The following is a 57,671-nucleotide window of genomic DNA, read 5'->3' as shown; positions in this document are numbered from 1 at the left end:
CGGAAAATCATTTCCATTTTCCGTTGTGAAATTTTGTTCCGACCATTTTCCATTACTATATATTCCATAGTATGCATAGCCGCTTTTTTGTGGTTTTGCAATAAAACGTTGAATGCTATCAATCGAGGCCTTTTTCTTCGTAATACTTTTAAAGGTTGATTTAACAGAATCTTTAAACCCGGGATCAACCTTTTTAAAAGTATTAGTTGATGATACGTATTGGTTTAATGCGGCAGCAACATGATAATTACTATCAACGGTCTTTTTAATACGATTAAAGTTAGTAGCGAGATTCTGGGAATCCGTGGCAGTTGGTAAGTAAATTGTTTTGCCTGGGATATTGTTCTTTAGTAATACGTTAAGTTCTTTTTTGCTTTCGGCATCTTTTTGCTCGAAATAAAGAGATCCTCCAAACACTAAAACCAGAATGCTTATACTTATTATCGCCGGGAAGTACTTCTTTACCTTATTTTCCGCGGTTGATGACTCCTTTAAATTATTGCTAAGGGCGCCTATTTTGAAGAAAATATATGCTACAATTGCCAGGAAGACAATAATTAGCAACACTGTTAATGCTTGTAATTTCATAATTATAATGAATTATTAATTACATTAGATGGATTACGTTTAAGCATAGCCAATAGGGAGCCTGACCAACTAAGACCAGAAAAAACACCTGTTTTGGGATCATTTGGAGATATGAGCACTACTGCAAGGATTGTACCGATGATTGGTAAAACAATAAAATCTAACCTATTGTAAAAGGTATCTGATTGATTTGGTATTACCCCTCGCAAAAACACCTTGGAGCCTTGAAAGCTTTTGTCATATAAAGACAAAACATGCCCAATTAATGAACCTATCCATACAAAAAAGTATGGCCCTATAGTAATTTCCTGAAATAATTTAAAAAATTCCATAGCCATCAATTTTAATAACTAAAATTATGGAATAAGATTCTTAATATCAAGAAGTTAAATAAACTCAACCGACTTTCCATTCCAGCTGCTTGTGTCTTCACAAACAGCTGCTCAACTAATGTGGCATAGAGGTTTGTGGGGTACTCAAACTACGGGAACAGAGGCCTTACAAGCTATGAGAATGCGTTTTTATACACTTAAAAATAACCATGTCTTAGCAACTCAACACAGTATCTATCAAACGGCATTCATAAGCACCACAAATCACTCCCCATAGAAAATCCCTACACAGCGTGGCAAGTTTACAAAAGCAGCATATTCTAATTTTTACCATTAAAAAGGCCTTTCCCGATAAATCAGAAAAGGCCTTTTTAAAAGCTTTTGTATGCCCTCTTAAAAAAGAGGAAGGGTAATTAAACTCTTTTTGATTTGATACGAGCTGCTTTACCGGTAAGGGCACGCAGATAGTACAATTTAGAGCGACGCACTTTACCGTGACTGTTCACTTCAATTTTATCAATGTTTGGAGAGTTAATAGGGAAGATACGCTCAACACCTATACCATTAGAAACTTTACGAACGGTAAATGTCTCTGAGTTACCTGCACTGTTACGTTGTATAACAACACCCTGGTAAACCTGGATACGTTCTTTGTTTCCTTCTCTGATTTTATAATGCACACTTACAGTATCACCAGCCTTAAAGGAAGGAAACTGTCTTTTTTCTATTGATTGCTCTTCAACAAATTTTACTAAATCCATGATTTTTAGCTCTTAAAGCGATTTTTAGCCCGTAAAAATCGGATTGCAATTATAGGGATTATTTTTTATAAATGAAAGTCTATTTTAAAAATTTCCACAATTTGTATTTTGTTAACAATTTGATGGTGATTATATTGATTCCGCGAGCCGTTCATTTCCATTATTGGCAAACCTGCTTCCAAATATAATTATTCTTCTAAAATCTCCGCCTCTGTCCTTTTTTCAGTAAAGTAGGCTACCAGGGTGTACACTAAACCAATAATAAGCAGGTTAAATACAAAGTTAATGAGCGTATCGCTTACCGAATGTGAGCGCCTGTCTATATCAATAAATGTATAAACAGCATATGAAAATGCAATAACCAATATTACCCAGCCCGCAACAGCTGCAGGAAGGTAAATAATTCCTTTACGGGTGAACCAGTTTAATTTCATGATTTTAATTGTTAATGGAGATGCTTTCTGTCATCACATAACTTATAAAAACAAACACGATAGCCAGGCTGATCAGGATGAGCAAAATGTTCCAGCGTTTTATTTTTACGGTGATCCTGAGCTCCTTTACCTTACGCCGGCTGGGATCAATATGCTGAACCTGTACATGCAAAATGGATAGTACATTAATAATAATGCAGATGATAGGCAGAAAAAACAATACTATTGGCCCCAGGACATCTATAAATGGAGTTTTTGCCAGGCCAGACATTAAGGTAAACATGGCCGCGAACCAACCCATCCTGAGGTGAAAAAAGTAGAACATAAAAACGCATAATAAAAAATAGCAGGGCACTGCCACCAACCAAACCCCAAGTGCTGCCGAACGCTCCGCATTCATGATGGCCATTTTCACTGTATTTTGATGTTGGGAAGGGTTTACATCCGGTACTTTTAAGTTTTCCATTTGCTGTAAAAAATCATCGTTATTTTTCATGTTAATTACATTTATAATGCATTAATTGATTTTGGTTGCATTGCTACAACATGTTTCTTAATTTTTCCAGGCCGCGGGATAATAATGATTTTACCGTTCCTTCATTTTTCCCCAGGATCTCGCTGATCTCGGTATTGGTTTTTTGTTCAAAATAGCGCAGCGCCACCACTTCCTGGTACTTAACATCAAGCTTAAGCAGGTTTTGGCGTATTAGGTTATAATCATCGTAGGCTTTAATTTCCTGCTCCATTATCTCCCGCTCGTTCTCTGCATTTTCATGAAGCAGTTTCTCCATCTGGGGGTTCTCCAGCAACTGCTGTAACGATTGGGGCTTGTACTTACTGCTGCGATAATATTGGTTAAGCTCATTGGTGGCAATCCGATACAGCCAGGACGACAAGCGAATACCCCGCCACTGAAAATTACCAATTTTGAGGAAAGCCTTTAAAAAAGTTTCGGCAGCAATATCTTTTGAAAGATCATAATCGCCGGTACGGCGCATAACATAACCAAACACAGGCTTGTACCACACATCAAACACCTGCCCAAAAGCAGCCGGATCCGTTCGGCATTGTTCAATAAGCTGGGCTTCCTGGTGGGGGTTCATAGTTGCAACATCCCTGTAATGCAATAGGCATCATTTGGTTGCAATCTAATTTAGGGAAAGTGAATGGTTTTTGGTTGATTGGCTGGCTTTGCTGACAAGATGATAAAATGGTGAAAACTAATCCACCACTCAATCAACTAATCCACAATTTAGGGAGAGTGAATGGTTTTTGGTTGATTAGGTGATTGGTTTGAACACCGTCCTTAGACAGTCACTGTGCTTCCGTATTAAGGCAAGTTAACCACTCACCTAATTCAACCCAATCAACTACTCACCAATTTATTTTTACTCCAACAAATCCGGCCTGCGGGTTTTGGTTCGTTCCAAAGCCTGCTCAAACCGCCATTTTTCAATTTCGGGCGTGTTGCCGCTTAGCAGGATATCAGGCACCTTGTAGCCATTCCAATCGGCAGGGCGTGTATATACAGGAGCATCAAGCATATCGTCCTGGAACGAATCGGATAGGGCCGACGTTTCGTCACTTAACACACCGGGGATCAACCGAACAATGGCATCCACTAAAACCGCGGCAGGTAACTCGCCTCCTGATAGCACATAATCGCCGATTGAAATCTCACGGGTAACATAAATATCACGGATGCGCTGATCAATCCCTTTATAATGTCCGCATAAAATAATGATATTCCCTTTGCTGGATAGCTGGTTAGCAATAGCCTGGTTAAGCCGCTCCCCATCAGGCGACATAAATATCACCTCATCATACTCCCTTTCAGCTTTCAGCTTTTCGATGCAGGCCGCAAAGGGAGGGATGGTCATCACCATGCCACTGCCACCACCGTAAGGGTAATCATCCACGCTTTTTTGTTTGCTGGTAGAGTAATCGCGCAGGTTATGCACGTGAATTTCGGCGATGCCCTTTTTTTGGGCACGTTGCAAAATGGAGTGTGCAAATGGACTTTCCAGCAAGCCGGGCAAAACAGAAATGATATCGAAACGCATGTGCAAATGTGCAAATTTCAGATTTCAAATGTGCAGATGATGAAAAGAAATGGTTGTATTGAAGCTTCCGCTTCAAAAAAAACCTCTTCTAAGCATCTTAACTCCTATCCCCTATGCTGATAAATCCCCCATAAATTCCCCGCTGGGTCGGTAAAGTGGGCGGTGATCTCCGGGAAATCTTTTCCTATGGGTTGGGTCTCCGTTCCGCCGTTGGCTGCTATGGCCAAAAGCGTAGCTTCCGCATCATCAACCATAATGGAAATAAGCAGGCCCGCCGTTGTCATCGGCTCCCGCCCGGTTACCCACATGCCGCTTACCTGGCCAACGCCGTCATCAAAAGATGCAAAACCCTCGTTGTTAGTCCGGATTTGCCAGCCAAATGTTTTTTCAAAAAAAGCCGATGATACGCCGACATCGTTGGCGGGGATTTCGATGTAACAGATCTTGCCGTTACCATAGGTAGGTTCGTTTGCCATGGTGAGTTAATTTATATGCCTAAATACCTTTTTGTCTTGATTCATGACTCTTAATTCTTGACTCTAATCTATTGCTCAAATAACGGCCTGAATCTGCCAGCGGTGGCCAAACGGATCCACAATCTCGCCCTGGCGGTAGCCATAATCATAATCCTGCACTGCAGATTTGATGGTAGCTCCCGCAGCAACAGCCTGCGCCATAACCGCATGCACATCATCTACAAAAAGGCCTATAGTTACCGATGGCTTATTTTTTTCCAAACTGAAAAAACCAGAATATGGGGTTTGTTCATGCAGGTGAAACATCGCGCCATTGATGGATAGTTCGGATACATGAATAGTGCCATCATCGTTGCCGAAACGGCGTAGCTCTTCGGCCCCAAAAGCATTAATATAAAAGCTGATATCTGTAACCCCGTTGGGTATAGCCAGCATGGGTGCAAAAATTGGTTTGTCTTTCATAATTATACGGTTTAATTAATCCTCGTCATCCAACGTAAAAATATCTTCAACGGCCTTGCCAAATACCCGCGCTATTTTCATAGCCAGCACAGTTGATGGCACGTATTTGTTGCTCTCAATGGTGTTTATAGTTTGGCGCGATACCCCTACCCGTTCAGCAAGGTCGGCCTGGGTAATGTTTTTGATAGCCCGCTCTACCCTAATATTGTTTTTCATGACTATACTTATTCCTTAATTAAACGGTTATTCTGGAATATCTTCCACCTGAAACGGATAATAAAAAACACAAGGGGAACCAGTAAATTTAAAAACAGGATATGCTCGGTATCTGTAGAAAAAACCAAACTGATGATTAAAAACAAATAATTCACATACACAGCCCATTGCAACGAGTCGAGCCGTAACTGTACTATTTGTTCATCTTCAATTTTTTCTTTTGAAAATGCGGCAATGAATAAGCCAATGGCCATCAATAAAGTGGTCGACATAAAAAAAAGGTGCCGGCCATTAAAAATGCCCATATCCGCCTCGTCCCCATGAACACCCATTAGCTGTTTTTTGTACAATACAAAAGGGATGTGCACAAATACCAAAAAGTAACCTAAATACCGGCCCCAATAAGGGAATAAGAATAATGGCTTCATAATTGTAAAGTTTGGCTTACCAAATGTAAAACAAACTTTACAAAATTCAAATATATTTCAAAAGTTTTTAGCGCTTGATGGTGTCCTGTTTTTTCAAATCCACCATCCAGACACAAAAAAAGGCCGGCGAATAAACAGCCGGCCTTCAAATTTTTCTAAGTCGTAATTACAAACTCAACCACTTTTTTCTTACAGCCAATTGCGGCATGGTTGGGTTATCTATTGATACAATCTTATATTTTACCCTTGCGTTTCTTAGCAGGGTAACCGGCAAAGTAATGTTTTGGCCGTCGCGGTTTACGGTTACCTCTATTTTATCCCCAGGTTTTTTGCCGTTTATCATGGTAGATGCATCGGTAATGGGGTTTCCATCAATGGCTGTTATTTCGTCGTTTACGTTAATACCATCAATATAAGCCGCGGTGCCGCGGATTACATTGGTAACCATTACTTTTTTAGCAGCTGTTGTACCGGTAACTACACCAAGAGCCGCGTCATTATTATCGGCCAGTTCATCCACTATTTTGTAACCTGCATAGCCCAGGTATTTGTTATAATCAACCGGATCAACGCCGTTAATGTATTTTTTATAAAAATCATCCAACTTTTTACCGGCAAACATTTCAAACGCCTTTTTAAACTCGGCATCTGTATAGCCGCGTTTTTTAGTTTTGTAGTAAGTGATGTACATGTACTTCATCACATCATCAAGCGAATGTTTCCCGTTTGAGTTATTGATGATCTCCAGGTCGAGCATCATGCCAATTATGGCCCCTTTTGTATAATAGGATATAGTAGTATTGTTGGAGTTTTCATTAGGACGATAGGCCTTGATCCAGGCATCAAAGCTCGATTCGGCCACGCTCTGCACATCTTTACCCGGCAGGTTTTCCAGCACATTAAACTCATTGGCTATTTGATCAAGGTAGTTTTCTGGCGGATAAAGGTTAGTACGGCGTACGGCTATTTCCTGGTAGTACTCTGTAAAACCTTCGGCTATCCAAAGGTTAGTAGTATAATTCTCGTTATCATAATCAAACGGTCCTAAAACAATTGGCCTCAGGCGTTTTACATTCCACAAGTGAAAGTGCTCATGAGCTACCAGGCCCAGGAAACCCTGGTATCCTTTTTCGTTACTATAATTATCACGCGATGCACCTAAAACTGTTGAGCTTAAATGCTCAATACCTCCCCCGCTACGCAAGTGATTGTGTACTATAAAGGTATAATGCTTATTAGGGTTTTCGCCAAATATGGCGGCCTCTTGCTCCACAATAGCATGCATATCTTTTTTAAGGCGCTCCTTATCATAATTACCGCCACCATACATACACACCTCGTATTTAACGCCCGATACATCAAAACCAAAAACATCCTGACTTCCTACCTCGATAGGTGAATCGAACAGGATATCAAAATTAGGTGAATGCCTTACAAACGGATCGCCGTTTACCATATCTAAACTGGTAGAAACTATAGCCCAGTCTTTATAAGGTTTTATAGTAATTGTTGATGGCGAATGCAGCATGTTAGCCGGGTAAATAAATATCCCCGATGTTGACATAAAAGCATGTGAGGCATCAATATAACTGGTACGCACTGATATTTCGTTAGCGTAAACACGGTACCTTACTGTTACCTCGTCTATATTTTTTGTGTTAATGCGCCAGGTATTTTTATTGATCTTGGGCGAAGCCACAATTTTGCCATTGATATTGGCACTGAAAGCTTCAATATTTTTGGCAAATTCCCTTATCAGGTATGAGCCCGGCGTCCAAACCGGCATTTTTAGGTCGAGTGCATTTTGCTTTAATCCTGTTATATGCATTTCGATATCAGCATAGTGGGCTTGCGCCTCAGGAAAAGAAACAGTGTAAAATATGTTTGCAGTAGTTTGAGCCTCACTGGCAGATAAATTCATAAATAGTAAAATTAATGATACAGTCGCGGTCAGCTTAATTAGTTTCATGCTCGCAAGTTATAAAAATTATAGTTTTTTAAAATATCTGCCCTTTAAGCACTTGTAAAATGGTTGATACATGCAACTATTAATCTTTATAGCAGGTTATGTTTGCAGGCATATATTAAAATGAAGTTAGTTGAACCCATATCCCGGAAACTCATACGCATAGGTAAATTGTACCTTAACGTGCTGGCCAGGCATACCGCCCACCTTGATGTTACCCGGTATCATTTTATTTTATCGCTGATATACAACCATGATGGGCAGCTTACGCAAAACGCATTGGCGCAGATATTGGATAAAGATAAATCGGCTATGGTGAGCATCATTAATATGCTTACCGCCAAAGGCTTTGTTTACCGCGAAACCAACCCCGTTGACCGGCGCGAACATTTGCTTAGGGTTACCGAAAAAGCAAAACTGGCCGTACCGCAAATAGTGGCAACATTTGAGCACATTAACTCAGATATCACCAAAGGGATCTCGGCCCATGAAATGAAGATCTTTGAAAGCGTTTTGCAAAAAATGCAAACCAATATAAAACCCCAAACAACCGAACCAATTTTAAAAATCACAAAATGATTAATACAATATGAGAACAAGGTATATCATTTACATAGCGCTGGCTTTGCTGGTTGCTTTTTTAGTTTACAATAAGTTTTTTAGCCAAAAAGCCAAAGAAACCGCTGCGGCAAACGCTGGCGGCAAAAGTGGCAAAAAGAAAAACGGCCCTGTATCAGTCAACATCATGATTGTAAAGGATACCGCCGTAAACAATATTATTGATGTAACCGGTAGCATTGATGCTAACGAAAAGGTGAACCTGGTAAGCCAGACTGCCGGCAACATTACAGGTATCTATTTCAACGAGGGCAGTAAAGTACAAAAAGGGCAACTTTTGGTTAAAGTTTATAACCAGGACCTGGAGGCATCACTGGCACAAAACCAATACCAGGTAGCACTGGCCAAACAAATAGAGTTTCGCAATAAAGCCTTGCTGCAAAAAGAAGCCATCAGCCAGGAAGAATATGATACATCTTTAACTTCACTAAACACCCTGAAAGCCGCTGCCGATGTAATTAAAGCGCAGATAAGCAGAACCGAGATCCGTGCGCCATTTTCGGGCACTATTGGTTTACGCAATGTTAGTCCGGGTAGTTATTTATCGCCGGCTTCACCAATAGCGCAGCTTGTAAATATTGATCCGGCAAAGCTTACCTTTTCCGTTCCTGAAAGGTACATTTCTATACTTGGGGTGGGCAGCAAAGTGAGGTTTAATGTCGAGAGCTCAAGAGAAAACTTTACCGGCACAGTGTACGCCATTGAACCATCTATAGATGTTAACTCGCGCACTATTACCGTACGCGCAAAAGCACCCAATCCAAATGGCGCATTAACTGCAGGTGGCTTTGCTAAAATAAACCTGACGCTCGATCAGATCCCTAAAACCATTCTGTTACCCACGCAGGCTGTTATACCCGATTTAAAAAGCAGCTTAGTTTACGTTTATCAAAATGGCATGGCTATTACCAGGGCTGTAAAAACAGATCTGCGAACCGATACCAAAATACAAGTTATAGATGGCTTAAAGCCCGGCGATAGTGTTGTAATATCGGGCCTTATACAAATGCGACCAAAAGTTCCTTTAAAAATTATTAAAGTTATTAAGTAACCATTATGAGTTTATCCTCAGTTAGTATAAAAAGGCCGGTATTGGCAACAGTAATGTCTGTGGTTATTGTTGTATTTGGTATCATAGGCTATAAATTTTTAGGAGTTAGGGATTTCCCTTCGGTTGACCCGCCAATTATTTCTGTATCCACCAGTTACTCTGGCGCCAATGCGGATGTAATTGAATCGCAGATAACCGAGCCTTTGGAGAAATCCATCAACGGCGTACCGGGAATCCGTAATATTTCCTCAACAAGTTCTGTTGGGCAAAGTAATATCACGGTTGAGTTTGACCTTGATGCCGACCTTGAAACGGCCGCGAACGACGTCCGCGATAAGGTTGCGCAGGCACAGCGCCAGCTGCCACAGGATATAAATGCGCCGCCGGTAGTTACCAAAGCCGATGCCAGCGCCGATCAGATAATTACCCTTACGGTAAGCAGTAACACCCGTAACATAACCCAGTTGGATGACTATGCCGAGAACGTATTGCAGGAAGGCTTGCAAACCATCCCCGGTGTAAGTACCATTAACATACAGGGCCAGCGGCAATATGCCATGCGCTTATGGATAGATCCCACCAAGCTATCGGCCCTGGGCCTTACCGCTACCGATATTGGAGCGGCCCTGGCCAAGGAAAATGTGGAGCTCCCAGCCGGTAAAATTGAAGGTAATAATACCGAAGTAACCATCAGGGCCCTGGGTAAATTATCAACAGAAAAAGATTTTAACAACCTCATTATTCGTGCCGATAGCACCCGGGTAATCCACCTTAGCGATATTGGGTATGCTGTTTTAGGTTCGGCAAATGAAGAAACCATATTTAAAGAGTCGGGGGTGCCGATGGTGGCCCTGGCCCTTGTGCCACAACCCGGCGCTAACTATGTACAGATAGCCAAAGATTTTTATACGCGGCTGGAGCAGATCAAAAAAGATCTCCCACCAGATATATCTGTAAAAGTGGCGCTGGATAATACCCGGTTCATCAATCAATCCATTACCGAGGTGCAGGAAACACTTCTTATCTCGTTTGTGCTGGTAGTTATCATTATCTACCTGTTCTTCAGAGATTGGCTGATCGCTTTTCGCCCGCTGATTGATATCCCGGTATCATTGATTGGAGCTTTCTTTATTATGTATGTTTTCGGCTTTTCTATCAACATATTAACCCTGCTGGGTATTGTACTGGCAACGGGGCTGGTGGTGGATGATGGTATTGTTGTAACAGAAAACATCTACAAAAAAGTAGAGGCCGGCATGGCAATACGCAAAGCGGCCTTTGAAGGTTCTGCCGAGATTTTTTTCGCGGTAGTATCCACATCGGTTACATTGGCGGCAGTATTTTTACCCATCGTGTTTTTACAGGGCTTTACGGGCAGGTTGTTTCGGGAATTTGCGGTAGTAGTTGCCGGGGCGGTATTAATATCGGCCTTTGTATCCCTGTCATTAACACCGATGCTGAATGTTAAGCTGATCCGCAAGAGTAACAAAAAATCTAAGTTTTACGAAAGAACAGAGCCGTTCTTCGTTAACATGACCAATTCATATACCGAAACATTGGTTAAGTTTATGAAGGTACGCTGGGTATCGTTCGTGATCCTGATCGTATCGATAGTTATTATCGGGGTACTTGTTAAGGTGATTCCATCAGAACTTGCTCCTTTGGATGACCGCAGCTTATTACGCTACAGTGTAACCGGATCTGAGGGGGCCACCTATGAGTACATGACCAAATATATGGATAAGGTGGCCAACATCGTTGAAGACTCCATCCCCGAAGCTAACATCAATCTTGAAATTGTTTCTCCATCCTTTGGTGGTGGAGGCTCGGCCAACTCTGGCTTTGGCCGTATAGGCCTGGTTGCTCCTGATAAACGGGAGCGCACACAGCAGCAACTTGCCGACTGGATGAATAAAAAGCTGAGTAAAATGCCCGATGCCCGCGCTATTGTGGTACAGGAACAAACAATAAGTGGTGGTGGTAGCGGCGCGCGTACCTCATTGCCGGTACAATATGTTATCCAGAATCAGGATTTTGAAAAGATCCGGGCCGTATTGCCTAAGTTTTTTGCAGAAGTATCGCGAAGCCCGGTTTTCCAGGGAACGGATGTGAACCTTAAGTTTACCAAGCCCGAATTGAGGGTGGTTACCGACCGTGACCGGGCGCGTGACCTTGGGGTTTCTGTAGATGACATTGCCCAAACTTTACAATTATACTATAGTGCAGGCCGTTTAGATTACTTTTTGATCAACGGAAAGCAATATCAGGTAATTGCCCAGGTTGACAGGGCCAACCGCGATCAGCCGCTCGATCTGAGATCGGTTTATGTGCGCAGCAGCAAAGGCGGATTGGTACAGCTGGATAACGTGGTAAAAACTACCGAAGGTGCAACCCCCCCGGCTATTTACCACTTTAACCGTTACAAATCTGCCACGGTACAGGCAGGTTTAGCACCAGGCAAAACCGTTGGTGATGGTATTGCCGAGATGGACCGCATCTCTAAAAGCTTACTTGATGAAACATTCAGCACCGCGTTAAGCGGGCCATCGCGCGATTATGCGGAAGGATCATCAAACATCCTGTTTGCATTTGGCTTTGCCCTGTTGTTGATATACCTGGTACTTGCGGCGCAATTTGAAAGCTTTATGGACCCTTTCATCGTGATGCTCACCGTGCCATTGGCTATTTCGGGTGCGTTCATGTCCTTATGGCTATTTAACCAAACACTTAATATTTTCAGCGAAATCGGGATAATTACGCTGGTGGGGCTGGTAACCAAAAATGGTATCCTCATTGTTGAATTTGCCAACCAGCGGATGGAACATGGCATCAGCAAATATGAAGCAGCCGTTGAAGCAGCCACCGCCCGCTTACGCCCTATTTTAATGACCAGTTTGGCTGTTGTGTTAGGTTCTGTACCTATCGCGTTTGCACTGGGAGCCGGGGCAAAAAGCCGGGTATCCCTGGGTATAGTAATCATGGGTGGTATGTTATTTTCCCTGGTATTAACGCTATACATCATTCCGATGATGTACGTGATCTTTGCTTCAAAAACACGCCACGACCCTGAAGAGGAGCCGGAAGAAGAAATCAAAACAGAGAAAAAACCAAAACTTATTGAAAATTTTTAAGCGATATGATCATTAAAAAAATAGCGTTCCTGTTTTTTTGCTGTACCTTTTTGGGTATAAACACATGGGCGCAGGATGCACCGCTGCTTACATTAAAAGACGCGGTTGAAATAGCTTTGAAAAACAATTACAACATCAAGCTATCGCAAAACAACAAAACCATAGCCGCTAACAACGTTACACTTGGCAACGCGGGCATTTTACCACAGGTGAACGGCAATTTTGCATCTACCAACAGCAGGCAAACCACCAAACAAACCCGTAGCGACGGCTCGGTGAATAACATCCACAATGCGGCAAACTCTGGTATCAATTACGGCGTTGCGCTTAACTGGACCATTTTTGATGGCTTTAACATGTTTGCCACTTATGATCAGTTGCAACAACTGGATAAACTTGGCGCTTTACGCTTGCAGGATACCATACAAAATACCGTTGCCAACGTGATAGGTACCTACTATGACCTCATCAGCCAAAACGAACAAATAAAAGCATTAAAGGGGGCCATTGATATTTCGCGCACACAACTGCGTTATGCCAATGATAAATTTCATGTCGGCCGGGCATCAAAGCTGGATGTTTTAAACGCGCAGGTAAACTTAAATACCGATACCGCCAACCTGGTTACGCAATTCCAGATGTTTAAAACCACCAAAATTTTGCTCAACCAGATCCTGGTTCGCGATCTTCAAACAGATTTTTCTGTAGCAGATACCATTGTTGTAGATGAAAAGTTACTGTTGGGCGATATTTTAACCAACGCCCAATTACAAAACCCAACTATATTATCTACACAAATAAACCGTCGACTGGCCGAGATCAACCTGAAACAGGTGCGCGCTACCCGTTATCCACAGGTGGCTGTAACATCGGGCTATACTTTTAGCGATAATAAAACACCTGCAGGCTTTACTTTGCAGCAAAACACCCATGGCTTAAATTATGGCTTAACGGCCACCATCAATATTTTTGATGGCTTTAACCAAACCCGCCGCGAACGGAACGCCAAAATCCAGATAGACAACGCAAACATCAACGCTAAAAAAATTCAGCTGAATGTAGAAACCCAGGTGAACAGCCTATATGCCTCCTACCTATCGGGCCTTGACCTGATCAAGCTGGGGCAGGCCAATGTGGTAATAGCCAAGAAAAACCTTGACATTTCATTGGAAAAATATAAGCTGGGCAACATCACCCCGCTCGAGATTCGGGAGGCTCAACGTAATTACCTTGATGCACAATCAAAGTTTTTTGCAGCCCAATACCAGTCAAAACAAGCAGAAATTACCCTCAAACAAATCACAAACAGCATAAACATTCAATAAAAAAGCATATTTTTTAATTTACTTGTAAAAACACATATATTTGGTGTATGTCTATCCCTTACAAAATTTGCTTGTTAATTGATGATAACTACATCGATAACTTTGTTACGCGCAAGGTTTTAGAGGCCAGCAATTTTGCCGAGACGATAATTGTGCGTCAATCGCCAACGGAGGCTATTGATTCACTCAGGTCTGGCATTGTTAAGCCTGATGTTATCTTTCTTGATATCCGTATGCCTACCATGGATGGGTTTGAGTTTTTGCAGGAATATGATTTGCTGGAAATTGATAAGGAGAACATAAAAATATTTATGCTTTCTTCTTCGCTTGATCCAACTGATATGCAACAATCAGCTGACAATAAATACATTACCCAACTTATACATAAGCCGTTAACCACAAAAGCCCTTGAAGAACTTAGTGCATGATCTTAGTAGCAGATAGCGGATCGTCAAAAACAGACTGGTTGCTACACATCCCTCAACAGGAACCGGTAGCTTTTAAAACAGCGGGGTTAAACCCGTACTTTTTAAGCGAAAAAGAAATAGCCAAAATAATTCATGACCAGGCGCCGGGAATGCTTGCCTATGCCGATAGCATTGATGAAATTTATTTCTTTGGAGCCGGCTGCTCCAGTCCGGACAGGCACGAAATTGTATCGAATGCCATCAGCCTGCATTTCCCTAAAGCTTATGTCTCTGTTGATAGCGACCTTTTGGGCTGTGCTTATGCAACTTGCGGCCACGAAAAAGGCATTTGTTGCGTGATGGGTACTGGATCAAACATCTCTTTTTTTGATGGACAGGAGATATTTGAAGGTCAACATGGCCTGGGGTATGTTTTGGGCGATGAAGGATCTGGTACATGGTTTGGCAAAACCCTGATCACCGATTTTTTATATGGCCGGATGCCTGCCGAGATCAATGAACGGTTTGAAGAAGCGTATCACCTGAACAAGGATATCGCCATCAAAAATGTTTATCAAAAGGCTAACGGCAACACTTACCTCGCATCCTTCTCCAAATTTGTAAGTGAGATTAAAACCACGCCGTACGGACAGGAAGTTTTACAGCGGGGCTTACTGGAATTCATCGAAACCAACATTAAATCATATCCTGAATACCATAAATACAAATGCCATTTTGTAGGATCGATAGCCTATTTTTTTGCTGAAGAGCTTACCGCGCTTTGCCACACGCAAGGTGTAAAAACAGGCAAGATCATTAAGCAACCCATCAGTGATCTGATGGCGTTTATCTTAAAACGGAATGAGCAGTTAGCCTAAACAATACGTTTCTATATTTTCCTTAAGCTGCAATCGCCCTCTTTTTCAGCCGCGGCTTTATTACAATAAACAGCATCAGCAATACCGCAATACTACTTCCAGCCTTTGGCAAATAATCGCCATGCTCAACGTAAAAGGTAAGATCGGAGTTAAGGTTAATATCCTGTTTGATGGCCGTTTTTGTCCACCATTTGGTTTGCTGTACAATATCGCCGCGCTGATTGATGAATGCCGAGATGCCTGTATTTGCTGATCGCGCTACCCATCTGCGGGTTTCAATGGCACGTAACTTGGCATAGTCCAGGTGCTGATCCTTTCCCGACGTATTTTCCCACCAGCCATCATTGGTAATAATGGCGATAAACTGAGCCCCTTTTTTAACAGAGCGGGCCACGTATCCCCCCCAGATTGATTCAAAACAAATAACCGGATCAACGCCTATACCGCTTTGCGAATAAAAAACTTCTGCATCAGGCTGGCTACCATAAGCACCTGTAGCACCGCCCAAATGCTCAAACACCGGCTTTAAGAACGATAGGGCATTGCCAAAAGGTAATGACTCTGCTCCCGGCACCAGGCGCGATTTATGATAAAACTGCACTTTATCCCCGTTTTCGATATTCATAGCCGTGCTAAAATTATCTGCAAATAAGTCTGGCTGTTGGGTTGGGCTGGCCGTTGGTGTTTTGCGGGTATTGTATAGCTTGTAGGTTTCAGCCCCGGTTAACAGGTTGCCGTTTTTGTAATTGCGTAAAAAGTAATGGGCCTGTTTGTAATATGTATTTTGCAGGATCTTATCCTCGTCCATATATTCAGGAATGGCAGTTTCAGGCCATAAAAAAAACTCGGTATTGGGCTGGGCTATCTGTCGCGACAGGTGAATCATCACATCAATTTGCAAAGCAGCAGGTATAACGCCCTCCTTATCGTAAGGATCAATATTAGGCTGAACGGCAACTATATTAGATGGATTTTTTTGCTCGGTATAATTATAATAAGTGACTAACGAAAAGCCTATTGGCAGTAGCAACGTAAACACAAAAGCGGTGATGAGTTTAAGCCTAACCTGTTTGGGTTGGACTTCGCGCATCCCAACGTAAATTAAAAAGGCCAGGATGTTTACAGCCCATATCCAAATAGTACCGCCGTAAACCCCGGTATATTCATACCATTGAATCCATTGGTGGGTTACCGCCAGGCCATTGCCCAGCGTCATCCATGGAAAATTCAGGTCCCAGCTTTGGTGCAGGTATTCGTAGGCTATCCAAAGGCAAACCAATCCGGCCAGGCTCCAACCCCGGTTGGTTAACAGCCGCAAGCGATAATACAGCCAGCAAGCAGTGGCCATCAGCAGTGGCCCCAGCGCATATGGTATTAATGTAATAGGTATGGCCACTAAATTGCCAACTTGTTTAAGCGCGTTGTATACCCAATATATAGATGCTGTATTCCAAACAAAAAAGCCGATAAAGCTTACATTAAAAATCTGTCGGCCCTTTTTTGCAGCTGTTGATTCGATGATATTCTCCATCGCCAGCAGCATGGGTACAAAACCAATAAAAAGCAGGAAGGTAGTGTAAGGAGTTGGCGGCCATGCTATCCAAAGTAATAAGCCGGAAAGTATGGCTAAGGGAAGATTTTTTTTCATTAAATGTATAATGTAGTCTTATTTGATAGTATCGTTTGGGGCCGAAAATTTAGCTGCATTGAATGTTTCTGATTCGCCTTTAGGGATTGACAGCGATTTCCATTTTGAACCGGCAATCATCTTTCCAATAAACACAATCTGCCCCACGTGATATGGATAATGTGCCAGCTGCCTGTTAATTGCATCTACAACGCTATGTGGTTCGTTGCGGATATAAATAGTTTTTTGCCAATCATCGGGCGTTATTGAACTTAATGCAGCAAACAGGCATTCCCAACCCTCACTCCATATATTTAGCAGTTCGGCGCGGGTGTTAATTTCATCTTCAAACTCGGCATCTCTCTTGCGCCATGGTTTCTCTCCGTCGGCATTTAAAAAGTCCGACCATCGCGACAGCATATTACCGGATAGGTGCTTAATTATAATGGCAATACTATTGCTTTCATCATTGAAATGCCAAAATAAATCGGCATCATTCAACTGCTCAAAGGTTTGCTCCCCAAGCATTTTGTAATAAGCAAATCGCTTTATTGCACTATCCAAATAAATCTCCATAATCGGCTTATTCTTCGGTTTCTTCTTCCCTGTATTTATCTTTAGATGATTTTGCTTCGGCTCCTGCCACACACATTACAAACTCGCCCTTTAAGGGATGCGTTTCAAAATACAGCTTCACTTCGGTAACAGTGCCCCTCACGGTTTCTTCGAACATTTTAGTTAGCTCGCGCGATACCGAGATCTGCCTGTCGGCACCAAAATAAGTAGCCATTTCATCCAGCGTTTTCAATAAACGATGTGGCGACTCATATAGTATAATGGTACGCTCTTCCTGGGCCAGGAATTTATACCGGGTTTGCCTGCCTTTTTTCAATGGCAAAAAACCCTCAAAACAAAACCTATCTGTAGGGAAGCCGGAGTTTACCAACGCTGGCACAAAAGCCGTAGCGCCGGGCAGACATTCCACATCAATATTAAACTTTAAGGCTTCACGAACCAGGAAAAAGCCCGGGTCGGATATGGCAGGTGTACCGGCATCAGATATCAGCGCGATATTTTTTCCTTCCAGCAAAAATTTCACTATCTCGTTTGATGACTGGTGCTCATTATGCTGATGATGCGAAAACACTTTCTGATGAATATCAAAATGTTTAAGTAAGGGGGCAGATGTTCGCGTATCCTCGGCCAGGATCAGATCAACCTCTTTCAATACACGAATCGCTCTGAAGGTGATATCTTCCAGGTTGCCAATTGGGGTGGGTACTAAGTATAGTTTACCGGGCATTTTTTTAGTTTGCAGTTAACAATGGGCAGTGGGCTTTCCGTTCGCAGTTAGTGATTAGCAGGGGACTTTGTTTGCCTTCAAAATGGCATTGCAAACCTATTCCCGAAAAAAACTGCAAACTGCACGCCGCAAACCGCCAACTGATTATATCTTTGTCAAAAAATAAAATAATGCTGCAAGTTAGTTATATCCGTGATAACAGGGAACAGGTTTTAGAACGTTTGGCTGTAAAAAATTTTAAACAGCCCGAACTGGTTGATGAGATAATAGGGTTAGATGATAAACGTCGTTCAACCCAAACCAGTATGGATACTGTTTCGGCCGAGGCCAATGCTGCCGCCAAACAAATTGGCGAGCTGATGCGTGCCGGCAAAAAAGCCGAAGCTGAAGAGGTAAAATCAAAAACAGGAACCTGGAAAGAAGATATAAAAAAGTTTGCCGAGCAACTTGCCGCAACCGAGGAAGAACTATATCAAAAACTGGTATTACTCCCTAATTTGCCACATAGCTCTGTACCAAAAGGCTTAACCCCCGAAGAGAATGAGGTGGTTTTAGAGAATGGCGCTAAGCCCGAATTGCCTGCAAATGCATTGCCACATTGGGAGCTGGCAGCAAAATACAGCTTAATTGACTTTGAACTTGGCGTTAAAATAACCGGGGCTGGCTTCCCGGTATATAAAAACAAAGGAGCCAAACTTCAACGCGCCTTAATCAATTATTTTATTGATGAAGCCGAAAAAGCAGGCTACAGCGAAGTTAGCGTACCATTGATGGTTAATAAGGATTCTGGTTTTGGTACAGGTCAACTTCCTGATAAGGAAGGGCAGATGTACTTTGTAAATGAAGATGAATTATACCTCATCCCGACAGCCGAAGTGCCTATCACCAACCTATACCGCGATGTGATACTTAAGGGAGATGACCTGCCCGTTAAAAACTGCGGCCACACGCCATGCTTCCGTCGTGAAGCAGGTTCATACGGTGCACATGTACGCGGACTTAACCGCCTGCACCAGTTTGATAAGGTGGAGATTGTACAGATAGCACACCCCGATAAATCATACGAAACCCTGGAGCTTATGAGCGCCCATGTGCAGGGGTTATTGCAAAATCTTGGGCTGCCCTACCGTGTATTGCGCCTTTGCGGCGGCGATATGGGTTTTGGCTCGGCTTTAACCTATGATATGGAAACCTGGAGTGCTGCTCAACAACGCTGGCTGGAAGTTTCTTCCGTATCCAATTTCGAAACATTCCAGAGCAATCGCCTTAAACTGCGTTTCCGCAATGCCGAAGGTAAAACTCAGCTTGCACATACGCTTAATGGCAGCGCATTGGCTTTGCCGCGTATTGTGGCTACATTGCTGGAGAACAACCAAACAGAAAGGGGCATTAAGATACCGGAGGTACTGGTGCCCTATACTAAGTTTGAATGGATTGATTAAAACTACGGCCCCTTTTAAGGGGCTATTTTTTTGTCCCTGCCTTTTTTCAGCTCAAATACCTGCACAAAGCCAGGAGATAGCTGTATGTGGGGACACAAATTACTGGTATACCTCCTGCCATTGCGAAATGATGATTATTTAGGCTAAAGACATGCTTGGATAATACTTTCTATCCGTTGGTTTCAACCAACGGCAATGAAGAATTGAAGGTAAATAACGCTTTAATTCATTGCCGTCCCATTTATGGGGCGGATAAATAGATAGCAAGAGTGGCTTTAGCCAAATCATGGCCATACTCACAAACAGCCTGCACAAAGCAAGGTGTTAATACACTTTTCTAATTTGAAGTTCTTACAAGCAACCCCAAAAGACTGACATCGAAAACATTGGCAAATGCATTTACAATTCCATTGCTTTTTTCAGTTTTCTCGAAATCATGGGGATAAAAAATGTGGTCGACACCAAGGGCTTTTAGTAGGCTATCAACCTTTGTATGTTCTTTTTGCTTGTAGCAGCAGATCTTAATTTTACCGTATGCGGGGTTTGATTGCAGTCGCCGTAATATCTTTTCAATATCATTGGTCAGGTGATCATAGTCCAATATCACTACATTGGGCTTTTGCTCATGTATAGATGGAAAGATATGACTCGTTGCCGAGATGTGCCTGAATTGTTTGTTATTAGACAACAACTCTACCGAGAAAGTTTCGGGAGCAATCAATAGCACATTCTTAGATCGTACGCGGATCATAGCCAGTTAATTAAGGGACTTAAAAGTACTGGATAAAGTTCAGTTTGCCAACAAATTATTGCTTTTTGTATTAAAAATAATACCCAACACTATAATTTATTGCAAGTTTAATCGTTATCGGCAACGCGATTTCTTTGCGAGATAAAAATTTGCTTTTGTGTGAATTTTATTAGGCCCGTTTTGTCAGGCAATATTACCTTTTCATCTAATAATCCATCAGCCAGTTATAATCTCTTTCGGCCCCGCTCAACCAAAAACTGTTTATTTATGCTACTCATCTTTATAAACCCTGGTAAGTACCTTGCCCTTTTCGGGATCAATAAACCTACCGGCTTTGAAATATTTACCTGTTATGCCAATAACACGGATAAGGTTGCCAAAATTTAAGATGTAATATTTAAGATACGAAACCCGCAATCGATTGTTTTTTTTATCTTTAGAGCCGAAAAATTACTAATTCCGCCAAACCATCATAACCCATATTTAAACTATGCGATTTAAATCCACCCTGCTCCTTGCGCTCAGCGTACTGGTGTTTAATTTTAGTAAAATAGTTGAGAAGCCCAAAATACTGGTGTTTACCAAAACATCGGGCTATCATCATGCTTCTATCGCCGTGGGTACAGCGGCCATTATAAAGCTCGGCGCCGAAAACAATTTTTCGGTTGATACCACCTCCGATGCCGCGAAGATCACTGAAGCAACTTTAAGCAAGTATTCGGCCGTTGTGTTTTTAAGCACAACAGGCTATATGCTTAATAATTACCAGCAAGCCGACCTGGAACGCTATATGCAGGCAGGCGGTAATTACGTAGGCGTACACGCTGCCGCGGATGCCGAGTATGACTGGCACTGGTATGGCCGCTTAGTGGGTGCCTACTTTGATAGCCACCCAGCCATGCAGGAAGCCGTTTTAAATGTTATTGATAAAAACCATCCATCAACCCGCGCCCTGTCTGATACCTGGAAGAGGACCGACGAATGGTACAACTTTAAATCCATCAGCAAAAATATTCATGTACTCATCACTATTGATGAAAACAGTTATAAGGGCGGCACAAATGGTGTTAACCACCCTATGGCCTGGTACCATAATTTTGAGAACGGCAGAGCATTTTATACCGAGCTTGGCCATACCGATGAATCATACAGCGACCCGGCCTATTTAAAACATTTGCTGGGCGGTATTCAATACGCCATTGGCGATAACAAAAAACTGGACTATTCTAAATGTACTACTTTACGGGTGCCCGAAGAAAACCGTTTTTCAAAAACCTCGCTTATACAAGGCACTTTTTATGAGCCAACCGAAATGACCATATTACCCAACCTGGATATTTTGGTAACCCAGCGCCGCGGCGAGATCATGCTGTTTAAAAATGCAACAAAAACAGTGAAGCAAGCGGGCTTTTTAGATGCTTATTTTAAAACCCGTACCAAAAAAGGAGTAAATGCGGAAGAGGGCGTTTTAGGAATACAGGCCGATCCGGATTTTAAAACCAACCATTACGTTTACATTTACTACAGCCCGTCTGATACTTCGGTTAACCGTCTGTCGCGCTTTACCATGACTGGAGATACCATTGATAACAAATCAGAAAAAATAGTATTGCAATTGTACTCGCAGCGCGAGATCTGCTGCCATACCGGCGGCTCCGTAGCCTTTGGGCCCGATCATACCCTTTTTCTATCTACCGGCGATAACACCACCCCGTTTGATGAAGGCAAAAAACAACCTCATGATACGCACGCCTTTGCGCCATTAGATGATCGCCCGGAGTATTTAAACCATGATTCCAGACGTTCGGCAGGTAACACCAACGATTTACGGGGTAAGATATTAAGGATAAAAATAAAAGATGATGGTAGCTATACCATCCCCGAAGGAAACCTGTTTAAACCAGGGATAGCCGGCACAAGGCCAGAAATTTATGTAATGGGTGACAGAAACCCCTACCGCATAGCCGTAGACAAAAAGAACGGCTACCTGTACTGGGGTGAAGTTGGCCCGGATGCCAATAATGATAGCTTAGCCACCAGAGGCCCGCGTGGTTACGACGAGTTTAACCAGGCCAAAACCGCAGGCTTCTTCGGGTGGCCATTGTTTATCGGTCCAAATATCCCTTACCATGCCTACAATTATGCAACCGGCGAGTCCGGACCAAATTTTGATCCTTTGCACCCGATAAATGATTCAAAAAACAACACGGGCTTAAGAGAGTTACCACCCGCCCAACCGGCATTTATCTGGTACCCTTACGGCGAATCGAAAGAATTTCCGCAGGTTGGCTCCGGAGGCCGTACCGCTATGGCTGGGCCTATTTATTATACCGATCTGTATCCAAAAGCTACCCGCCTGCCAGATTATTATAACAAAAAAGTGTTTTTTTACGATTGGATTCGTGGCTGGATAAAAGTGCTTACCCTGCAACCAAACGGCGACCTGGATAAAATGGAACCCTTTATGGCTACAAGCAAATTTAACGCGCCTATTGACATGGAAACAGGCCCCGATGGCAGGATATATGTTTTGGAATATGGCTCAGGCTGGTTTACCAAAAACAAAGATGCCGGCCTGGCACGTATTGATTATAACACAGGCAACCGTGCCCCCGAAGTAAAAGCGATAGCCGCCAATAAACTGTATGGCAAATTGCCATTGCCTGTATTATTTACGGTAACAGCAACCGATCCCGAGAAGGATAAATTGACCTATACCTGGAACCTGGGCAATGGTATCAAAAAAACAACTCAGCTGCCAAAGCTGCTTTACACCTATACCAAAAAAGGCACCTACAATGTTTCTGTTGAAGTTAAGGACGACCGGGATGCCGCTACCCTAAGTAAAACCATAGCCGTTTTGGCCGGCCAGGATTCGCCCGATATGAAACTAAAAATGGCCAGCATGCAAGCAAACGCTGCCGGGAAGACACTCATGATGTCGTTAGATTGCCAGGCATGCCATAAGGTATCCGAAAAGTCAGTAGGCCCGGCATTTACCGAGGTTGCAAAGAAGTACCCTGGCAATGCCGCTTCAACCAGTCACCTGATTAAAAAGGTAACAACAGGAGGCCACGGTGTTTGGGGCGATGTGGATATGCCCGCGCATCCAAACCTGAAACCAGCCGAAATCAAACAAATTATTAACTGGATATATTCGTTAAAATAACATCATCCACCATAATAAAAAAAGAGGGCCGTCAAAGCCCTCTTTTTTTATTATTATATCGCATTGCAAATTAAAAGCTCCCCCTTCAGGGGGCTGGGGCGCTAAACGCCTCCAAAGCTTTCTCTATCCTTCTGATGGTTTCCTCTTTACCCAACAAAGCTGCTATATCAAATACATGCGGGCCAAACTTGCCGCCAACCAGCATAATGCGGAAAGGCAACATCACATCCCCAACCTTTAGTGTCTTTTCTTCGGCCAGGGCTTTAAATTTGGTTTCCAGGTCATGAGCTTCGATATCGCCACCTGTGCTTAACAGCTCTGTTAACGCATTAAAGAAATCCGTTTTGGCATCTGTCCATTTTGGTTTTACAGCATTCAGATCATACTCCTTAGGCTGTTCAAAAAAGTAACCTGCCTGCTGATAAAAATCAGGCAATACCACACAGCGGTCTTTTACCAGGTTGATAACCGTTTCCAGTTTTTCATCGTCAGTAACAACAATCCCTTTATCTGCCAAAACCTTGCTAACTGCCGGCTTCAAACTGCCAACTTCCGAGCGTTTTATCCATTCGGCATTGAACCATTTGGCTTTTTCAAAATCAAACTTGGCGCCGGCTTTGCTAACCCGCTCTATCGAGAATTTTTCTATAAGCTCATCCAGCGTAAATATTTCCTGGTCGGTACCATCATTCCAGCCCAGGGTGGCCAACAGGTTTAAAAACGCTTCGGGCAAAAAGCCCAGCTCGCGGAAACCAGGGGTAAGTTCGCCGGTTTTTGCATCAAACCATGTCATAGCGTATACCGGGAAACCCAGGCGTGCGCCATCCCGTTTGCTCAATTTACCATGGCCATCTGGTTTTAATATCAATGGCAAATGCGCCCATTGCGGCATCTCGGCTTTCCAGCCCAGGTATTCCCAAAGCAGCAAATGTACGGGCGCCGACGGCAACCACTCTTCACCGCGGAAAGCATGCGAAATTTTCATCAGGTAATCATCAACCACTACAGCCAAATGGTATGTAGGCATTCCATCGGCTTTCAATAAAACCTTATCATCAACCTGGTTGGTTTCAAAACTTACATGCCCGCGTATCATATCATTAAAGCTTACTGTTTCATCAGCAGGCATTTTTATGCGGATAACGTGAGGTGTATGCGCGTCCAGCAAGGCATCCACCTCGTGCTGCGGCAGCGAAATGGAGTTACGCAATGTTTCGCGATAAACCTGCCCGTATTGAAAGTTGGGGATCTCTTTACGGTTTTTATCCAGTTCTTCGGCAGTATCAAATGCATAATAGGCATGCCCCTGCATCACCAGGCGTTCGGCATATTCGCGATAAATGCACTTCCGTTCGCTTTGGCGATATGGTGCAAAGGGGCCACCCTCAACCGGACTTTCATCCGGATGTAAACCACACCATTTAAGGCAATCTAAAATATATTGCTCGGCACCTTCCACATAACGGGTCTGGTCGGTATCCTCAATTCTCAAAACAAAATCGCCATGATGTTTTTTGGCGAATAAATAGTTAAACAATACGGTACGAACACCACCCAGGTGCAAACCACCTGTTGGGCTTGGCGCAAAACGAACTCTTACTTTTTTATCGGTCATGATGGCGCAAAGATAAGGTTATTTTAGATGTGCAGATTTCAAATTTCAGATGTGCAGATGATTTGAAAATTTGCTTATTTGAAGATTTGAAAATGTTAAATCATGTTAATTTTCGTTTACATCTATTTGTTTTTTCCCAATCTGCACATCTGAAATCTATAATCTGCACATCGGCCTATCTGTACATCTGAAATAATTTTACGTTATTTGAGGCTTGGCCAGCATGAACCCATATCAGCAAAAAAAACGGTGGAAGTATTTACTACTCGCGTTCGCGGTTGTAATTGCCAGCGGTTCCTTAATTTATACCCGGTACCTTGTTAAAAACATTGCCCGGTCTGAACGGACGCGTGCGCAGGTTTGGGCCATGAGCATGAGGCAGATCCTAAACTCCGACGATAACGACTTTTTACAATATACGATAGCCGTGCGCGACAGCCTAATTGTACCAGCCATTGTTACTGACGGCAAAGGAGACATTCGCTTATCCCGGGGATTGGATACTACCAAAACCTTTATCGATCTTCCATCCGTAGGCAACAAGAAAAAATACGACCCTGATTATTTTAAGGCTGAGCTGGCATACATGAAAAAGCAGCATGAACCTATTAAACTCCAGATTTTGGGCGAGGAGACTCTAGTGTTTTATAAAGACTCTCCCCTGTTGCAGCAATTACGGATTTTTCCTTATATCCAGTTAACTGTAATTGCCATATTCCTGCTCATGGCGTATACCGCGTTTAGCTCTTCCCGCAAATCTGAGCAAGACCAGGTTTGGGTTGGTTTGGCTAAAGAAACCGCTCACCAGCTGGGCACCCCGATATCATCATTAATGGCATGGATAGAGTTGATGAAAGAAAAATTCAACGCAGAAGATGATGTGCTGGTGGCCGAAATGGAAAACGATGTAAAACGACTGGAAATTGTAGCCGATCGTTTCTCAAAAATAGGATCAAAACCTGTATTGGAAGAGCATGGGGTTTATGAAGTAGTGAAGGATTATGTTGATTATTTTAGGGTACGTGTAAGTAAAAACATCAGTTTTGAAATGAGTGGAAACCCCCACCTTAAAGCAGGCCTTAACGTACCGTTGTTTGATTGGGTAATAGAGAACCTGCTTAAAAACGCCGTTAACGCCATAGACGGAAAAGGTAGTATTAAGGTTGACATCAGTGGCAATAAAGTAAAGAACCAGGTATTTATTGATGTAACGGATACTGGTAAAGGCATCCCGCGCTCTAAATTTGATACCGTTTTTCAGCCGGGATATACCACCCGTAAACGCGGTTGGGGATTGGGCTTGTCCTTAACCAAACGTATGATAGAGAACTATCACAACGGCCAGATCTTTGTAAAAGATTCTGAAGTAGGCAAGGGTACAACCTTTAGGATAGTATTAAAAAACACACGCAATGATAATAAGCAAACCAAGTCCTGATGAATATTCGCCATTTGCGGCGGGCTATGTTGGCCTTGTGCCCAATGAAAATGTAATTGAATTATTGGAGCAATTGATGACATCAAGCTACCAGCTATTCAGCAACCTTACCAACGAGCAGGCTACTTACGCGTATGCTCCCGGCAAGTGGACGGTTAAGCAAGCCCTTGGCCATATGATAGATACAGAGCGGACTTTTGCATACCGGGCACTGGTGTTTTCCTGCAACCATGTGGAGCTGCCAGGGTTTGACCAGGATATTTACGTTAATAATCATGATTTAAGTAAAGTCAGCATCAGTGATCTGGCCGAAGAATTTAAAGCCGCCCGCTTATCAAATATCTATATGATTAAAGGCTTTAGCGATGATCAGTTACTGCGCGATGGCATCGCCAGCAACAGCCGGTTCACCGTTAGGGCATTTGTTTACATGCTGGCCGGGCACGAGCTACACCACCTGAATATTTTTAAGGAGCGGTATGGTATTGGGTAAAATCTCCACAAGTTCAGATAAATAAAAAAGTCGCGGTTAATTAATTAACCGCGACTTTTTTATTTATGACTAAGGGTTCTCTTATTTCTCTAATCTCACATCTTCCCTATCCAATACTTCCTTTTTCTCTATCTTATATGACAGGAACAAGCCCGCGCCACCAAAGATGGCTATAAGTGATAAGTAAAGGAAAAACACATCATCATCCATGCTACGAAATACGGAGTGATCTAAAATAAAAGCAAGGAACAATCCTATTCCTGAGCCGATAAGTAATAACCCCCATTTTAAGTTTTGGTAAGGTGCTGATTGTGGTTTGTAACTGCGTGGATCCATGCCACGTTCAATCATTGCCATTCTTTCGCGCTTGTACAGGTAAATGATTGCAAAGATCATTGCGAAAAAGCCAAGTGAGATAACAATGCCTGCTAATATTCCTAAATTCCCGGTATCCATGATTTCTATAATTTATTATGTTGTTAACTTTTTTGTAATCACCACTATTGGTGTATTTGTAAGTTATGACAACATGATTTTAAAGGAGGTTACACTTATGTGTAAAGTTTTTTAAGGAAAGCAAAATAGCGCTTTGTTATTCTCAGGAATGTTAAAGATGGTGGAAGGTGAAATGACATTTCAAAAAAGGCTGTCCTGCTGAGCCTGTCGAAGCATGTGGGCAAAGGCCTCTGCGCGCGACCCTTCGACAAGCTCAGGGTGACAGCCCTTTTTAGAAATTCACTTACATCAACAAACGCATCATAAGTAGCATCGCCGAGAATAGATGCTTCAAGCGTTACCCAAGACAAACTTTTGTTGGTTATCAAAAAAGTCCTATCAAACAAAAAGCCCGAATGATTACTCATCCAGGCTCCTATATCTTATTTTCAATTATCTTAATTCATCCTGTAAGGTGCTATCAAATAAAATTCGGGAATCTGGACATTAAAGCTGGCATTGTCCAGTAAACGGTTCATTTGATACTCGCCTTTCATACTGCCCATATCGGTTTTAAGATTACAGCCCGATACATATTCATGGGAATGCCCTGGTTCAATAACCGGTTGCTGGCCTACCACCCCTTCTCCTTCAACTTCACGTTTGGCTCCGTTAGAATCAAAAATATACCAATGACGGCTAATTAATTGTATGGCGTAGTTGCTCATATTTTCGATATTCACCTTATAAGCAAACATAAAATGATCATTAGCCGGATTAGAATATTCGGGCTGGTATATGGTTTCTATGGAAACCTTAACGCCTTCTGTTATAGTGGTAACCATGTGCATTTAATTTCTTATTAATTCAAATATAATGAATGGGAGCAAATATTAGGCCATTTCAATGGCATATTTTTCATCTATTTCGGCGAGTATCTGTTGTACTTCATCCAGGGTGCCGGCGGTCACTAACCTCATCCGGAATTCTTTAAAATGATCTATACCTTTAAAGTAGTTGGAGTAGTGCCTGCGCATTTCAAAGATCCCTGTTTTAGGGCCTTTCCATTCTATTGATTTTTGCAAATGGGTTGAACAAGCCGCAATCCGCTCGGTAATGGTGGGCTTATCTAAATGTTCCCCGGTATTAAAGAAATGTTTTATCTCCCTAAAAATCCAGGGGTAACCAATTGCCGCCCGGCCTATCATCATGCCATCTACGCCAAATTCCATTTTCCAATTGGCCGCTTTCTCCGGGGAATCGATGTCTCCGTTACCGAAAATGGGGATTTTTATCCGCGGGTTCTTTTTAATATCCCTGATTAATGACCAATCAGCCACGCCTTTATACATCTGGGCCCTGGTACGGCCATGTATGGTGAGGGCTTTAATACCAACATCCTGCAGACGCTCGGCCACTTCATAAACATTTTTGGTATTATCATCCCAGCCTAAACGTGTTTTTACTGTTACAGGCAGGTGTGTTGCTTCAACAACAGCCTTGGTCATGGCTACCATTTTGTCAATATCCTGCAATAAACTGGCGCCAGCACCGCGACAAGCTACCTGTTTTACCGGGCAACCATAATTAATATCCATTAAATCGGGACCGGCAAGAGATGCTATCTCGGTGGCTTCGCGCATATGATCGATATCGCTGCCGAAGATCTGGATACCGATAGGGCGTTCATACTCAAATATATCAAGCTTCGCCCTGCTTTTGGCCGCATCACGTATCAATCCTTCTGATGAGATGAACTCCGTATACATCATATCCGCGCCATGTTGCTTACACACATAACGGAAGGGAGGATCGCTCACATCTTCCATCGGCGCCAGCAACAGCGGGAACTCTCCTAAATCAATATTTCCTATTTGTACAGACATGCTTATCTTTAGCCCTGCAAAAATAAGCATTTTACCCCAAATGATACAAGAACCCACAAAGGACTACATACAGCAGACAAATCAGCCATCTATATTTGTACAATTTTTATCAATTGTGGGTATAACCATTGGCCTGGTGATTGTTTTTTCGTTTATCGCAGCGGGGATAATACTCGCTATATTCGGCTTTAAAACGCTTGGTGATACCTTTAGTTTCAATACACAAAACCCGCATGTTGGCACTACGTTATGGATATTGCAAATAGTGAGTACCACAGTACCCTTATTTGTTGCGCCGGTACTTTTTGCAAGGTTCATTGTATCAGATACGGCAACTTATTTAAAGCCAACCTTTAAGTTTCTGCCCGTTTTTTTATTGCTCATATTCACCATCATGCTTTTTTCATCGCCCGTAATGGAGATGTTAAGTAATATTAATCAAAAGCTATCATTACCTGCAGCGCTTAAAGGACTTGAAGATAAACTACGTGCCATGGAGCTATCGGCACAAAAAGCTACCGAGGCTATGCTGAATATGAAAAGCATCTGGGCTTTGCTGTGGGCGTTGTTTGTGGTTGGCTTATTAACGGCCATTGCAGAGGAGTTTTTATTTCGCGGTGTAATTCAAACTATTTTTATTAGATGGACCCGCAATAAACATGCTGCCATATGGATAACAGCCATCCTTTTCAGCGCTTTTCATATGGAGTTCTTTACTTTTTTGCCAAGGGTATTCCTTGGCGCCATATTTGGTTATTTTGTTGCCTATAGTGGCAGTGTATGGACAGGTGTTTGGGGTCACTTTTTAAATAATGGCTCCGCGGTGCTTATCACTTACTTATTTCAGCACAAAACCATTAAATTAGATCCCGATGATCAACACGTATTTAATTACCCCCTGTATGCTATTAGCATAATAATTGTTTTATTTTTGCTTTTTATATACAGGTATGTTGCAATTGGTAAAAAGCCAGAGTTAAGTAATTGATGGAAAAAAACTGGATCAAAATTTTCACTTCATCCAATTTTTATCAATCAGAGATTGTTAAGCAAGTGCTTATCGGGCACCATATTGACACCGTTTTATTAAACAAACAAGATTCATCGCACCGGGCCTTTGGCGATATAGAAGTTTACATTCATCAGGAGGATTTTAGCAAGGCCATTGAGATCATGATCCTCAACCAAATTAATTTATGAGATTACGCGCCATTACAGGCTTCTTTTTCATCATCGTGATGATTGCCTCCACTTTATTGGGTACATATGTTTTCAGTTTGTTTTACCTTGTGCTGGCATCATTTTGCCTTTTTGAATTTTATAAGCTCATAAAACAAAACACGGCGCAACCAAACATTATTGCGGGGTTAACTTACGGTGCATTACTCTTCGCCGGAACCGCGTTATTCTTCTATCCTGAACAATTTATTTCATCTGCATTAAACGGAAATCATGCTGTTATAAAGCTGCTTCTTTTAATACCACTTGCCGGTGCTGCGGTATTTATGCAGGAACTATATAAGAAAACACCTGCCCCATTCAGCAATATCGCTTTCACCTTTTTGGGAATCATATTCGCTGTAATCCCTTTCGCATTTTTTCATGCAATGGCTTTTATCGGCGGCAACTTTAACTTCCATATCCCGCTGGCATTTTTGATCATTTTATGGAGTAACGATACAGGCGCTTACCTTGTAGGCAGTAAAATGGGTAAAACAAAATTATTTGAAAGGCATTCACCCAAAAAAACTTATGAAGGTTTAATTGGCGGTATAATCATCAGCGCCGTAGCAGCGCTTATATTGGGTCATTTTTATACAGAGCTTACCTGGAAACAATGGGTTACCATATCAATCCTTATTTCATGCTTTGGTACCATGGGCGATTTGGTTGAATCCATGTTTAAACGCAGTATTAACGTAAAGGATAGCGGAGGCATATTGCCGGGCCATGGTGGCCTTCTGGATAGGTTTGATGGCTTATTAATGGCCGCACCAATTGTTTATGTATACCTGTACTTCATTTCAAATTAGTAATTTTGTAATAAATCATCTATAACATGACTTTTCATAAAGAAGGATACACCTCACTGGCCATCACCGTACTGTTTATTTTTGTGCTCAATGCACTGATACAGTTCTATTTTCCTGAAGCGCATACGTTAAAATGGATCATCTACATTTTATCGGGCATTTTCTTTTTGATCATAGTGCAGTTTTTCCGCAGCCCATTCTTTGATATCAGCATCGATGAAACTACCGTGCTTTGTCCTGCAGATGGAAAAGTAGTGGTGATAGAGGAAACTGATGAAACAGAGTTTTTAAAAGACAGACGTATCCAGCTATCGGTATTTATGTCGCCGGTGAATGTACACGTAAACCGTAACCCTATATCGGGCGTGGTGAGCTATTTTAAATATCATAAAGGTAAATACCTGGTAGCCTGGCACCCCAAATCATCAACTGAGAACGAACGCACCACGGTTTGTGTTCAAAATAGCGAAGGAGTATCGGTATTGTTCAGGCAAATTGCCGGCGCATTGGCCCGCCGCATTGTATGGTATGTAAAAGAAGGCGATATTGTTGAACAAGGCCAGCAATTTGGCTTTATCAAATTTGGATCAAGGGTTGATGTATTTTTGCCATTAGGCACAAAAATATTAGTAAATATTGGTGATGTTGTAAAAGGTGGCAGAACTATCCTGGCCGAATTGCCAAGCGCAATAACTGAGGTAACGGCAAAACCTGCCGCTAAAGTAATGCCCGTTAATGATCCCGAACCAACTGTAATCATAAACGAGGCACACCAGCAAGAGTTGCCTCTGGTTATTGATCATCCGGAGGTTGAAAAACCAAAACCTGCGGTTAAAAAGGCTGCTCCTAAAAAGAAACCTGCGGCTAAACCTGATGGAAAAACGGAGTAAAACCGATAATATTTAGATCGTTCAGAAATAATTTCTTCCCTATCTGAGTGACAGATTTATAAAAAAGCAAAGGCTACGAAAATCGTGGCCTTTGCTTTTTTAACTTTACTGCTATCCGTTTGAATTTTAATTATCCGCCTTATCCTTAGCTGCCTTTTCCTTTTCTTTCTGCAGGTTTTCCTGTACTTTTTTGATAGAATCTTGTTTGGCTTTTGCCGCTTTTTTCTTTTTATTAAAGAAACCCTTCAACAGGAAATTTGATTGTGCGGCCTTCAGGTCTTCATTTAAAGTACCGGTAGTGGCATGTACGTTTTTCATGGTTGTTTGTGCCTGTTTTACAGTACTTTCCAGGCTTCTGGACAGGCTTTCATTATTTAAAAGGCGACCAATACTACCCTTGCCGCTATTGATCTTGCCTACAATTTCTGCCAGGCTTGCAGTCATCGATTCTGCATTATCAGCCACCTTTGTAAGTTTGACTATTATCTTGTCCACATCCACCGGGTTTACAGATGCCAACCTGCCCCCATCCTGTACTTCCTGGGTGCTGGTTACGCCCCCGGGCGCCAAAACAACCAGTTTATCGCCCATTAAACCATCGCTGCCTATACTCAGCTTAGAATCGGCTTTTACAAACTTTTTTACGTTGTTGTTCAGCGTAAGGTCAACCCTTACCGAACTATCTGTTACAATATTGATAGCCTGCACTACCCCAACGTTTATACCGGCAAAACGCACGTTATTACCCACCTGCAGGCCGCTTACATTTTTGAATGTGCCGTAAACTGTAAAGGTGGAGTTGAACATCCCTTTTTGGTTACCAATGAAGAATATAGCCAAAACCAATACCACCAATCCGGCGAAGGTAAATAGTCCAATTTTTATTTTTTGCGATGATGTGGTTCTCATGTTGTTTCGTTAAAAAATGATCTTACAAGTTCGTTATCCGATTTTTGGAGTTCTTTCCAGGTACCTTCGGCTATATATTCTCCATCGTTCATGATCACAATGCGGTCGGCCGTTATTCGGGCACATTCCAGGTCGTGAGTAATGATGATAGATGATGTTTTATATTTTTTTTGCATATGGAGTATGAGTTCGCTGATCTCGCGCGAGGTTATGGGATCAAGCCCTGTGGTTGGCTCATCGTAAAGCATAATCTCCGGGTTTACAATCAACGTACGGGCTAGCCCTACCCTTTTACGCATCCCTCCGGATAGATCTGAGGGCATTTTATCAATCGCCTCAAGCAATCCAACGTTATCCAGCACCTCTTCTACCTTTTTGTCTATCTCTGCCTGGTCTTTCAGCCTAAGTACCCTGGTGAGCGGGAATTCGAGGTTCTCGCGTACGGTCATACTATCATATAAAGCGCCGCTCTGGAACAGGAAACCTATTTTAATGCGCAGCTGCTTCAGTTCTTCATCGCTCATATCTGCAACGTCTTCACCAAAAACCTTCAAATCGCCTTCATCGGGCTTCAACATGCCTACTACGCATTGTATGGTAACAGATTTACCCTCACCCGATTTGCCAAGCACCACCATGTTTTCGCCGCGTTTCAGATCAAAGGTTATATTTTTCAATACCTCTTTTTCTCCAAAAGCTTTCTTTAAACCACTGGCATGAATAACAACCTCATCCTTAGGTTTCTGCGGCTTTTTATTTATGCCGTTAATTTCTTTTTCTACTGTCATCTTACCTATAAAATAATATACTGGTGATTTGAACAGCTATAGCGTCAATAACAAAAATCCAGAGGGATGCCGTTACCACGGCCGAGTTTGCGGCAATACCTACGCTTTCGGTGCCTTTATTGGAGTGATAACCCTTATAACATCCCACAAAGCCTATCGCGAAGCCAAAAAATATAGTTTTAACAAGCGCCGGTAAAAAGTCGGAGAAATCAAGTGAGCCGATACATTTATTAAAGTAGAGTGAAAAACTGATGGCATCCGTAATATTAAGGGCCAGAAAGCCCCCGAAAAGCCCTATAACGTCCCCAATTACAGACAGCAAAGGAACCATCAATGTGGTAGCTAAAATACGGGTAACAACCAGGTATTGAATGGGATTAGCACCGGATACTTCCATGGCATCTATTTGCTCGGAAACCTTCATACTACCTAGCTCGGCGCCTATACTGGAGGCTATTTTTCCGGCGCAGATGATTGCCGTAATTACAGGGCCCATTTCGCGGATAAAGGATACCGCGAGGGTTTTAGGCAGCATACTTTCGGCCCCAAGGGCAACAAGCGACGGCCTCAATTGAAGAATGAGCACAAACCCCATGATGAAGGTGGTAATGCCTACCAACATCATGGAGCGATAGCCTATTTCATAACATTGCCTTACAAATTCAGACCACTCAAAGCCCCCCGCAAATATGTTTCTGAAAAACCGGCCGAAGAAAACGCATTGTTCACCAATGCCCATCATCCATTTTCGCCAACCCGTAATTGCTTGTTCTGCCATATGATACATTATAAATTCGACAGATAAACAATGTACCGTCAAAATGTTTTGCAGTTCAGGAAAAATTAACCTTTAGGGTCGGCTTGCAGATTTATGACATTGGCACATCAATGATCAGGTATCGGGATGTCTCTTCGGTTTCAATTGTAAATGAACTGGTATCATAAACACCCATCGCGTCTCTTTTGTTTAAAGTGTCACCATTTAATTTAGCCTTCCCATCTAACAGGAACACGTAAGCGCCATTTCCGGGAGTTTTTATAGTATAATTAAGCGCTTTCCCGGCTTCAAAAGTACCCATACTAAAAGTAGCATCCTGGTGTAACCAAAGGGTGCCCTCCTCTTTATTAGGTGATACCATAACCGTTAACTCATTTAATTTAAATACATCTTTAAAACTTTTTTGATCATACCGCGGCAACACGTTTCTCTCTCTCGGGAAAAGCCAGATCTGAAGCGTTTTGGCGGTCTCGGTTGCAGATGCATTATATTCTGAATGATAAACTCCTGTACCGGCCGACATCACCTGCACATCACCTGCGTTAATCACTCCTTTATTACCCATGTTGTCCTGGTGCTCCAGGCCACCTTCCAATGGGATGGTCACTATTTCCATATTATCATGCGGATGCAGTCCAAATCCTTTGCCGCCGGCTATAATATCATCGTTTAAAACCCTCAAAACTCCAAAATGCATGAGTTCGGGATTGTAATACGGGCCAAAACTGAAAGAAAAATTAGCTTTTAACCAGCCTATATCATTTTTACCACGTTCGTTTTCAGGATAAAATATTGTTCTCATTGTTATATCTCCATTTATATGTTTAAACATACAATATTCATTCCACAAATTAAATATGTGTATTTTTGCAAAAAGTTAATAACCTATGGCAAATAAAGCTATTATTGCAGGTTCAACCGGACTTATTGGCAGTAAATTGCTCCAGATTTTGCTGCGCGAAACATTTTATGATGAGGTTTTAATCCTGGTGAGGAAAAAAATTGATATTCAGCATAAAAAATTAACGCAGTTGGTGGTGGATTTTGACCAATTGGATACGTATGCATACGCTATAACAGGGCATGCTCTGTTTTGCTGTTTAGGTTCAACCAAAGCCAAAACACCCGATTTGAAAGTATATCACAAGATAGATCATGATTATCCTTTACAACTGGCACAATTAGCGCATAAAAATGGCGTTAAGCAATATCATTTAGTCTCTGCCATAGGAGCAAACGCTTCTTCGGGTAACTTTTATACAAAGGTGAAGGGAGAAACAGAGGATGATATTACAAAGGTGGGAATAACTACTACCTATATATACAGGCCATCATTATTAACCGGCGACAGGCAGGAAAAGCGGTTGATGGAAAAGATTGCAGGCGGACTTGCGAAAGTGATTGATCCGTTACTGATTGGCAGTTTAAAAAAATACAGGAGCATACCTGCCGAAACCGTGGCATTGGCCATGTACAAACAATCAACAAAAAATGAGGTGGGTGTATTTGTGTACCCGTCAAACGTAATAAAACAACTATCGTGAGTACTTATCTATCCGCCGAGAATCTTGGCCATCAATTTCATGACAACTGGTTATTTAAAAATATAACCATAGGCATTAACCGCGGTCGCCGGGTTGCGCTGGTTGGCGTTAATGGCGCCGGTAAATCAACTTTATTAAAATTACTGGCTGGCTATATTAAACCAACCGAAGGCAAGGTAGTGCAGGCCCGTGATCTTAACATGGGTTACCTGGAGCAGGATCCAGGTTTTAAAGATGCGGTTACCATCAGCGATTACATTTTTCATGCTGATGATGTGCAGCAGCAGATGATTCGTAAATACGAAGAGTTATTGGAAAACGACCCGGACAATGCCAAAGCCATTGAAAAAATAATGGAAGAGATGAGCGAGGTGGATGCCTGGGAATATGAATATAAAATTAAAACCATTTTGGGCCGGTTGGATATCCACCATCTTAATCAGCCTATCACTACCCTATCGGGCGGGCAAAAGAAACGTTTGGCATTGGCTAAGCTATTAATTGAAGACCCGGATATTTATATTTTAGATGAGCCTACCAACCACCTGGATATTGATACCATTGAATGGTTGGAGAAATTATTGACCGATGGATCAAAAACCATATTAATGGTTACGCACGACAGGTATTTCCTGGATAACGTTTGTAACGAGATATTGGAAATTGACCGGGGTAAAATAGTACCCTACAATGGCAGCTACGGTTATTACCTGGAGAAGAAAGCAGAGCGCGACGCAGCTGATGATGCAGCATTTCAAAAAAATAGCAACCTACTGCGTAAAGAGTTGGAATGGATGCGCCGCCAGCCACAGGCTCGGGGTACCAAATCAAAAGCCCGTATTGATGCCTATTATGATTTGGAAGATAAAACCAAGAGTGGCGGCATCCGCGAAAAAGTTGAACTAAGCGTTAAAACAGCGCGCCAGGGAAACAAGATCATGGAGATGGAACATCTTTATAAAGGTTTCAACGGCAATACCTATATCGATAACTTCAGCTATATATTTAAAAAAGGTGATCGTATTGGTTTAGCCGGAAAGAATGGTACCGGTAAATCAACGCTGCTTAATTTAATAACTGGTGCTTTACAGCCCGATAAAGGGACTATAGTAAAAGGTGAAACCACGGTGATTGGCTATTTTCACCAATCGGGTATTGTTTTTAAGGATGATGAACGGGTTATAGATATAGTAAAAAACGTAGCCGAGTTTATTACCATGGCCGATGGTAAAATGATCTCGGCCTCTGCCCTGCTTACCTTATTCTTGTTTCCACCAGCTAAGCAGTATGGCTTTATATCCAAACTAAGCGGGGGCGAAAAGAAACGCCTGCAGCTGATGAGCATCCTGATGAAGAACCCGAACTTCCTGATCCTGGATGAGCCAACCAATGATTTGGATATTGATACGCTGAATGTTTTGGAAGAGTTTTTAACCAACTATTCCGGCATATTAATGATGGTATCTCACGATAGGTACCTATTAGATAAGTTAACCGACCAGCTATTTATTATGGAAGGACAAGGACAGGTACGCATCTATAACGGTAACTATTCATCATACAGAATAGAGCTGGAAGAAGCCAAGCAACAAAACAAAAAAGGCCCTGTTGCGCCAACTACTCCTGCACCTGCTGCTAAAAAAAATAAATTAAGCTTTAAAGAAGCCAAGGAATTGGAAACAACCGAAGCTGAAATTACCGTAATAGAAAACCAAATAAAGGATAAAACAGAACAGCTAAACAAGGTAGGTATCGAACTTGTAAAGCTGAACGAGATAATGGCGCAGATAGCTGATTTAAACAAAAAACTTGATGCAAAAAGCGCCCGTTGGATTGAGCTAACTGAGCTTAAAGAAGCATAAAATGAAACTATCAGATATCATAGCATCGATAGGTGTTATCATTTTATTGATAGCCTTTGTACTTAATTTAATCAACAAGCTATCATCAGAAAGCAAAGCTTACAAGCTGATGAATTTTATAGGTGCAGGTACTTGCTGCTATGCTTCTTATATGGTGAGTTTCTATCCCTTTGTAGTATTAGAGGGTGTTTGGGGTACTGTAGCACTGGTGTCATTATTAAAGGTTCCACGTGGAACATCAGCATAAAAAAGGTAATTTTGAATATAAAAAGACCTGTCAGTAACTATAAACAGGTAGTTTATTTCAAAAAAAGAACAAGTAAATTTCAAAAAAGTAAAGGTTTAAAATAAACACGACCTTTTAAACTAAATAATTACCCCTGCCTCCATACCCTCATAAACGCAGGCAGAGGTTAATTAAAACACCGGCTAATCAGCCAAAATAATAACTACACATACTCCATGTTCCACGTGGAACATGGAGTATAAAGACGCTCATAACGGCAAATATCTGCCGTTATATATAGAGAGATTTTGATTGTTCCACGTGGAACATGGAGGTATAAAATGTTTAGGAAATACAACGTAATTGTGGTTGGTGCCGGGCATGCAGGCTGTGAAGCTGCTGCTGCTGCTGCCAACCTGGGATCATCTGTTTTGCTCATCACCATGAATATGGGCACCATTGCACAGATGAGTTGTAACCCCGCCATGGGCGGTGTTGCCAAGGGACAGATAGTGCGCGAGATTGATGCCATGGGTGGATATTCGGGAATTATCACGGATAAATCATCTATTCAATTCAGAATGCTAAACCAATCAAAAGGCCCCGCTATGTGGAGCCCAAGAGCACAAAGTGACCGTATGCGCTTTGCGGAAGAATGGCGTTTAGCATTGGAAAGAACACCCAATGTCGACTTCTGGCAAGACACTGTAGCATCCCTATTAGTGAAGGGAAATACCGTTGCAGGGGTACGCACATCACTGGGTGTAGAGATAGAAGCAGACTCAGTAGTACTTACCAATGGTACCTTTTTAAATGGCATCATCCACATAGGTGAAAAGAAATTTGGCGGTGGCCGGGCAGGTGAAAAATCTGCAACAGGATTAACCGAACAACTATCACAATTAGGTTTTGAGGCCGGCAGAATGAAGACCGGTACCCCACCCCGCATTGATGGACGTAGCCTGAATTACTCGTTGATGGAAGAGCAATGGGGCGATGAAGACCGCGGTAGATTTTCTTATACCGATGTAGAGATGATTAAAGAACAACGTTGTTGCTGGATCACCTACACCAATACCAACGTACACGAAACCTTGAAAGAAGGCTTTGAAAAATCTCCAATGTTTACTGGAAGAATCAAAGGATTAGGTCCGCGTTACTGCCCTTCAATAGAAGACAAGATCAATCGTTTTGCTGAGCGCGACCGTCACCAGATTTTTGTAGAACCCGAAGGTTTAAATACAGTAGAGATCTATGTAAACGGTTTCTCTACCTCCCTGCCAGAGGATGTACAATACAAAGCATTAATCCAGATCCCCGGATTTGAGAAGGCGAAAATGTTCCGCCCGGGTTATGCCATCGAGTATGATTACTTCCCACCTACCCAGCTGGGATTAACTTTAGAAACCAAGCTAATCAGCAACCTTTACTTCGCCGGGCAAATCAACGGAACTACCGGATATGAAGAAGCAGCATCACAAGGTTTCATCGCGGGTATTAACGCGCACCAAAAAATCAATGATAAACATGAGCTCATTCTGAAAAGATCTGAATCATACATTGGAGTTTTGATTGATGACCTGGTAACAAAAGGTACCGAAGAACCGTACCGCATGTTTACCTCAAGGGCAGAACACCGACTGCTTTTACGCCAGGACAATGCAGATATCCGCCTCTCTCCTATGGCCCACGAACTGGGTTTAATAAGCGATGAGCGTTTAGAAAAGGTAAATCAAAAGGTAAAAAACTCCGATGATATTGTAGCCTACACCCGCAGTAAATCTATCGATCCATCAGCAGTAAATGGCTTGCTAGCAGACTTAGGTACTTCGGCCATTAACCAGGGCGCTAAGCTTTTCAATTTGTTGAGCCGCCCACAGATTGGATTTAACGATCTTAAAACAGCCGACAGCGGTTTGCAAGAAATGTTATCTGCCTACGATAAAGAAACAATTGAGCAGGCTGAAATAAAAATTAAATATGAGAGTTACTTTATAAAAGAATTGGAAATTGTAGACCGGATGAAAAAAATGGAAGACCGGGAAATCAATCCAAATTTTGATTATCATACTTTGGTGTCACTATCAAAAGAAGCACGTGAAAAATTGATGCGCATAAAACCGCGCACTTTGGGCCAGGCTTCACGAATTTCGGGCGTGTCGCCATCAGATGTTTCCGTTTTGATGGTTCATGTATCAAGATAATACGTAAAGTACTGATAATTAAATAATTATAAAAAGTCTTTTTAAATCAATTATTTCAGATTTTTAATAGCGGAGTTCATAAAAACATAAAAATCGCTTATATCGCCTAAAAACTATGTTAAATCAAAAACCGGCCAATTTTTACAATTTTCTCCTCTATATTTTTGTTGTTTTATTGATTTCTGGCTGCGCTGCGCAACAACAGCCTCAGGGAGGGCCGCGCGATGTAACGCCACCCGTTTTAGTAAAAGCGCTGCCGGCCAACAAAACCCGAAATTTTGTTGCCAAAGAAATTGACCTGGAATTTGACGAGTTTATAAAACTCACCAACCAGTACCAGGAAATTACCATGAGCCCGACAATGGAAAAAGCACCGGAGTACACTTCCAATAAAAAGAAGCTGCGCATAGTTTTTAAAGACACGCTCCATAAAAATACAACCTACGTTATCAACTTCGGAAAATCCATCCAGGATGTGAATGAAAGTAACGTGATGAAAAATTTCACCTACGTATTTTCTACAGGTCCGCACATCGACTCATTGAGCATCTCGGGATCGGTAACCAACACCCTCACCCAGGAAAAAGAAAAAGATATCACTGTGATGCTTTTCCCCTTAAAACAGGATTCCCTACTTTTTGGAAAAAAGAAGCCTTCTATTTTTACGACAACAGATTCATCGGGAAATTTCAGTTTGAATAATCTGCATGAGGACAAGTACAGAATTTACGCGCTGAAAGAGGCCAGTCCGGATAAGATATTTAATAACGATAATGAATTGATTGGCTTTCTCAAAAAACCGATCGATTTAAAATCCGATACGAAGAACGTCAAGCTAAATCTGTTTAAACAATTCCCGGAGAAATTCAGGTTTGCCGAAAAACGTTTTGATGTTGACGGAAAGATGTTATTTGTTTTTAATAAAGCTTTAATAAAACCATCATTAAAAATTATATACCCTGCAGATATCAACAATCAGAAATACGTAGAATTTAGTAAAACGAAAGATACAGCCTCGGTATATGTAAAATACATGAACTTTGATTCTATAAGGGTAGCCATTTATGACAACAACAAACCAGTTGATACCACTTACCTGTTAAAGAGTAAAAAGGAAGTATTTTTAAGGGTATTCAATTTTAAATACAATATATCAAACGATAAGCTAAAGCCAGGAGAAGATTTAAAAATTACCAGTAACCTGCCCATCGAAACAATAAACAGCGCGCAGATCTCCCTTAAAGAAGACTCCATCACCCTGGCGACATCTGATTATACCTTACAAAAAGATACAGGTAATACTAAGTTCCTTACGCTAAAATACAGGTGGCGGCAAAACGCCAAATATGAACTGATATTTAATGAAGGCGCCTTTACAGATATCTATGGCGATAAGAACAAATATGCTGCAAAGAAATTCCAATCAGATAAAACAGAAAACTACAGTACCCTTACAGTTAAGGTTACCGTGCCCGATACATCAAAAGCTTACGTAGTTGAACTGCTGAACGATCAAAAAACAATATTGCAAAGTAACGCCATTACCAAAAGCACATCTTTAGTTTACAAAAACTATTTAACCGGGAAATATATGGTGAGGGTTATTTATGATGAGAACCGCAACGGCAAATGGGACAGCGGAAACGTTCACTTAAAAAAGCAACCGGAAAACATCTGGATAAACGAAAAAGAGATCACGCTTAGACCCAATTGGGAAGCAGAAGAGCCTATTACGGTGCCCAAGGAGCCCATTACTCCTTAAACCAACCCGAATACATGATGTAATTTTTTGGAAGCTGCTTAAGCATTGCCATTTGCTCATCTGTTAAAGGCTTTATTTTTTTAGCAGGTACACCGGCGTATAAAAAGCCGCTTTCGCAAACGGTATTTTCCAATACCACGGTACCGGCTGCAATGATAACAAACTCATTCACCACGGCATGATCCATCACAATGGCACCCATGCCTATCAGCGTATGATCATGCAGGGTACAGCCGTGTACAAGCGCGTTATGCCCTATAGATACGTTGCTCCCTATGTTTGTAGGTGCTTTTAAATACGTGGCATGTATCACCGCTCCATCCTGTATATTGGTGTTATCCCCTATTTTAATGTAATGCACATCGCCGCGGATAACCGCATTAAACCAAACGGAACAATTGCTGCCCATCACCACATCGCCCACAATGGTGGCATTCTCGGCTATAAAACAATCTTCTCCTCAAACCGGGCTTTTACCTTTAACTGGCAATATAAGTGGCATATCTTTTAAATTAGCGAATTATTGAGTTAGTGAATTTGTTATTTTTTTATTTATGTTTGAAGACAAAATAAGCGGAAATAGCTCAGCTGGTAGAGCATCAGTTTCCCAAACTGAAGGCCGCGGGTTCGAATCCCGTTTTCCGCTCATATTCCTCGTCTTTTTCCTCACCGTCTGCTACAACGGCACAACAGGATGACGTTTCAACATAGAATCAAACAACAACCATGCCTTTGCGAGGCACGAAGCAATCGCGAACCGCACAAGTACGTCCTGTATAGCATCCGATTGCTTCGTTCCTCGCAATGACATATTTTTTAACTTTCTTTTAAAACACCGTATCCTTAACCTCCTCAGCATGTACAGGATAATCAGTAGTATAATGCAGCCCCCTGCTCTCTTTACGTAACATGGCCGATTTTACCACGATAAATGATACCTGGATCAGGTTACGCAGCTCGCAAAGTTTTACGGATAGTTTAGTTTTTTTATAAAATGATTCTGTTTCTTCATACAGCAACCCTAATCTACGCATAGCCCGCTCCAGCCTGAAATCAGACCGTACAATGCCTACATAGTCATTCATTAGCTTCTGCATTTCGCGCACGTTGTGCGTAACCAAAATATCTTCATTTGATAATTGTACACCATGCTCGTCCCAATCAGGGATATTAGCGGGTATCACAAAATCGTTAAATTTATCTACAGCATCTTCATAAATACGGTGTGCAAAAACTAATGCTTCCAATAAAGAATTGGATGCCAGCCTATTAGCGCCATGTAAACCTGTTGATGAGCATTCGCCGCAGGCATATAACCTTAATATAGACGACTGACCCACATGATCAACCATAACACCACCACACATGTAATGACAGGCCGGCGCAACCGGGATCATATCCTTGGTCATATCAATACCTATCTCCAGGCATTTGGCATATATATTAGGGAAATGATTTAAAATATCTTTTTTACTGCGGTGACGGATATCCAGGTAAACAAAATCCTCGCCCGATTTTTTTATCTCGGCATCAATTGCTCTCGCAGTAATATCCCTTGGCGCCAATGATTTACGCGGATCATACTCCTGCATAAACTCTTCACCATTGGTACGCTTTAATATCCCGCCAAAGCCACGTACAGCCTCAGATATCAGGAACGAAGGATACTCACCCGGATTATACAAAGCTGTAGGATGAAACTGGATAAACTCCATATTCCTAACCTTACCTTTTGCCCTATATACCATGGCAATACCATCACCGGTAGCAATGGTTGGATTGGTGGTAATTGAATAAATATGGCCGGCACCACCGGATGCCATCACCGTAACCTTCGATAATATTTTTTCAACAACATTACTCTCCGTATTAAAGGCGTAAATACCGTAACAGGTTATATCGGTACTTGATTTTCCTACCAGCTGGCCTAAATGGTGCTGGGTTATTAAATCTACCGCGAAATAATGTGTTAATATCTCAATATTGGGATTCTTGTGGATCTCTTCTAATAATGACCTTTCAATCTCCAGCCCGGTCACATCCTTATAATGTAAAACTCTAAATTCGGAATGGCCCCCTTCTTTTGCCAGGTCATAAAAACCTTCGTTCGTTTTATCAAAATTAGTCCCGTAATCAATAATTTCATTAATTCTCTCCGGTCCTTCTTTAACAACGGCTTCCACAACATCACGGTCGCAAAGGCCATCACCACTAATTAAGGTGTCCTCAATGTGTTTTTCAAAAGAATCCTCCTTTTTATCCACAACAACCGCCACACCACCCTGGGCATACTTAGTGTTGGATTCGTCTTCATTTGATTTTGTAACTATCAGAACCTTACCATGTTTCGCAGCCTTAAGGGCAAAACTTAGTCCGGCAATGCCTGATCCTACGATCAGGAAATCAACAGTTCGGGTCATATTTTATATATAAGTTGTGCAAATGTACACGATATGTTAATAACAGGGATAAAGATGTTAATTTGATGTAAAGAAATAGCTAATAAATAACCAAAGTGTGGATAACCCTAGATTTTTTAAATGAAATGAATAATTTTTGAGCGACTTTTGCATACTTTAAACACTAAAGCTAACATTTTAAACATTAACAAAATATTAACATATAACTTTCAAAAGAAAAATTTGAAACTATTAGAAATCACAAAATCAAAGTGATACAAGCTAACAAAGTGTTGATAAGTGTTAATAAAAAATGAAAAATAACTTTTAATCTAAAATCTATACCGACTTTTGCACATAACTAACACCTTAACAAGTAATAGTTTTATTTATATAAATAATTAGTTGTTATTAATTGATTTGTTGAAATGGATATCTTCGAAGAAATAAATGTGACGGGATTTGTGGACGAATACATCGACCCAAGCCTTGATCTTTTTGCTGAAATTGAAAAACTTAAAAAGGAAAAAAACGCCGTTATTTTGGCGCATTATTACCAGGAACCTGATATTCAGGATATTGCAGATTATATTGGAGATAGCCTCGGCTTATCTCAGGAAGCTGCAAAAACGGATGCTGATATTATCGTTTTCGCCGGGGTACATTTCATGGCCGAAACTGCCAAGATACTTTCGCCCACAAAAAAGGTTTTATTGCCCGATTTAAAGGCAGGATGCTCATTGGCAGATAGTTGTCCGCCACATTTATTTAAAAAGTTTAAGGAAAAGTATCCTGATCACCTGGTGATCACTTATGTAAACTGTACTGCCGAACTAAAAGCTATGACCGATATTGTTTGTACATCAAGCAATGCCGTACAAATAGTGGAAAGTTTGCCAAAGGACCAGAAGATAATTTTTGGACCGGATAAAAATCTTGGTGCCTGGGTGGCCAAAAAAACCGGTCGCGACCTGGTGTTATGGAACGGAGCCTGTATGGTGCACGAGATTTTTAGTCGCGAAAAAATAACCAAACTGAAGGAAAGACATCCGGGTGCTAAGCTGCTGGCCCACCCCGAGTGTGAAGAGGCTATTTTGCAGATGGCCGATTATATCGGTTCAACTACCGGGATCCTGAAATATGCAGGCAGTCGCCCGGATAAGGAATTTATTGTAGCTACCGAGGCAGGTATTATACACCAAATGCAAAAGGAAAACCCGGATAAAACATTTATACCGGCGCCACCAAATAACAGCTGTGCCTGCAACGATTGCCCGCACATGAAACGTAACACACTGGAAAAATTATACCTGTGCCTTAAAAATGAGATGCCCGAGGTTACTGTACCGGCTGATATTATTGAAAGAGCGGTGAAACCTATTGAAAGGATGCTGGAGATTTCGGCAAGATTGGGGTTGTAGAAGTAATTAAATAAATAAATAAAGCGTCCCGTCATTGCGGGGGGAGAATCCGGGAGACACTGAAGGAGAAATGACGTTAAAAAGGGGGCTTTAGAAAATATGTCATTGCGAGGTACGAAGCAATCTCTACACAGGCAGATCAAACTTGACTGATTTCTCTGTACAGCTTGGAGATTGCTTCGTACCTCGCAATGACGAGTAAGAAAAGGTCCTAAAAAGCTAAAAAATTTTTCCGCCTTTGGCGGATACAGTGTTTTTTGCGGCAGCGCGAAAATTTAGGGGTTAATAAAATAGCATTGTTAATAAGTATCCTAAATTCTCAAAAAATTTCCCGCCTGCGGCGGTAGGCAGCAAGCGGTTTTTTGCGACGGCGCGAAAAATTTTGAGGAGAAACAGGAGCAATTTACTCGTGTTAAAATTATAAAAAGATTAATAAATGAAATCACCTAAACAGGTGTAATCATAAAGGATATGTTTGAAAATCAGGAAAGAACGAATTTAGAAGACTTAGGCGAATTTGGTTTGATAAACCATTTAACTAAAAATATAAAGCTGGAGCAGGCAAGCACGGTTAAGGGTGTTGGTGATGATGCAGCAGTACTTGATTTTACTGGCAAAAAGGTGTTAATAAGTACCGATATGCTGCTTGAAGGAATCCATTTTGATTTAGCTTATACCCCGCTAAAGCATTTAGGCTATAAAGCCATCCAGGTAAACCTGAGTGATATTTATGCCATGAATGGTACTGCATCGCAGGTTACGGTTTCGATAGGTTTATCAAGCAAGTTTCCTTTGGAAGCTATTGAAGAATTGTATGAAGGCATTTACATAGCCTGCGAAAAATATAATGTGGATTTGATTGGTGGCGATACAACGTCATCAAAACAAGGTTTGGTGATCAGCGTAACCTCTATAGGGTATGCGGACGAAGCGGATATTGTTTACCGTAACGGTGCCGGTGAAGGCGATTTGATCTGTGTGTCAGGAGATCTTGGTGGTGCTTATACTGGTTTGCAATTGCTTGAAAGGGAGAAGCTTATATATCTTGAAAATCCTAATATTCAGCCCGACCTGGAGGGAAAAGATTACATTGTTGAGCGCCAGCTTAAACCTGAGGCCCGCCGGGATATTGTTGAATTATTGAAAAGTATTGATGTTAAACCTACAGCCATGATAGATGTATCTGACGGGTTGGCATCAGAAATTATGCACATCTGCAAGCAGAGCGCCAAAGGCTGCAGCATATATGAAGAAAAGATCCCTTTAGACCCAATGACCTTTGAAACGGCCCGCGAATTTAATCTTGATCCAACCGTGTGCGCGCTAAGTGGTGGAGAGGACTACGAGCTTCTTTTTACCGTTAAACAGGCCGACTACGACAAGATCAAGTTTAAAATGGATATTACCATCATCGGCCATATCACAGAGCCTTCAGCGGGCTGTAATCTGATCACCAAAGCTGGAAATTCGCACCCGTTGAAAGCCCAGGGATGGAATGCATTTAAAAAATCGGAGTAAATGCTGAACAAACTTTTTGGCTGGTTTTATTTGAATAAACATCCCGAGGGGATGGTGCCCAACAAAGTAATTGCAGGCACTTTTCTGCTCTATTTGGCGTTGCTTTTGCAAATGGTCAGCAATTTGCTGGAGGGCATTAACCTGGCGGCTTTTATATTTCTGTTCGGCTTTCTCTTTTACTTCATTTTTATGACCGGCGAGGGCCGGAAATGGGCAAGGATAGTGATGCTTATTTTGATATTAATAAACTCCTACGCTCTGGTTGCAAGTATCACCCATCCTGTAATAGTGTTGAAGCCTCATGAGTCTGTAGTGGCTTATAAATCTCCCGTGGTTTTAACTACGTTGTTTGTTGTAGAGGTGGTTGTTGAATTGATAGCAATGGGGTTGCTTTTTTCGGGGGAAACGAAGGTTTGGTTTAATAGAGTGAGGATAAAGGCGATCTAACTCCGAAGTAGTGCCAAATTTAATGATTTTCTAATTTAACCCCGAAGTCATGCCGAATTTATTTCGGCATCCCACAGGACAAGTCTGCGATACCTTTGTGTTACAGCATTCGGTCTACCGTCCTGTGAGATACTGAAACAAGTTAAAAAAGATCATTTATCACTTTACTAAAATCTATGATTTAATCCCCTAAGTCGTGCCGAATTTATTTCGGCATCCCACAGGACAAGTCTACACCATAAAAGTTCATCGATATGATTAAAATTCCAAATCGTCTTTTAAATCCTTCATCTCTGGATTCACAGATTTAATCTGGTTTATTTTCCAATCCTGATGCCACCTTTTCAATTGCTTTTCACGATCGATAGCATCCGTTATTCTCTCAAAGTATTCATAGTAAACCAAATCATGAAGCTTGTATTTCTTAACAAATTCAGAGCCTTCTCCATTTATATGTTGCCAAACCCTCGTTCGTAGATCGCTGGTGACACCAATGTAAAAAGTAGTGCGATAAATGTTTGTCATTATATAAACATGACCTTGTTTATAGAGCATTTTGAGAATCGGTTTAGGTAAGTAAAATTAAAAAAAAGGGACTTAGTGTAAATGTTTTCTCAAAAGGGAAAAATCGCTTTTTTTAATTTATAAATGCTTTTTCATTAGCTTGAGGGTATTATAAAGTTAAAAAGTGAGGCCTTTAGGATAATCACGTCTGTTAGGTCTGCTACTTGCATTTTGTATACTTATCCCCTGCCTATCTGTCCTGTGGGGTGCCGAAATAAATTCGGCATGACTTCGGGGCTAAATGGGCTCACGTTTATTGCTTTTTATTCCTGCATTAGGGTACTGTCGAGAACTTACTCCTCCCCCAAAAACTTTTGGTCAATCTGCTTATCCGCCTTTGCACCTAACTTCTTGATTTTCTCGGCAGTGGTAGTCAAATTTCCACGGCCGTCTGAAAGTTTATTTATGGCACTGTTATAAGCATTTTGGGTATAAGTAATATTCTTCCCGATACTATCCATATCAGTAAGGAAACCTACAAATTTATCATACATATCGCCGCTTAGGCGGGCAATTTCCAGTACATTACGGTTCTGGCGTTCCTGTTTCCACATGCTGGCAATGGTACGCAGGGTTGCCAGTAATGTGGACGGACTCACGATCACCACTTTTTTATCCCAGGCATAATTAAACAGCTCGCCATCCAGCTGTACTGCAATGCTGAAAGAGGATTCTATAGGCACAAAAAGCAACACAAAATCGGGTGAATTGATCTTATACAAATCATGATATTTTTTTGCCGACAGCCCATTGATGTGACCGCGGATAGATTCGATATGTGCTTTAGCAAATAGTTTCCGGTCTTCTTCCGTATCCGCATTTACCAGTCGCTCGTAGGCAATAAGGGATACTTTGGAGTCGATAACTAAATGCTTTTCATCCGGCAGATCAATAATTACATCGGGTTGGTAACGTGTGCCATCATTGGTCTGCATAGCTGCCTGGATGCGGTATTCCTGGTCTTTAACCAGGCCCGAGCGTTCTAATACCCTTTCTAGTATTACCTCGCCCCAGTTGCCTTGTTTTTTGTTATCACCTTTAAGGGCTTTCGTTAAGTTCTGCGCCTCATCGCTTATTTGTTTATTAAGGTCCATCAACTGGGTAATTACCCCTTTAAGCGTGTTGCGTTCGGCCGCTTCCATGTTGTAAACCTTCTCTACCTTATCCTCAAAAGCTTTCAGGTTTTCTTTAAGCGGATTAAGGATCAGATCCAGGTTGGTACGGTTCACATCAATAAATTCCTTTGATTTTTCTTTCAGCAGCTTCTCTGCCACGTTCTCAAACTCCCGCTGAAACTGCACGCGGATTTGCTCTATCTCCAGCTTTTGCTCCTGCATTTTTTCCTGCTGCGATTTATAGTAGGACCGTGCACTCTCCAGCGATTGATTGGCCTGTGCCAGCAGGGCGCGTTCCTGAAAAAGCTCATCCAGGATACGGTCCTTATCTTCTTTTAAAAAACGGGTGATACTTTCCTTGTCGCTTAATAAGCCGCTCGCTTTTTCCTCAGCCCTGGCCAGTGAAATTTTAAGTTGGTCACTTTCCGCACGTAGCCTGTTCAGTTCCTCTGCCGAAATTAATTCAGCTGCCTTAGGCTTTTTGATGAACAATAAAACGGCTATCAGCAGGATAACAACCGCTACAATAATTAGTATATCAGCACTCATTTTGATAAAAATATTAGCAAATTTAAGATAATATTTTTAGTAAAGGAAATGAGCATATACAAAAATGGTATTGCCAAATAAGAGACAATACCCAAAAATACGGGGCCGAAATAAATGAGATAAGCTATATTTTACTTACAAAAATTAGTAATATTATCAGGAGCCAGTTTATTACCCATGGCAACGGCTTTATTAAAATCAGCGCAGGCACCGGCTTTATCAAGTGCGGTTATAGTTAGGCATGGCTATATTGGGGATCAGGGGAAAAGGAATAATTACTGAACTTTCGCTATCCTCAGGCCCACATCGCTTACCTCATGCAAAGGGTTATCCCGCATGTTTTGCTCTATCTCGAAATGGTAATTGCCCTTTGTCGGGAATTTAATGTTGGTTTGAAAAGGCAGCTGGTAGCTATACAAATTACCCGAGCCTTTACCCAGCCATTCGCCATCGCGGGAGGCAAGTTTTACTTCGTAACGGGTTACTTTTACCTGTTTGCCGGGCGATGTTTGATAAATGAGTACAAACATATTGGAGTATTTGTAAGCATCGGTAACCCTTAAATTAAAGTAAAGGTTATAGGCAGCATTTACATCTGTGATGTTACAATCGAACTTTACCCGGTTAACGTACGACCAATTATGATCTGTAATGGCCGAGTTGGCATCAATAACCGCTTTAGGGTCGGTACAGCTACCCAGCAGCATGATTAACATACATGCTGCCGGATAAAGTATCTTTATAAACCGTTTCATTTTATTGTGGTGTATCCTGCTGTGGTGGATTATTATTGTTACGGTTTTGGCTGTTGGGGTTTGGGCGGTTTGGCCTGTTACGCCTGTTATTATTGCCCCCTTCACGTGGCGGTCTGTCACCTTCCTGTGGAGGTTTGTTGCCCGCCTGCGGTGGTTTAGGCCCCTGTTGTTGTGGCTTATTACCCTGGTTTTGCGGCGGACGGTTGCCTTGTTGCTTTGGCGGGCGGCTACCTTGTGGCGGGCGATTAGCGTCCGGGGCGCCGGCTGTTTTTTCGGTTGCAGGCGCTGCTCCTTGCGGGCGTTGCTGGTTGTTCGGTTTTACATCGCCGCCGGGAGTAGCCGGTTTTTGAGTTTTATTGCGATTATTGTTGTTGTTTTTCTTTTGATTTTTGCTGCGCGCACGGTCATCAAGGCGGGTAAGGCTATCCTGGCCAACTACGTTTTCATAGTCAAGCGCTTTAACGGTTAGTGTTTCGTCTTCCTCCATTTCGCCCAAATCGGCAGGGATAATACCTTCACGATTCAGTTGTTGAATTTCTTTAACCTTGGCAATTGGCATAGGCACCCATGATTCCTCGCGGGGATAGCTAAACCACATGATCTTTTTAAAGATGTCTGTTTTTTGCAGGCGCGCGTCACCCTTTTCGGTTTTAAGCACATTCACATTATCAGGGATATGCTTAAGGGCATCCATGTAAGTATCCAGCTCGTAATTTAAGCAGCATTTTAACTTACCGCATTGGCCGGCCAGTTTTAAGGTGTTTAAAGAAAGGTTTTGGTAGCGGGCTGCAGAGGTAGAAACCGTTTTAAAATCGGTTAACCAGGTTGAACAGCAAAGCTCACGTCCGCATGAGCCAATGCCGCCTAAACGGCTTGCTTCCTGCCTCATCCCTATCTGGCGCATCTCGATCCGGATACGGAAAGTTTCGGCCATTTTTTTAATCAGCTCCCTGAAATCGACACGGCCTTCGGCTGTATAATAAAAGGTAGCCTTGGTTTTATCGCCCTGGTAATCCACATCACTAAGCTTCATGCTCAGGTTAAGATCCAACGCCAGCTTACGCGATTTGTGCATGGTTTCCCACTCCATATCCTTGGCGGCTTTCCACTTTTCTACATCGGCTACTGTAGCTTTCCGGTAGATCTTTTTAACCACGTCGGCTTCTTTTACATGGCGCTTGGTCATTTGCATGCGCACCAGTTCGCCGGTGATAGAAACGTGACCAATATCATAGCCGCCTGTAGTTGCTTCAACAGCTACCAGTTCGCCGGCTTCGAGGTAAATATTATCGTTATTCAGGAAAAACTCCTTGCGCGAACCTTTAAATTTTACTTCGATAACCGGATACGGTTTATAATTAGTTGGCATATCCATATGGGATAGCCAATCGTAAACATCTAATTTGCTGCAACCATTAGTAAGGCATGAGCCATTACTTTTACAGCCCGCAGGTGAGCATCCGCCCCCTGTTGAGCAACTTCCACATCCCATAATTAATTTGGTATATATTGACTCCCCGTAGGGATGGTTTTTAAATTTAGTATTTTTATAATCTGTAAAGATACATCTAAAAATAAAATTTTAGGGTTTGCGTTTCTCTCTACGTGGTAATGTGCCTTTTCAAGCTCGGTGCTTATGGTTTGTGCTTTTTCTATACTCAGCACGTTGGTCATTTTCTGGGCTGTTTCCAGCTCTTTTGCCGGCAGATGTACCAGGTTGCCGGCGCCCGCAATCAGCAGGCAGCATTCGCGGATAAAGCTGATGCCATATCGTAAAAAGTTTTTTTGGTTCTCCCTTCCCATCTTGGCAAACTGGTCAACAAAAGTTAAAACCTCCAGCCCTTTGTTACTGAAACACAAGCGCAGCCATTGTACAAATAAGGTATGGTAGCTCTTCGTATCCTGCTGCAGCATGGTTAAAGCCTCGGTTAAATTGCCATTGGTGAGGTAAGCAATTTCGGCCGCGGCATCCTCGGTTTGGTTGTGCTCTGCAATTAAGTATTCCTTCACTTCGGACGAAAGCAGGCAAGGAATTTTTATCAGCTGTGTGCGCGAAAGGATGGTGTTCAGGATCTGATCCTGGTTTTGGGCCACCAATATAAAAAGGGTATTTGGCTGAGGCTCCTCAATGATCTTTAGTAATGCGTTCCCCTCTTTTTCCAAATATTCGGGCAGCCAAAGGATCAATATTTTATAGGCAGATTCAAATGGTTTGAAGCTGAGTTTCTTGATAATCTGGTGGCACTCGGCTATGTTGATATTGGCTTGCTTATTTTCTGCATCCAGGTATCCGCGCCAGGTATCCAGGTTCATGTAAGGGTTTGCAGTAAAAGCCTCGCGCCATTGCTCAATAAAAGTAAGCGCGGTATCATCCTTATGTTTGGCGAAGAAAGGGTATGAAAAATGCAGATCGGGATGCATTAATTTATTGTACTTGCGGCATGATGAACATACGCCACAGGAGTCATCCGGTTGCTTATCTTCGCAGGATAGGTATTGGGCATAGGCAACAGCAAGTGCAAGGCTTCCCGATCCCTCGGGGCCCAAAAACAACTGCGCATGGCTTACCCGGTTCTCTGTCACCGAGTTAAGCAACCGTTGTTTTGTTGCCGCTTGTCCTACTATTTGCTTAAACTGCATTTGGTGCAAAATAAGAAGAAGATTTGGGATGTGAGATATGACGGGGATAGATTTTATATAGGAAGCAGATATATAGGCAGATGAGTGTATATGCTGATTTAATAAGTATTAAGGATTAATAATATGAGAAATAATTTCCCAGGCCTTTCTCACCACCTTTCACATCTCCTATCTTTGCCAAATGAGAATAATGGCTTTTGATTACGGCACTAAGCGTATTGGCATTGCGGTTACCGATCCTTTGCAGATCATCGCCACCGGGTTGGATACGGTACATCCAATGTATATAGTTGATTACCTGAAAACGTATTTTAAAACAGAGCAGGTTGAGCGTTTCATTGTAGGCGAACCAAAACAGATGGATAACACGCCGTCACAATCGGCTATTCATGTAAAAGGCTTTGTGGGACTGCTAAAAAAAACTTTTCCGGAGATTCCTGTCGAAATGCTGGATGAGCGTTTTACTTCAAAAATGGCTTCGGCGGTTATTGCGCAAAGCGGGATGAATAAAAAGGGCCGGCAGAATAAGGAGCTGGTTGATACCATATCGGCGGTGATATTACTGCAATCATATATGGGCAAATCGTACTAACAGGCCATCTTCCTGGTATTAACCAATCTGAGTCATGATGCTATCTGTAGCCCCGGTATGTTCTTTTACATACGTCGCGGCCTTTTTACTGGTAATACTATAAAAAGCTTCATCGGTAGCAAGGGTATCAACAATACCTTTCAGCTGTGCGGCATCGTTGACGCTAAACCCGGCCTTTAAGGCTATTAATTCCCTTGCCTCGTTAAATTTTTGGTAATTAGGGCCAAATATTACCGGCAGGCCAAATGCAGCCGCCTCTAAGGTGTTATGAATGCCGGCACCAAAACCACCGCCAATATAGGCAAGATCACCGTACGCATATAAAGAAGACAGCATACCAATATTATCAATGACCAGAGTGGTATATGATGAGTGCTGAGCGGAGTGTTCCTCTTTTTGAATTAACCCGGAGTATTTTATTGCCGAGCCTTTGGGTAATAAACAGATAAGGTTATTTATTCGTTCTTCCCCAATTTCATGTGGAGCAAAAATGAATTTCCAATCCGGGTATAATGCGGGTAGCGCGGCCAGTAATTCTTCATCCTGTGGCCAGGTACTGCCGGCAACAAAAACTTTTTTACCATTGACAAATTGAGCAATGCCTGCTATCTCTTTTTGCTGCTGCGCGTTAGCCCAAACCCTATCAAAACGGGTATCGCCGCTTACGGTTACATTGGTAAAGCCAATGTTTTGTAACAGCAGCTTTGATGCTTCATCCTGTAAAAAAAAGTGAGTTACAAAGCTCAATGTTTTACGGGAAAAGCTACCGAACCACTTAAAAAATATTTGCTTTGGCCTAAAAATTCCCGATATGATATACAATGGCACCTGGTGTTTGTGCAGCTCGTTAAAGTAGTGGTACCAATATTCATATTTGGTAAAAACAGCCATTTCGGGCTGTATGGTATCGATAAATTGAGCGGCATTTGCAGCCGTATCTAAAGGCAGATAATACACAAAATCGGCAAGGGGGGTATTTTTCCTGATCTCATATCCCGACGGTGAAAAAAAACTGACCACGATTTTTTTATCGGGATGGAGGGTTCTCAACGCTTCTAAAATGGGCCTCCCCTGTTCAAATTCGCCGAGTGACGCAAAATGAAACCAAATACAACTATTTATACGTAAAAGATTTTGGTCTTTTCTCCCATTTATCCACTGGCTGGCTTTTTTATTAAAAAACGCCACTATATATATGGCAACAAAATATAACCTTAACCCAATATTATATAATAACACCATTTTAATTATGTTCGTTATCTTAGCCGGGGTTAAAAGTAGTAACAATTATTAATTACTGTAGTAGTAAAAACGTGGGGCTTAAATCCCGCTTTAAATTAATGCGGGATTTAGAACTTAAACACTTAAAACAATATAAACAATGAAAATAGCTGTAATTGGTACCGGCTATGTTGGTTTGGTAACCGGAACGTGCTTAGCTGAAACCGGGAACGAGGTAGCCTGCGTAGATATAGTTGAAGAAAAAGTTAATAAGATGCGTGCTGGTCAAATGCCTATTTATGAACCGGGCCTTGACCTGTTATTTCATCGCAATATAAAACAGGAGAGATTAACATTTACCACCAACCTTGCCGAAGCGATAGGTCCTGCAAAGGTTATATTTTTGGCATTGCCAACGCCTCCGGGTGCCGATGGCTCTGCCGACCTGAGTTACGTGCTTGGCGCCGCGAAAGATATAGCAAAGTTAATTACCGAGTATAAGGTTATCGTTACCAAATCAACCGTACCGGTTGGTACCGCGGATAAGGTTACAGCGATAATGAAAGCCAATACCGATATTCCCTTTGCGGTAGTATCAAACCCCGAATTTTTACGGGAAGGTGTGGCCGTTGAGGATTTTATGAAACCAGACAGGGTTGTTATTGGTACTATGGATGAAAAAGCGCGGGTGATTATGGGCGATCTTTATGCGCCTTATGTACGCCAGGGTAACCCAATCCTTTATATGGATGAGCGCTCATCCGAGCTTACAAAATATGCGGCCAATTCATTTCTTGCCACCAAAATCACTTTTATGAACGAGATTGCCAATATGTGCGAGCTGGTTGGCGCAGATGTGGATATGGTGCGTAAAGGCGTGGGAGCCGATGCCCGTATAGGCAAGCGTTTCCTGTTTCCGGGTGTTGGTTACGGCGGGAGTTGTTTCCCTAAAGATGTGCAGGCGCTTGCAAAATCGGCCGGGGAAAATAATTACGAATTTAAGATCCTGAACTCGGTGATGGAAGTTAACGAAACGCAAAAGAAGCGGTTGGTAGTTAAACTGCGGGACTATTATGGAGAGGACGGCTTAAAAGACAAGAGATTTGCGCTTTGGGGCCTTGCATTTAAACCAGAAACCGACGATATTCGTGAAGCACCTGCCTTATACATCATTGATGAACTTTTGGCTGCCGGCGCATCCGTAATTGCTTACGACCCGGAAGGAATGCCAAACGTTAAGAAATTACTTGGCGATAAAATTGAATATGCTGCAGACAGGTACAGCGCGCTTGACAGTGCGGATGCTTTGCTGATTGTAACAGAGTGGCCGGTTTTCCGCACCCCTGATTTTGATTTCATGAAAGAAAAGTTAAATGCTCCTGTTATATTTGATGGTCGTAATCTTTACGATCTTGACAGGATGAAAGACCATGGGTTTTATTATAATAGTATCGGACGTAAAGTAATAAGTTAATGACAAACCGTAAAAGAATATTAATTACCGGAGCCGCCGGATTTTTAGGCTCGCACCTTTGCGACAGGTTTATTAAAGAAGGTTACCATGTAATTGGAATGGATAACCTGATAACAGGTGATTTGCGCAACATTCAACACCTTTTTAAGCTGGAGAATTTTGAGTTTTATAACCATGATGTTTCCACCTTTGTATTTGTTCCCGGCGAACTTCACTACATACTTCACTTTGCATCGCCGGCAAGCCCGATTGATTATTTAAAGATTCCTATCCAAACCCTAAAAGTAGGCTCATTAGGTACGCATAATTTGCTAGGTTTGGCCCGCTCAAAAGGAGCAAGGATGCTTATCGCTTCCACATCAGAAGTATACGGAGATCCAAACGTTAACCCACAACCAGAGGAATACTGGGGCAATGTAAATCCGGTTGGCCCACGCGGGGTATATGACGAAGCCAAGCGTTTCCAGGAAGCAATAACCATGGCTTATCATACCTTTCACGGTTTAGAGACACGTATCATACGGATATTTAACACCTACGGGCCGCGTATGCGATTGAATGACGGCCGCGTATTGCCAGCCTTTATTGGCCAGGCTTTAAGGGGCGAATCATTAACCATGTTTGGCGATGGCTCACAAACCCGTTCATTTTGTTATGTTGATGACCTTGTAGAAGGTATTTACAG

Annotated in this window: 55 protein-coding genes, 1 tRNA gene and 2 pseudogenes (2 of these 58 running past the window's edge); 26 read left to right on the top strand and 32 right to left on the bottom strand. The window is 42.0% G+C overall.

All coding sequences use genetic code 11. From position 1 onward, the window contains the following. The 12 genes from Q0R88_RS22975 to Q0R88_RS22920 form a co-directional block, all read right to left on the bottom strand. Positions 1-588: the 5' portion of a hypothetical protein gene (locus tag Q0R88_RS22975; protein ID WP_295720759.1), read on the bottom strand. The gene continues 186 nt to the left of window position 1, outside the view; only the first 588 of its 774 coding nucleotides appear in the window; the start codon lies at positions 586-588; its stop codon lies beyond the left edge, outside the window. Positions 589-590: 2 nt separating this feature from the next. After that, a complete protein-coding gene (locus Q0R88_RS22970; RefSeq protein ID WP_295720758.1) occupies positions 591-920 on the bottom strand; it encodes a hypothetical protein in 330 nt (109 codons plus the stop codon). Positions 921-1,333: 413 nt separating this feature from the next. Beyond that, positions 1,334-1,681 carry a 50S ribosomal protein L19 gene (rplS, locus tag Q0R88_RS22965; RefSeq protein WP_295720757.1) on the bottom strand — a complete coding sequence of 116 codons (348 nt, stop codon included), beginning with the start codon at positions 1,679-1,681 and terminating at the stop codon, positions 1,334-1,336. 188 nt (positions 1,682-1,869) lie between these two features. Beyond that, positions 1,870-2,115, bottom strand: a complete 246-nt coding sequence (locus Q0R88_RS22960) for a hypothetical protein (protein WP_295720756.1) — start codon at positions 2,113-2,115, stop codon at positions 1,870-1,872. Positions 2,116-2,119: 4 nt separating this feature from the next. After that, positions 2,120-2,611 (bottom strand): hypothetical protein, encoded by a 492-nt coding sequence (locus Q0R88_RS22955; protein ID WP_295720755.1) that lies wholly within the window; start codon positions 2,609-2,611, stop codon positions 2,120-2,122. Positions 2,612-2,654: 43 nt separating this feature from the next. Continuing rightward, entirely contained in the window at positions 2,655-3,218 is a 564-nt protein-coding gene (locus Q0R88_RS22950; protein WP_295720754.1) for an RNA polymerase sigma factor, read from the bottom strand. Positions 3,219-3,503: 285 nt separating this feature from the next. Then, a complete protein-coding gene (trmD, locus tag Q0R88_RS22945) occupies positions 3,504-4,178 on the bottom strand; it encodes a tRNA (guanosine(37)-N1)-methyltransferase TrmD (protein ID WP_295720753.1) in 675 nt (224 codons plus the stop codon). Between the two features lie 104 nt (positions 4,179-4,282). Further along, the gene (locus Q0R88_RS22940; protein ID WP_295720752.1) at positions 4,283-4,654 is read right to left on the bottom strand and encodes a VOC family protein; all 372 of its coding nucleotides are present in this window, start codon (positions 4,652-4,654) and stop codon (positions 4,283-4,285) included. Positions 4,655-4,729: 75 nt separating this feature from the next. Continuing rightward, positions 4,730-5,116 carry a VOC family protein gene (locus Q0R88_RS22935; RefSeq protein ID WP_295720751.1) on the bottom strand — a complete coding sequence of 129 codons (387 nt, stop codon included), beginning with the start codon at positions 5,114-5,116 and terminating at the stop codon, positions 4,730-4,732. A gap of 15 nt (positions 5,117-5,131) precedes the next feature. After that, positions 5,132-5,332, bottom strand: a complete 201-nt coding sequence (locus Q0R88_RS22930) for a helix-turn-helix transcriptional regulator (RefSeq protein ID WP_295720750.1) — start codon at positions 5,330-5,332, stop codon at positions 5,132-5,134. A gap of 8 nt (positions 5,333-5,340) precedes the next feature. Further along, positions 5,341-5,760, bottom strand: coding sequence for a hypothetical protein (locus Q0R88_RS22925; protein WP_295720749.1), 420 nt, complete (start codon positions 5,758-5,760; stop codon positions 5,341-5,343). Positions 5,761-5,926: 166 nt separating this feature from the next. After that, entirely contained in the window at positions 5,927-7,729 is a 1,803-nt protein-coding gene (locus Q0R88_RS22920; RefSeq protein WP_295720748.1) for a PDZ domain-containing protein, read from the bottom strand. A 120-nt stretch (positions 7,730-7,849) separates the two neighbouring features. On the opposite strand from Q0R88_RS22920, the gene Q0R88_RS22915 reads away from it, so the two are divergent. Genes Q0R88_RS22915 through Q0R88_RS22890 form a run of 6 tightly spaced genes read left to right on the top strand, consistent with a single transcriptional unit; the run spans position 7,850 to position 15,136 of the window. Then, entirely contained in the window at positions 7,850-8,305 is a 456-nt protein-coding gene (locus Q0R88_RS22915; protein WP_295720747.1) for a MarR family transcriptional regulator, read from the top strand. 10 nt (positions 8,306-8,315) lie between these two features. After that, positions 8,316-9,395: an efflux RND transporter periplasmic adaptor subunit gene (locus Q0R88_RS22910; RefSeq protein ID WP_295720746.1), complete on the top strand. Its 1,080-nt coding sequence runs from the start codon at positions 8,316-8,318 to the stop codon at positions 9,393-9,395. Positions 9,396-9,400: 5 nt separating this feature from the next. Then, positions 9,401-12,526: an efflux RND transporter permease subunit gene (locus tag Q0R88_RS22905; protein WP_295720745.1), complete on the top strand. Its 3,126-nt coding sequence runs from the start codon at positions 9,401-9,403 to the stop codon at positions 12,524-12,526. 5 nt (positions 12,527-12,531) lie between these two features. Further along, the gene (locus tag Q0R88_RS22900; RefSeq protein ID WP_295720744.1) at positions 12,532-13,851 is read left to right on the top strand and encodes a TolC family protein; all 1,320 of its coding nucleotides are present in this window, start codon (positions 12,532-12,534) and stop codon (positions 13,849-13,851) included. 47 nt (positions 13,852-13,898) lie between these two features. Next, positions 13,899-14,279, top strand: coding sequence for a response regulator (locus Q0R88_RS22895; RefSeq protein WP_295720743.1), 381 nt, complete (start codon positions 13,899-13,901; stop codon positions 14,277-14,279). After that, positions 14,276-15,136: a BadF/BadG/BcrA/BcrD ATPase family protein gene (locus Q0R88_RS22890; RefSeq protein ID WP_295720742.1), complete on the top strand. Its 861-nt coding sequence runs from the start codon at positions 14,276-14,278 to the stop codon at positions 15,134-15,136. The genes Q0R88_RS22895 and Q0R88_RS22890 overlap by 4 nt, the downstream gene beginning before the upstream one ends. A gap of 22 nt (positions 15,137-15,158) precedes the next feature. Here the strand turns inward: Q0R88_RS22890 and lnt are convergent, their stop codons facing one another. From lnt to rsmI, 3 genes are read right to left on the bottom strand one after another with little or no spacing between them, the layout of a single operon-like run. Continuing rightward, on the bottom strand, positions 15,159-16,784 hold the full coding sequence (gene lnt, locus Q0R88_RS22885; RefSeq protein ID WP_295720741.1) for an apolipoprotein N-acyltransferase: 1,626 nt from the start codon (positions 16,782-16,784) through the stop codon (positions 15,159-15,161). 18 nt (positions 16,785-16,802) lie between these two features. Then, complete coding sequence (locus Q0R88_RS22880; protein ID WP_295720740.1) at positions 16,803-17,339, bottom strand: DUF1572 domain-containing protein; 537 nt, start codon at positions 17,337-17,339, stop codon at positions 16,803-16,805. A gap of 7 nt (positions 17,340-17,346) precedes the next feature. Further along, positions 17,347-18,066 carry a 16S rRNA (cytidine(1402)-2'-O)-methyltransferase gene (gene rsmI / locus Q0R88_RS22875; protein ID WP_295720739.1) on the bottom strand — a complete coding sequence of 240 codons (720 nt, stop codon included), beginning with the start codon at positions 18,064-18,066 and terminating at the stop codon, positions 17,347-17,349. Positions 18,067-18,236: 170 nt separating this feature from the next. Here rsmI and serS point away from each other — a divergent pair, with 170 nt between their 5' ends. Further along, positions 18,237-19,508: a serine--tRNA ligase gene (gene serS / locus Q0R88_RS22870; RefSeq protein ID WP_295720738.1), complete on the top strand. Its 1,272-nt coding sequence runs from the start codon at positions 18,237-18,239 to the stop codon at positions 19,506-19,508. 337 nt (positions 19,509-19,845) lie between these two features. Here serS and Q0R88_RS22865 read toward each other — a convergent pair whose 3' ends face one another. Next, positions 19,846-20,259: a hypothetical protein gene (locus Q0R88_RS22865; RefSeq protein ID WP_295720737.1), complete on the bottom strand. Its 414-nt coding sequence runs from the start codon at positions 20,257-20,259 to the stop codon at positions 19,846-19,848. A 490-nt stretch (positions 20,260-20,749) separates the two neighbouring features. Between Q0R88_RS22865 and Q0R88_RS22860 the strand changes: the two genes are divergently transcribed. Further along, the gene (locus Q0R88_RS22860) at positions 20,750-23,428 is read left to right on the top strand and encodes a ThuA domain-containing protein (RefSeq protein WP_295720736.1); all 2,679 of its coding nucleotides are present in this window, start codon (positions 20,750-20,752) and stop codon (positions 23,426-23,428) included. 85 nt (positions 23,429-23,513) lie between these two features. Here the strand turns inward: Q0R88_RS22860 and gltX are convergent, their stop codons facing one another. Next, a complete protein-coding gene (gene gltX, locus Q0R88_RS22855) occupies positions 23,514-25,043 on the bottom strand; it encodes a glutamate--tRNA ligase (RefSeq protein ID WP_295720735.1) in 1,530 nt (509 codons plus the stop codon). Positions 25,044-25,266: 223 nt separating this feature from the next. Between gltX and Q0R88_RS22850 the strand changes: the two genes are divergently transcribed. Further along, the gene (locus Q0R88_RS22850) at positions 25,267-26,481 is read left to right on the top strand and encodes a HAMP domain-containing sensor histidine kinase (RefSeq protein WP_295720734.1); all 1,215 of its coding nucleotides are present in this window, start codon (positions 25,267-25,269) and stop codon (positions 26,479-26,481) included. Continuing rightward, positions 26,456-26,974, top strand: a complete 519-nt coding sequence (locus Q0R88_RS22845) for a DinB family protein (protein ID WP_295720733.1) — start codon at positions 26,456-26,458, stop codon at positions 26,972-26,974. The genes Q0R88_RS22850 and Q0R88_RS22845 overlap by 26 nt, the downstream gene beginning before the upstream one ends. An 81-nt stretch (positions 26,975-27,055) precedes the next feature. Here the strand turns inward: Q0R88_RS22845 and Q0R88_RS22840 are convergent, their stop codons facing one another. From Q0R88_RS22840 to dusB, 3 genes are all read right to left on the bottom strand, one after another. Further along, a complete protein-coding gene (locus Q0R88_RS22840) occupies positions 27,056-27,430 on the bottom strand; it encodes a DUF6249 domain-containing protein (RefSeq protein ID WP_295720732.1) in 375 nt (124 codons plus the stop codon). A gap of 437 nt (positions 27,431-27,867) precedes the next feature. Further along, entirely contained in the window at positions 27,868-28,254 is a 387-nt protein-coding gene (apaG, locus tag Q0R88_RS22835) for a Co2+/Mg2+ efflux protein ApaG (RefSeq protein ID WP_295720731.1), read from the bottom strand. 48 nt (positions 28,255-28,302) lie between these two features. Beyond that, complete coding sequence (gene dusB, locus Q0R88_RS22830) at positions 28,303-29,295, bottom strand: tRNA dihydrouridine synthase DusB (protein WP_295720730.1); 993 nt, start codon at positions 29,293-29,295, stop codon at positions 28,303-28,305. Between the two features lie 40 nt (positions 29,296-29,335). On the opposite strand from dusB, the gene Q0R88_RS22825 reads away from it, so the two are divergent. The 4 genes and pseudogenes from Q0R88_RS22825 to Q0R88_RS22810 all read left to right on the top strand — a co-directional run. After that, on the top strand, positions 29,336-30,283 hold the full coding sequence (locus Q0R88_RS22825) for a CPBP family intramembrane glutamic endopeptidase (protein ID WP_295720729.1): 948 nt from the start codon (positions 29,336-29,338) through the stop codon (positions 30,281-30,283). Then, a complete protein-coding gene (locus tag Q0R88_RS22820) occupies positions 30,283-30,495 on the top strand; it encodes a hypothetical protein (RefSeq protein WP_295720728.1) in 213 nt (70 codons plus the stop codon). Before Q0R88_RS22825 ends, Q0R88_RS22820 begins: the two co-directional genes overlap by 1 nt. After that, positions 30,492-31,328 (top strand): phosphatidate cytidylyltransferase, encoded by an 837-nt coding sequence (locus tag Q0R88_RS22815; RefSeq protein WP_295720727.1) that lies wholly within the window; start codon positions 30,492-30,494, stop codon positions 31,326-31,328. Before Q0R88_RS22820 ends, Q0R88_RS22815 begins: the two co-directional genes overlap by 4 nt. Before the next feature lie 26 nt (positions 31,329-31,354). Further along, a pseudogene (locus Q0R88_RS22810) lies at positions 31,355-32,008 on the top strand (phosphatidylserine decarboxylase family protein); the annotation flags it as partial. Positions 32,009-32,344: 336 nt separating this feature from the next. On the opposite strand, the gene Q0R88_RS22805 reads toward Q0R88_RS22810, so the two are convergent. The 4 genes from Q0R88_RS22805 to Q0R88_RS22790 form a co-directional block, all read right to left on the bottom strand. Then, positions 32,345-33,127 (bottom strand): MlaD family protein, encoded by a 783-nt coding sequence (locus tag Q0R88_RS22805; protein WP_295720726.1) that lies wholly within the window; start codon positions 33,125-33,127, stop codon positions 32,345-32,347. Beyond that, positions 33,124-33,915, bottom strand: coding sequence for an ATP-binding cassette domain-containing protein (locus tag Q0R88_RS22800; RefSeq protein WP_295720725.1), 792 nt, complete (start codon positions 33,913-33,915; stop codon positions 33,124-33,126). The genes Q0R88_RS22805 and Q0R88_RS22800 overlap by 4 nt, the downstream gene beginning before the upstream one ends. Position 33,916: 1 nt before the next feature. Further along, a complete protein-coding gene (locus tag Q0R88_RS22795; protein WP_295720724.1) occupies positions 33,917-34,693 on the bottom strand; it encodes an ABC transporter permease in 777 nt (258 codons plus the stop codon). A 91-nt stretch (positions 34,694-34,784) separates the two neighbouring features. Continuing rightward, entirely contained in the window at positions 34,785-35,495 is a 711-nt protein-coding gene (locus Q0R88_RS22790; protein WP_295720723.1) for a pirin family protein, read from the bottom strand. 85 nt (positions 35,496-35,580) lie between these two features. On the opposite strand from Q0R88_RS22790, the gene Q0R88_RS22785 reads away from it, so the two are divergent. The 5 genes from Q0R88_RS22785 (at position 35,581) to Q0R88_RS22765 (ending at position 42,291) form a co-directional block, all read left to right on the top strand. Continuing rightward, a complete protein-coding gene (locus Q0R88_RS22785; RefSeq protein ID WP_295720722.1) occupies positions 35,581-36,237 on the top strand; it encodes an NAD(P)H-binding protein in 657 nt (218 codons plus the stop codon). Then, complete coding sequence (locus Q0R88_RS22780; RefSeq protein ID WP_295720721.1) at positions 36,234-38,099, top strand: ABC-F family ATP-binding cassette domain-containing protein; 1,866 nt, start codon at positions 36,234-36,236, stop codon at positions 38,097-38,099. Before Q0R88_RS22785 ends, Q0R88_RS22780 begins: the two co-directional genes overlap by 4 nt. 1 nt (position 38,100) lies before the next feature. Further along, positions 38,101-38,346: a hypothetical protein gene (locus Q0R88_RS22775; RefSeq protein WP_295720720.1), complete on the top strand. Its 246-nt coding sequence runs from the start codon at positions 38,101-38,103 to the stop codon at positions 38,344-38,346. 320 nt (positions 38,347-38,666) lie between these two features. Continuing rightward, the gene (gene mnmG, locus Q0R88_RS22770; RefSeq protein ID WP_295720719.1) at positions 38,667-40,529 is read left to right on the top strand and encodes a tRNA uridine-5-carboxymethylaminomethyl(34) synthesis enzyme MnmG; all 1,863 of its coding nucleotides are present in this window, start codon (positions 38,667-38,669) and stop codon (positions 40,527-40,529) included. A gap of 115 nt (positions 40,530-40,644) precedes the next feature. Continuing rightward, positions 40,645-42,291: an Ig-like domain-containing protein gene (locus Q0R88_RS22765; protein WP_295720718.1), complete on the top strand. Its 1,647-nt coding sequence runs from the start codon at positions 40,645-40,647 to the stop codon at positions 42,289-42,291. Here the strand turns inward: Q0R88_RS22765 and Q0R88_RS22760 are convergent. Next, positions 42,281-42,793: pseudogene (locus tag Q0R88_RS22760) on the bottom strand (gamma carbonic anhydrase family protein). The gene Q0R88_RS22765 and the pseudogene Q0R88_RS22760 overlap by 11 nt on opposite strands. Positions 42,794-42,864: 71 nt before the next feature. On the opposite strand from Q0R88_RS22760, the gene Q0R88_RS22755 reads away from it, so the two are divergent. After that, positions 42,865-42,937 (top strand) — tRNA-Gly (locus Q0R88_RS22755). 181 nt (positions 42,938-43,118) lie between these two features. On the opposite strand, the gene nadB is transcribed toward Q0R88_RS22755, so the two are convergent. Then, entirely contained in the window at positions 43,119-44,711 is a 1,593-nt protein-coding gene (nadB, locus tag Q0R88_RS22750) for an L-aspartate oxidase (protein WP_295720717.1), read from the bottom strand. Between the two features lie 407 nt (positions 44,712-45,118). Between nadB and nadA the strand changes: the two genes are divergently transcribed. From nadA to Q0R88_RS22735, 3 genes are all read left to right on the top strand, one after another. Next, positions 45,119-46,111 carry a quinolinate synthase NadA gene (gene nadA, locus Q0R88_RS22745; RefSeq protein ID WP_295720716.1) on the top strand — a complete coding sequence of 331 codons (993 nt, stop codon included), beginning with the start codon at positions 45,119-45,121 and terminating at the stop codon, positions 46,109-46,111. 471 nt (positions 46,112-46,582) lie between these two features. Beyond that, complete coding sequence (gene thiL, locus Q0R88_RS22740; protein WP_295720715.1) at positions 46,583-47,629, top strand: thiamine-phosphate kinase; 1,047 nt, start codon at positions 46,583-46,585, stop codon at positions 47,627-47,629. Beyond that, a complete protein-coding gene (locus Q0R88_RS22735; protein WP_295720714.1) occupies positions 47,630-48,076 on the top strand; it encodes a hypothetical protein in 447 nt (148 codons plus the stop codon). Positions 48,077-48,334: 258 nt separating this feature from the next. Here the strand turns inward: Q0R88_RS22735 and Q0R88_RS22730 are convergent, their stop codons facing one another. The 5 genes from Q0R88_RS22730 to Q0R88_RS22710 all read right to left on the bottom strand — a co-directional run bounded on the left by Q0R88_RS22730 (position 48,335) and on the right by Q0R88_RS22710 (position 53,699). Next, positions 48,335-48,631: a GIY-YIG nuclease family protein gene (locus tag Q0R88_RS22730; protein WP_295720713.1), complete on the bottom strand. Its 297-nt coding sequence runs from the start codon at positions 48,629-48,631 to the stop codon at positions 48,335-48,337. 302 nt (positions 48,632-48,933) lie between these two features. After that, positions 48,934-50,304 (bottom strand): DNA recombination protein RmuC, encoded by a 1,371-nt coding sequence (gene rmuC, locus Q0R88_RS22725; RefSeq protein WP_295720712.1) that lies wholly within the window; start codon positions 50,302-50,304, stop codon positions 48,934-48,936. A gap of 275 nt (positions 50,305-50,579) precedes the next feature. Next, complete coding sequence (locus Q0R88_RS22720; RefSeq protein ID WP_295720711.1) at positions 50,580-51,059, bottom strand: gliding motility lipoprotein GldH; 480 nt, start codon at positions 51,057-51,059, stop codon at positions 50,580-50,582. A 1-nt stretch (position 51,060) separates the two neighbouring features. Next, positions 51,061-52,551, bottom strand: a complete 1,491-nt coding sequence (ricT, locus tag Q0R88_RS22715) for a regulatory iron-sulfur-containing complex subunit RicT (RefSeq protein WP_295720710.1) — start codon at positions 52,549-52,551, stop codon at positions 51,061-51,063. Between the two features lie 2 nt (positions 52,552-52,553). Next, positions 52,554-53,699 (bottom strand): hypothetical protein, encoded by a 1,146-nt coding sequence (locus Q0R88_RS22710; protein ID WP_295720709.1) that lies wholly within the window; start codon positions 53,697-53,699, stop codon positions 52,554-52,556. 181 nt (positions 53,700-53,880) lie between these two features. On the opposite strand from Q0R88_RS22710, the gene ruvX reads away from it, so the two are divergent. Then, positions 53,881-54,291 (top strand): Holliday junction resolvase RuvX, encoded by a 411-nt coding sequence (gene ruvX, locus Q0R88_RS22705; protein WP_295720708.1) that lies wholly within the window; start codon positions 53,881-53,883, stop codon positions 54,289-54,291. An 18-nt stretch (positions 54,292-54,309) separates the two neighbouring features. Here ruvX and Q0R88_RS22700 read toward each other — a convergent pair whose 3' ends face one another. After that, positions 54,310-55,533, bottom strand: a complete 1,224-nt coding sequence (locus Q0R88_RS22700; protein ID WP_295720707.1) for a glycosyltransferase N-terminal domain-containing protein — start codon at positions 55,531-55,533, stop codon at positions 54,310-54,312. 139 nt (positions 55,534-55,672) lie between these two features. Here Q0R88_RS22700 and Q0R88_RS22695 point away from each other — a divergent pair, with 139 nt between their 5' ends. Together Q0R88_RS22695 and Q0R88_RS22690 are read left to right on the top strand one after the other, a co-directional pair. Continuing rightward, positions 55,673-56,986, top strand: coding sequence for a UDP-glucose/GDP-mannose dehydrogenase family protein (locus Q0R88_RS22695; protein ID WP_295720706.1), 1,314 nt, complete (start codon positions 55,673-55,675; stop codon positions 56,984-56,986). Then, on the top strand, positions 56,986-57,671 hold the 5' portion of the coding sequence (locus Q0R88_RS22690) for a UDP-glucuronic acid decarboxylase family protein (RefSeq protein ID WP_295720705.1). It continues 298 nt past the right edge of the window; the window shows 686 of its 984 coding nt (coding positions 1-686); it begins with the start codon at positions 56,986-56,988; the stop codon falls past the right edge of the window. The genes Q0R88_RS22695 and Q0R88_RS22690 overlap by 1 nt, the downstream gene beginning before the upstream one ends.

It is taken from the genome of Mucilaginibacter sp., from assembly GCF_025362475.1.
Classification (GTDB): Bacteria; Bacteroidota; Bacteroidia; order Sphingobacteriales; family Sphingobacteriaceae; genus Mucilaginibacter.
This window is presented reverse-complemented; position numbering and strand designations above follow the sequence as displayed.

Excerpts from the sequence above, each read along its gene's own strand:
- Q0R88_RS22970 (WP_295720758.1), bottom strand. The coding sequence starts at position 920 with ATGGAATTTTTTAAATTATTTCAGGAAATTACTATAGGGCCATACTTT.
- rplS (WP_295720757.1), bottom strand. The coding sequence starts at position 1,681 with ATGGATTTAGTAAAATTTGTTGAAGAGCAATCAATAGAAAAAAGACAG.
- Q0R88_RS22960 (WP_295720756.1), bottom strand. The coding sequence starts at position 2,115 with ATGAAATTAAACTGGTTCACCCGTAAAGGAATTATTTACCTTCCTGCA.
- Q0R88_RS22955 (WP_295720755.1), bottom strand. The coding sequence starts at position 2,611 with ATGAAAAATAACGATGATTTTTTACAGCAAATGGAAAACTTAAAAGTA.
- Q0R88_RS22950 (WP_295720754.1), bottom strand. The coding sequence starts at position 3,218 with ATGAACCCCCACCAGGAAGCCCAGCTTATTGAACAATGCCGAACGGAT.
- trmD (WP_295720753.1), bottom strand. The coding sequence starts at position 4,178 with ATGCGTTTCGATATCATTTCTGTTTTGCCCGGCTTGCTGGAAAGTCCA.
- Q0R88_RS22940 (WP_295720752.1), bottom strand. The coding sequence starts at position 4,654 with ATGGCAAACGAACCTACCTATGGTAACGGCAAGATCTGTTACATCGAA.
- Q0R88_RS22935 (WP_295720751.1), bottom strand. The coding sequence starts at position 5,116 with ATGAAAGACAAACCAATTTTTGCACCCATGCTGGCTATACCCAACGGG.
- Q0R88_RS22930 (WP_295720750.1), bottom strand. The coding sequence starts at position 5,332 with ATGAAAAACAATATTAGGGTAGAGCGGGCTATCAAAAACATTACCCAG.
- Q0R88_RS22925 (WP_295720749.1), bottom strand. The coding sequence starts at position 5,760 with ATGAAGCCATTATTCTTATTCCCTTATTGGGGCCGGTATTTAGGTTAC.
- Q0R88_RS22920 (WP_295720748.1), bottom strand. The coding sequence starts at position 7,729 with ATGAAACTAATTAAGCTGACCGCGACTGTATCATTAATTTTACTATTT.
- Q0R88_RS22915 (WP_295720747.1), top strand. The coding sequence starts at position 7,850 with ATGAAGTTAGTTGAACCCATATCCCGGAAACTCATACGCATAGGTAAA.
- Q0R88_RS22910 (WP_295720746.1), top strand. The coding sequence starts at position 8,316 with ATGAGAACAAGGTATATCATTTACATAGCGCTGGCTTTGCTGGTTGCT.
- Q0R88_RS22905 (WP_295720745.1), top strand. The coding sequence starts at position 9,401 with ATGAGTTTATCCTCAGTTAGTATAAAAAGGCCGGTATTGGCAACAGTA.
- Q0R88_RS22900 (WP_295720744.1), top strand. The coding sequence starts at position 12,532 with ATGATCATTAAAAAAATAGCGTTCCTGTTTTTTTGCTGTACCTTTTTG.
- Q0R88_RS22895 (WP_295720743.1), top strand. The coding sequence starts at position 13,899 with ATGTCTATCCCTTACAAAATTTGCTTGTTAATTGATGATAACTACATC.
- Q0R88_RS22890 (WP_295720742.1), top strand. The coding sequence starts at position 14,276 with ATGATCTTAGTAGCAGATAGCGGATCGTCAAAAACAGACTGGTTGCTA.
- lnt (WP_295720741.1), bottom strand. The coding sequence starts at position 16,784 with ATGAAAAAAAATCTTCCCTTAGCCATACTTTCCGGCTTATTACTTTGG.
- Q0R88_RS22880 (WP_295720740.1), bottom strand. The coding sequence starts at position 17,339 with ATGGAGATTTATTTGGATAGTGCAATAAAGCGATTTGCTTATTACAAA.
- rsmI (WP_295720739.1), bottom strand. The coding sequence starts at position 18,066 with ATGCCCGGTAAACTATACTTAGTACCCACCCCAATTGGCAACCTGGAA.
- serS (WP_295720738.1), top strand. The coding sequence starts at position 18,237 with ATGCTGCAAGTTAGTTATATCCGTGATAACAGGGAACAGGTTTTAGAA.
- Q0R88_RS22865 (WP_295720737.1), bottom strand. The coding sequence starts at position 20,259 with ATGATCCGCGTACGATCTAAGAATGTGCTATTGATTGCTCCCGAAACT.
- Q0R88_RS22860 (WP_295720736.1), top strand. The coding sequence starts at position 20,750 with ATGCGATTTAAATCCACCCTGCTCCTTGCGCTCAGCGTACTGGTGTTT.
- gltX (WP_295720735.1), bottom strand. The coding sequence starts at position 25,043 with ATGACCGATAAAAAAGTAAGAGTTCGTTTTGCGCCAAGCCCAACAGGT.
- Q0R88_RS22850 (WP_295720734.1), top strand. The coding sequence starts at position 25,267 with ATGAACCCATATCAGCAAAAAAAACGGTGGAAGTATTTACTACTCGCG.
- Q0R88_RS22845 (WP_295720733.1), top strand. The coding sequence starts at position 26,456 with ATGATAATAAGCAAACCAAGTCCTGATGAATATTCGCCATTTGCGGCG.
- Q0R88_RS22840 (WP_295720732.1), bottom strand. The coding sequence starts at position 27,430 with ATGGATACCGGGAATTTAGGAATATTAGCAGGCATTGTTATCTCACTT.
- apaG (WP_295720731.1), bottom strand. The coding sequence starts at position 28,254 with ATGGTTACCACTATAACAGAAGGCGTTAAGGTTTCCATAGAAACCATA.
- dusB (WP_295720730.1), bottom strand. The coding sequence starts at position 29,295 with ATGTCTGTACAAATAGGAAATATTGATTTAGGAGAGTTCCCGCTGTTG.
- Q0R88_RS22825 (WP_295720729.1), top strand. The coding sequence starts at position 29,336 with ATGATACAAGAACCCACAAAGGACTACATACAGCAGACAAATCAGCCA.
- Q0R88_RS22820 (WP_295720728.1), top strand. The coding sequence starts at position 30,283 with ATGGAAAAAAACTGGATCAAAATTTTCACTTCATCCAATTTTTATCAA.
- Q0R88_RS22815 (WP_295720727.1), top strand. The coding sequence starts at position 30,492 with ATGAGATTACGCGCCATTACAGGCTTCTTTTTCATCATCGTGATGATT.
- Q0R88_RS22805 (WP_295720726.1), bottom strand. The coding sequence starts at position 33,127 with ATGAGAACCACATCATCGCAAAAAATAAAAATTGGACTATTTACCTTC.
- Q0R88_RS22800 (WP_295720725.1), bottom strand. The coding sequence starts at position 33,915 with ATGACAGTAGAAAAAGAAATTAACGGCATAAATAAAAAGCCGCAGAAA.
- Q0R88_RS22795 (WP_295720724.1), bottom strand. The coding sequence starts at position 34,693 with ATGGCAGAACAAGCAATTACGGGTTGGCGAAAATGGATGATGGGCATT.
- Q0R88_RS22790 (WP_295720723.1), bottom strand. The coding sequence starts at position 35,495 with ATGAGAACAATATTTTATCCTGAAAACGAACGTGGTAAAAATGATATA.
- Q0R88_RS22785 (WP_295720722.1), top strand. The coding sequence starts at position 35,581 with ATGGCAAATAAAGCTATTATTGCAGGTTCAACCGGACTTATTGGCAGT.
- Q0R88_RS22775 (WP_295720720.1), top strand. The coding sequence starts at position 38,101 with ATGAAACTATCAGATATCATAGCATCGATAGGTGTTATCATTTTATTG.
- mnmG (WP_295720719.1), top strand. The coding sequence starts at position 38,667 with ATGTTTAGGAAATACAACGTAATTGTGGTTGGTGCCGGGCATGCAGGC.
- Q0R88_RS22765 (WP_295720718.1), top strand. The coding sequence starts at position 40,645 with ATGTTAAATCAAAAACCGGCCAATTTTTACAATTTTCTCCTCTATATT.
- nadB (WP_295720717.1), bottom strand. The coding sequence starts at position 44,711 with ATGACCCGAACTGTTGATTTCCTGATCGTAGGATCAGGCATTGCCGGA.
- nadA (WP_295720716.1), top strand. The coding sequence starts at position 45,119 with ATGGATATCTTCGAAGAAATAAATGTGACGGGATTTGTGGACGAATAC.
- thiL (WP_295720715.1), top strand. The coding sequence starts at position 46,583 with ATGTTTGAAAATCAGGAAAGAACGAATTTAGAAGACTTAGGCGAATTT.
- Q0R88_RS22735 (WP_295720714.1), top strand. The coding sequence starts at position 47,630 with ATGCTGAACAAACTTTTTGGCTGGTTTTATTTGAATAAACATCCCGAG.
- Q0R88_RS22730 (WP_295720713.1), bottom strand. The coding sequence starts at position 48,631 with ATGCTCTATAAACAAGGTCATGTTTATATAATGACAAACATTTATCGC.
- rmuC (WP_295720712.1), bottom strand. The coding sequence starts at position 50,304 with ATGAGTGCTGATATACTAATTATTGTAGCGGTTGTTATCCTGCTGATA.
- Q0R88_RS22720 (WP_295720711.1), bottom strand. The coding sequence starts at position 51,059 with ATGAAACGGTTTATAAAGATACTTTATCCGGCAGCATGTATGTTAATC.
- ricT (WP_295720710.1), bottom strand. The coding sequence starts at position 52,551 with ATGGGATGTGGAAGTTGCTCAACAGGGGGCGGATGCTCACCTGCGGGC.
- Q0R88_RS22710 (WP_295720709.1), bottom strand. The coding sequence starts at position 53,699 with ATGCAGTTTAAGCAAATAGTAGGACAAGCGGCAACAAAACAACGGTTG.
- ruvX (WP_295720708.1), top strand. The coding sequence starts at position 53,881 with ATGAGAATAATGGCTTTTGATTACGGCACTAAGCGTATTGGCATTGCG.
- Q0R88_RS22700 (WP_295720707.1), bottom strand. The coding sequence starts at position 55,533 with ATGGTGTTATTATATAATATTGGGTTAAGGTTATATTTTGTTGCCATA.
- Q0R88_RS22695 (WP_295720706.1), top strand. The coding sequence starts at position 55,673 with ATGAAAATAGCTGTAATTGGTACCGGCTATGTTGGTTTGGTAACCGGA.